At 63.9% G+C, this 56,710-nt stretch carries 49 protein-coding genes and 1 tRNA gene (1 of these 50 cut by a window edge); 15 read left to right on the forward strand and 35 right to left on the reverse strand.

Annotation, left to right across the window (positions count from 1 at the left end; genetic code table 11):
- The 9 genes from fhuB to ACUSIJ_RS14395 form a co-directional block, all read right to left on the reverse strand.
- A partial coding sequence (gene fhuB / locus ACUSIJ_RS14355) for a Fe(3+)-hydroxamate ABC transporter permease FhuB (protein WP_449309090.1) occupies positions 1–1,896 on the reverse strand: 1,896 nt, incomplete at its 3' end.
- A 1-nt stretch (position 1,897) separates the two neighbouring features.
- Entirely contained in the window at positions 1,898–2,794 is an 897-nt protein-coding gene (locus tag ACUSIJ_RS14360; RefSeq protein WP_449309091.1) for an ABC transporter substrate-binding protein, read from the reverse strand.
- Positions 2,795–2,797: 3 nt separating this feature from the next.
- Entirely contained in the window at positions 2,798–5,302 is a 2,505-nt protein-coding gene (locus ACUSIJ_RS14365; RefSeq protein ID WP_449309092.1) for a TonB-dependent siderophore receptor, read from the reverse strand.
- Positions 5,303–5,454: 152 nt separating this feature from the next.
- Entirely contained in the window at positions 5,455–6,384 is a 930-nt protein-coding gene (locus ACUSIJ_RS14370) for a FecR family protein (protein WP_449309093.1), read from the reverse strand.
- 124 nt (positions 6,385–6,508) lie between these two features.
- Positions 6,509–7,000, reverse strand: coding sequence for an RNA polymerase sigma factor (locus ACUSIJ_RS14375; RefSeq protein WP_449309094.1), 492 nt, complete (start codon positions 6,998–7,000; stop codon positions 6,509–6,511).
- Between the two features lie 333 nt (positions 7,001–7,333).
- The gene (locus ACUSIJ_RS14380) at positions 7,334–7,792 is read right to left on the reverse strand and encodes a CopG family transcriptional regulator (RefSeq protein ID WP_449309095.1); all 459 of its coding nucleotides are present in this window, start codon (positions 7,790–7,792) and stop codon (positions 7,334–7,336) included.
- Positions 7,793–7,795: 3 nt separating this feature from the next.
- Positions 7,796–9,835: a conjugal transfer protein TraG gene (locus tag ACUSIJ_RS14385; RefSeq protein WP_449309096.1), complete on the reverse strand. Its 2,040-nt coding sequence runs from the start codon at positions 9,833–9,835 to the stop codon at positions 7,796–7,798.
- 168 nt (positions 9,836–10,003) lie between these two features.
- The gene (locus tag ACUSIJ_RS14390) at positions 10,004–10,441 is read right to left on the reverse strand and encodes a PIN domain-containing protein (protein ID WP_449309261.1); all 438 of its coding nucleotides are present in this window, start codon (positions 10,439–10,441) and stop codon (positions 10,004–10,006) included.
- A 4-nt stretch (positions 10,442–10,445) separates the two neighbouring features.
- Complete coding sequence (locus ACUSIJ_RS14395; RefSeq protein ID WP_449309097.1) at positions 10,446–10,697, reverse strand: type II toxin-antitoxin system Phd/YefM family antitoxin; 252 nt, start codon at positions 10,695–10,697, stop codon at positions 10,446–10,448.
- Positions 10,698–10,839: 142 nt separating this feature from the next.
- On the opposite strand from ACUSIJ_RS14395, the gene ACUSIJ_RS14400 reads away from it, so the two are divergent.
- Both ACUSIJ_RS14400 and ACUSIJ_RS14405 read left to right on the forward strand, forming a co-directional pair.
- Entirely contained in the window at positions 10,840–11,127 is a 288-nt protein-coding gene (locus tag ACUSIJ_RS14400) for a type II toxin-antitoxin system ParD family antitoxin (protein WP_449309098.1), read from the forward strand.
- Positions 11,128–11,132: 5 nt separating this feature from the next.
- Positions 11,133–11,483 (forward strand): type II toxin-antitoxin system RelE/ParE family toxin, encoded by a 351-nt coding sequence (locus ACUSIJ_RS14405; RefSeq protein WP_449309099.1) that lies wholly within the window; start codon positions 11,133–11,135, stop codon positions 11,481–11,483.
- A 5-nt stretch (positions 11,484–11,488) separates the two neighbouring features.
- Here ACUSIJ_RS14405 and ACUSIJ_RS14410 read toward each other — a convergent pair whose 3' ends face one another.
- The 3 genes from ACUSIJ_RS14410 to ACUSIJ_RS14420 are packed head-to-tail and all read right to left on the reverse strand — an operon-like array spanning position 11,489 to position 14,399.
- On the reverse strand, positions 11,489–13,231 hold the full coding sequence (locus tag ACUSIJ_RS14410) for a relaxase/mobilization nuclease domain-containing protein (RefSeq protein WP_449309100.1): 1,743 nt from the start codon (positions 13,229–13,231) through the stop codon (positions 11,489–11,491).
- Complete coding sequence (locus ACUSIJ_RS14415) at positions 13,228–13,476, reverse strand: hypothetical protein (RefSeq protein WP_449309101.1); 249 nt, start codon at positions 13,474–13,476, stop codon at positions 13,228–13,230. The genes ACUSIJ_RS14410 and ACUSIJ_RS14415 overlap by 4 nt, the downstream gene beginning before the upstream one ends.
- The gene (locus ACUSIJ_RS14420; protein ID WP_449309262.1) at positions 13,473–14,399 is read right to left on the reverse strand and encodes a lytic transglycosylase domain-containing protein; all 927 of its coding nucleotides are present in this window, start codon (positions 14,397–14,399) and stop codon (positions 13,473–13,475) included. Before ACUSIJ_RS14420 ends, ACUSIJ_RS14415 begins: the two co-directional genes overlap by 4 nt.
- On the opposite strand from ACUSIJ_RS14420, the gene ACUSIJ_RS14425 reads away from it, so the two are divergent.
- Positions 14,394–15,437, forward strand: coding sequence for an IS110 family transposase (locus ACUSIJ_RS14425; protein WP_449309102.1), 1,044 nt, complete (start codon positions 14,394–14,396; stop codon positions 15,435–15,437). The two genes, ACUSIJ_RS14420 and ACUSIJ_RS14425, sit on opposite strands and share 6 nt — an antisense overlap.
- Before the next feature lie 507 nt (positions 15,438–15,944).
- Here the strand turns inward: ACUSIJ_RS14425 and ACUSIJ_RS14430 are convergent.
- The 8 genes from ACUSIJ_RS14430 to ACUSIJ_RS14465 form a co-directional block, all read right to left on the reverse strand.
- Positions 15,945–16,277, reverse strand: a complete 333-nt coding sequence (locus ACUSIJ_RS14430; protein ID WP_449309103.1) for a DUF736 domain-containing protein — start codon at positions 16,275–16,277, stop codon at positions 15,945–15,947.
- A gap of 30 nt (positions 16,278–16,307) precedes the next feature.
- Positions 16,308–16,856, reverse strand: a complete 549-nt coding sequence (locus ACUSIJ_RS14435) for a S26 family signal peptidase (RefSeq protein WP_449309104.1) — start codon at positions 16,854–16,856, stop codon at positions 16,308–16,310.
- Complete coding sequence (locus tag ACUSIJ_RS14440; protein WP_449309105.1) at positions 16,853–17,347, reverse strand: DUF2840 domain-containing protein; 495 nt, start codon at positions 17,345–17,347, stop codon at positions 16,853–16,855. Before ACUSIJ_RS14440 ends, ACUSIJ_RS14435 begins: the two co-directional genes overlap by 4 nt.
- Positions 17,348–17,698: 351 nt before the next feature.
- A complete protein-coding gene (locus tag ACUSIJ_RS14445; RefSeq protein WP_449309106.1) occupies positions 17,699–18,565 on the reverse strand; it encodes a replication initiator protein A in 867 nt (288 codons plus the stop codon).
- A 20-nt stretch (positions 18,566–18,585) separates the two neighbouring features.
- Positions 18,586–18,828, reverse strand: coding sequence for a helix-turn-helix transcriptional regulator (locus ACUSIJ_RS14450; protein ID WP_449309107.1), 243 nt, complete (start codon positions 18,826–18,828; stop codon positions 18,586–18,588).
- A 128-nt stretch (positions 18,829–18,956) separates the two neighbouring features.
- A complete protein-coding gene (locus ACUSIJ_RS14455) occupies positions 18,957–19,499 on the reverse strand; it encodes a DUF2285 domain-containing protein (protein WP_449309108.1) in 543 nt (180 codons plus the stop codon).
- Complete coding sequence (locus tag ACUSIJ_RS14460) at positions 19,390–19,749, reverse strand: transcriptional regulator domain-containing protein (RefSeq protein WP_449309109.1); 360 nt, start codon at positions 19,747–19,749, stop codon at positions 19,390–19,392. The genes ACUSIJ_RS14455 and ACUSIJ_RS14460 overlap by 110 nt, the downstream gene beginning before the upstream one ends.
- A gap of 138 nt (positions 19,750–19,887) precedes the next feature.
- A complete protein-coding gene (locus ACUSIJ_RS14465; protein WP_449309110.1) occupies positions 19,888–20,151 on the reverse strand; it encodes a DNA -binding domain-containing protein in 264 nt (87 codons plus the stop codon).
- Between the two features lie 338 nt (positions 20,152–20,489).
- Between ACUSIJ_RS14465 and ACUSIJ_RS14470 the strand changes: the two genes are divergently transcribed.
- Positions 20,490–20,726: a helix-turn-helix domain-containing protein gene (locus ACUSIJ_RS14470; protein WP_449309111.1), complete on the forward strand. Its 237-nt coding sequence runs from the start codon at positions 20,490–20,492 to the stop codon at positions 20,724–20,726.
- Between the two features lie 361 nt (positions 20,727–21,087).
- Here the strand turns inward: ACUSIJ_RS14470 and ACUSIJ_RS14475 are convergent, their stop codons facing one another.
- Positions 21,088–23,694 (reverse strand): RNA-binding domain-containing protein, encoded by a 2,607-nt coding sequence (locus ACUSIJ_RS14475; RefSeq protein ID WP_449309112.1) that lies wholly within the window; start codon positions 23,692–23,694, stop codon positions 21,088–21,090.
- A gap of 847 nt (positions 23,695–24,541) precedes the next feature.
- Between ACUSIJ_RS14475 and ACUSIJ_RS14480 the strand changes: the two genes are divergently transcribed.
- Both ACUSIJ_RS14480 and ACUSIJ_RS14485 read left to right on the forward strand, forming a co-directional pair.
- The gene (locus ACUSIJ_RS14480; protein ID WP_449309113.1) at positions 24,542–25,330 is read left to right on the forward strand and encodes a hypothetical protein; all 789 of its coding nucleotides are present in this window, start codon (positions 24,542–24,544) and stop codon (positions 25,328–25,330) included.
- A 61-nt stretch (positions 25,331–25,391) separates the two neighbouring features.
- On the forward strand, positions 25,392–26,111 hold the full coding sequence (locus ACUSIJ_RS14485) for a hypothetical protein (protein WP_449309114.1): 720 nt from the start codon (positions 25,392–25,394) through the stop codon (positions 26,109–26,111).
- Between the two features lie 319 nt (positions 26,112–26,430).
- On the opposite strand, the gene ACUSIJ_RS14490 is transcribed toward ACUSIJ_RS14485, so the two are convergent.
- From ACUSIJ_RS14490 to ACUSIJ_RS14505, 4 genes are all read right to left on the reverse strand, one after another.
- Positions 26,431–26,721, reverse strand: coding sequence for a hypothetical protein (locus ACUSIJ_RS14490; RefSeq protein WP_449309115.1), 291 nt, complete (start codon positions 26,719–26,721; stop codon positions 26,431–26,433).
- A gap of 76 nt (positions 26,722–26,797) precedes the next feature.
- Complete coding sequence (locus ACUSIJ_RS14495) at positions 26,798–27,475, reverse strand: DNA methyltransferase (RefSeq protein ID WP_449309116.1); 678 nt, start codon at positions 27,473–27,475, stop codon at positions 26,798–26,800.
- A gap of 376 nt (positions 27,476–27,851) precedes the next feature.
- Positions 27,852–28,445 (reverse strand): ankyrin repeat domain-containing protein, encoded by a 594-nt coding sequence (locus tag ACUSIJ_RS14500; protein ID WP_449309263.1) that lies wholly within the window; start codon positions 28,443–28,445, stop codon positions 27,852–27,854.
- 231 nt (positions 28,446–28,676) lie between these two features.
- Complete coding sequence (locus ACUSIJ_RS14505) at positions 28,677–29,651, reverse strand: MBL fold metallo-hydrolase (RefSeq protein ID WP_449309117.1); 975 nt, start codon at positions 29,649–29,651, stop codon at positions 28,677–28,679.
- 101 nt (positions 29,652–29,752) lie between these two features.
- On the opposite strand from ACUSIJ_RS14505, the gene ACUSIJ_RS14510 reads away from it, so the two are divergent.
- The 3 genes from ACUSIJ_RS14510 to ACUSIJ_RS14520 all read left to right on the forward strand — a co-directional run bounded on the left by ACUSIJ_RS14510 (position 29,753) and on the right by ACUSIJ_RS14520 (position 35,789).
- A complete protein-coding gene (locus ACUSIJ_RS14510) occupies positions 29,753–30,772 on the forward strand; it encodes a LysR family transcriptional regulator (RefSeq protein WP_449309264.1) in 1,020 nt (339 codons plus the stop codon).
- Positions 30,773–31,092: 320 nt separating this feature from the next.
- Positions 31,093–32,346: a metallophosphoesterase family protein gene (locus ACUSIJ_RS14515; protein ID WP_449309118.1), complete on the forward strand. Its 1,254-nt coding sequence runs from the start codon at positions 31,093–31,095 to the stop codon at positions 32,344–32,346.
- A complete protein-coding gene (locus ACUSIJ_RS14520) occupies positions 32,346–35,789 on the forward strand; it encodes an AAA family ATPase (RefSeq protein WP_449309119.1) in 3,444 nt (1,147 codons plus the stop codon). The genes ACUSIJ_RS14515 and ACUSIJ_RS14520 overlap by 1 nt, the downstream gene beginning before the upstream one ends.
- 15 nt (positions 35,790–35,804) lie before the next feature.
- Here ACUSIJ_RS14520 and ACUSIJ_RS14525 read toward each other — a convergent pair whose 3' ends face one another.
- The 5 genes from ACUSIJ_RS14525 to ACUSIJ_RS14545 all read right to left on the reverse strand — a co-directional run bounded on the left by ACUSIJ_RS14525 (position 35,805) and on the right by ACUSIJ_RS14545 (position 43,051).
- A complete protein-coding gene (locus ACUSIJ_RS14525) occupies positions 35,805–36,008 on the reverse strand; it encodes a hypothetical protein (protein WP_449309120.1) in 204 nt (67 codons plus the stop codon).
- 381 nt (positions 36,009–36,389) lie between these two features.
- Positions 36,390–39,050, reverse strand: a complete 2,661-nt coding sequence (locus ACUSIJ_RS14530; protein ID WP_449309121.1) for an AAA family ATPase — start codon at positions 39,048–39,050, stop codon at positions 36,390–36,392.
- Between the two features lie 585 nt (positions 39,051–39,635).
- Positions 39,636–39,712 (reverse strand) — tRNA-Arg (locus ACUSIJ_RS14535).
- A gap of 147 nt (positions 39,713–39,859) precedes the next feature.
- Entirely contained in the window at positions 39,860–41,434 is a 1,575-nt protein-coding gene (locus ACUSIJ_RS14540; RefSeq protein ID WP_449309122.1) for an ATP-binding protein, read from the reverse strand.
- 9 nt (positions 41,435–41,443) lie between these two features.
- Entirely contained in the window at positions 41,444–43,051 is a 1,608-nt protein-coding gene (locus ACUSIJ_RS14545) for an FAD-dependent oxidoreductase (protein WP_449309123.1), read from the reverse strand.
- A 528-nt stretch (positions 43,052–43,579) separates the two neighbouring features.
- Between ACUSIJ_RS14545 and rpmH the strand changes: the two genes are divergently transcribed.
- From rpmH to yihA, 4 genes are all read left to right on the forward strand, one after another.
- On the forward strand, positions 43,580–43,714 hold the full coding sequence (rpmH, locus tag ACUSIJ_RS14550; protein WP_449309124.1) for a 50S ribosomal protein L34: 135 nt from the start codon (positions 43,580–43,582) through the stop codon (positions 43,712–43,714).
- Between the two features lie 79 nt (positions 43,715–43,793).
- The gene (gene rnpA / locus ACUSIJ_RS14555; protein ID WP_449309125.1) at positions 43,794–44,417 is read left to right on the forward strand and encodes a ribonuclease P protein component; all 624 of its coding nucleotides are present in this window, start codon (positions 43,794–43,796) and stop codon (positions 44,415–44,417) included.
- Positions 44,414–46,273, forward strand: coding sequence for a membrane protein insertase YidC (yidC, locus tag ACUSIJ_RS14560; protein ID WP_449309126.1), 1,860 nt, complete (start codon positions 44,414–44,416; stop codon positions 46,271–46,273). Before rnpA ends, yidC begins: the two co-directional genes overlap by 4 nt.
- A 68-nt stretch (positions 46,274–46,341) precedes the next feature.
- Positions 46,342–46,995, forward strand: a complete 654-nt coding sequence (gene yihA, locus ACUSIJ_RS14565) for a ribosome biogenesis GTP-binding protein YihA/YsxC (protein WP_449309127.1) — start codon at positions 46,342–46,344, stop codon at positions 46,993–46,995.
- Between the two features lie 36 nt (positions 46,996–47,031).
- Here the strand turns inward: yihA and ACUSIJ_RS14570 are convergent, their stop codons facing one another.
- The 4 genes from ACUSIJ_RS14570 to ACUSIJ_RS14585 all read right to left on the reverse strand — a co-directional run bounded on the left by ACUSIJ_RS14570 (position 47,032) and on the right by ACUSIJ_RS14585 (position 52,941).
- Positions 47,032–49,809 carry an inositol phosphate phosphatase SopB gene (locus tag ACUSIJ_RS14570; RefSeq protein WP_449309128.1) on the reverse strand — a complete coding sequence of 926 codons (2,778 nt, stop codon included), beginning with the start codon at positions 49,807–49,809 and terminating at the stop codon, positions 47,032–47,034.
- Between the two features lie 383 nt (positions 49,810–50,192).
- On the reverse strand, positions 50,193–51,047 hold the full coding sequence (locus tag ACUSIJ_RS14575; RefSeq protein WP_449309129.1) for a uracil-DNA glycosylase: 855 nt from the start codon (positions 51,045–51,047) through the stop codon (positions 50,193–50,195).
- A gap of 83 nt (positions 51,048–51,130) precedes the next feature.
- Entirely contained in the window at positions 51,131–52,087 is a 957-nt protein-coding gene (locus ACUSIJ_RS14580; protein WP_449309130.1) for a DMT family transporter, read from the reverse strand.
- Positions 52,088–52,188: 101 nt separating this feature from the next.
- Positions 52,189–52,941: a metallophosphoesterase gene (locus ACUSIJ_RS14585; RefSeq protein ID WP_449309131.1), complete on the reverse strand. Its 753-nt coding sequence runs from the start codon at positions 52,939–52,941 to the stop codon at positions 52,189–52,191.
- 215 nt (positions 52,942–53,156) lie between these two features.
- On the opposite strand from ACUSIJ_RS14585, the gene ettA reads away from it, so the two are divergent.
- Positions 53,157–54,812 carry an energy-dependent translational throttle protein EttA gene (gene ettA / locus ACUSIJ_RS14590; protein ID WP_449309132.1) on the forward strand — a complete coding sequence of 552 codons (1,656 nt, stop codon included), beginning with the start codon at positions 53,157–53,159 and terminating at the stop codon, positions 54,810–54,812.
- Positions 54,813–54,948: 136 nt separating this feature from the next.
- Complete coding sequence (gene tam / locus ACUSIJ_RS14595; protein ID WP_449309133.1) at positions 54,949–55,728, forward strand: trans-aconitate 2-methyltransferase; 780 nt, start codon at positions 54,949–54,951, stop codon at positions 55,726–55,728.
- Positions 55,729–55,851: 123 nt separating this feature from the next.
- Here the strand turns inward: tam and ACUSIJ_RS14600 are convergent, their stop codons facing one another.
- Positions 55,852–56,710, reverse strand: partial view of an OpgC family protein gene (locus ACUSIJ_RS14600; protein ID WP_449309134.1) — the 3' portion only. It continues 308 nt past the right edge of the window; 859 of the gene's 1,167 nt are visible here — the last part of the coding sequence; the start codon falls outside the window, past its right edge — the gene reads right to left on this strand; it ends in the stop codon at positions 55,852–55,854.

Raw genomic sequence — 56,710 nt, forward strand, 5'->3', positions numbered from 1 at the left:
CACCATGATCAGCGCGCCGAGAACGGCCGAGCCGGCAAGCTGCGGCAGCGCCCGATGAAAGCCCGCCATCCGCGCCATGTGCGGGGCCATCAGCCCGACGAAGGAGAGCGGGCCGACGATCAGCGTGGCGGCGCCGGTCAGGATCGCCGTCGCGACCAGGATCGCCAGCCGGCTGCGGGCGAGATCCACGCCCAGCTCCCGCGCCGCCGTCTCCCCGAGCGGCAGAATATCGAGCCAGCGCGCCGCGAGCGGCATGACCGCGATCAGGATCAAGGCCACGACGCATCCGCTGAGGGCATCGCGTAGGGTGACGGCATAGGTCGAGCCGGCCATCCAGGCGAGCAGCGACCCCATCCTGGGATCGCCGCTCACCATGAAGAGGGCCAGCAGCGCGCCGACGCCGGTGCCGAGCGCAACGCCGGTCAGCACCATGCGTTCCGGCGAATAGGCCGACCGCCTGGCGAGCGTGAGCATCAGCGTCAGGGTCGCGAAGGCGCCGCCGCTCGCTGCCAGGATCTTCAAGCCGTGACCGGGTGCGACGCCGGACAGGAACAGCAGGATGACGCCGAGGCAGGCGCCGGAACTGATGCCGAGGATCTCAGGGCTCGCCATCGCATTGCCCGTCATGCGCTGCATCAGGGTGCCGGCCATCGCCAGCATCGCCCCGGCCGCCAGCGCCGCCATGACGCGCGGCCCGCGCCATTCGAGCAGCGGCTGCAGGCCGGAATAGCCGCTCCAATGCCAGCCGGCCGCGTTCTGCCCGAAGGCGAGAGCCATCCATACGGCCAAGGCGAGAATGACCATGCCGATCCCGGCCAGCAGCCACGGGCGAACCTGTCGCTTCGACGTGTCAGCAAGCCGGGCAGCGAGAACAGGTGGTGCTGAGCGCAGCCTCGGCAGCATCCACAGCAGCAGCAAACCGCCGAGAACAGCGGTGACAATGCCGGTGGGCAGTTCCCGCGGCGTGAAGGGATTGATCTGGGTGAGCTGGTCGGCGAGCCAGAGCAGCACCCCGCCCATCAGCGGCGCGGCGACGAGTCGACCCCGAAAGGTGCGCGCACCGGCAAGTCTGACCAGCGCCGGGGCGGCGATACCGATGAAGCCGATGACGCCCACAGCGCTGACGACGAATGCCGCGAGCGCCACCGCCAGCAGGAGGCCCATCGACTGAATGCCGGCAACGGCCAAGCCGAGCGCTCGGGCACCTTCCTCCTCCAGCGACAGCAGGCTCAGGGGACGCACCAGAACCGCGGCAACGACAAGGATCGCGGCGAAGCGCGGCAGCAGGTAGACGACGGACGACCAGTCGTTCTGGACAAGCGAGCCCGAGCCCCAGATGAAGACGCTGCGCAGGGTTTCATGGTGGAACAGGGCCAGCACGGAGGTGACGACGCCGCAGAACAGGCTGACGATGAGGCCGGCGAGGATGAAGCGCAACGGCGATGGGCCGCCGCGCCATGCCAGCACACCGGCGACGAGCAGCGCGGCGGCGGCTCCCGCGAGCGCGACGGCCTCCGGAGCGTCGAGGGCGAGCGCCGGCAACCACAGCGTTGCCAGCGACAGCGCCAGATAGGCGCCGGCGGAGACGCCGAGCGTCGATGCCTCCGCCAGCGGGTTGCGCAGCACCTGCTGGAAGATCGTGCCGGACAAAGCCAGAGCCGCACCGGCCAGGACGCTGATCGTCATGCGCGGCAGGATCGTGTAGTGGACGATCATCGCCTGGAGGTCATCGCTACCCGAGAGCCACAGGGCCTCAAGCCACCGATCGGGCGGCAGCTCGCGCGCCAGCGATCGATAGCTGAGCGCGAGCGCCAGTATCGCCGCTGCGGACATGACGATCGCTGCGGGGTTGCGCTTTCGGCCGGACGACCTTTGCAGCTGGGCGGCGATCGTCATGTCAGCTCGCTTTCAGCGCCGCTGCGAGGGCGCGCGCCAGCCGCTCGACCGAGGGCAGGCCGCCCCACATCCAGATCTGCTCGGGCACGACCACCAGCCGGTTATGGCGCACAGCCGGGAGCGCGTTCCAGAACGGGTTGTCCCTAGTTCTTTGCGGCACCGGACCGAAATGGACGATCGTCACGCTTTCCATCGCGGCGATATCCTTGAGCGCGAACGGAACGAAACCCCAGCCGTCTCCCTGTTCACGGATGGCGTTGCGCAGACCCATCGCACGCAGCGTGGCGTCGAACAGGCTGCCCCGGCCATCCGCCCACATCTGCCGCGGGGTCGGCGACGTTAGCGCCAAAAGCGGACGATCGCGGAACGGCGCGACCTCCTCGCGCAACGCTGCGAGCGTGGATTGCACGCGGTCCGTGTAGGCGGCGGCAGTCCTGCTGATGCCCAGCAGGTCCCCGATCCTGGCTGTCACGACCCGCGCATTGTCGACCGGATCGGTCCCCGGCTGGAAGATCGGCAGCGCGACGACCGGCGCGATCCGCTGGAGGGCCGAGGGCTGCACGCTCCATTCCGGAGAATGCAGGATGAAGCGCGGCCGCGCTTCGGCAAGCAGCTCCAGGTTCGGCTCCGCCGTGGTTCCGATATCGATCACCGTGGGCGGCAGCGCCGGCTCGACGACTTTGGCGGCATAGTCCCTCGCCGCTGTGGCACCGAAGCGCTCCGCACCGAGCGCGATGAGGCTCTGCGTGAGCGCATGGTTGAGGGATGCGACGGGGAACTGCTCGCCATGACCGTCCAGCGGATTGCCGAAGCCAGCCGAGGCGGCGGGAACTACCGCCGCCGACAGCGTGAGCCTGAGCAGATGTCGTCGGTTCAAGGAGCGGACAATGGCCGGCACGGCTCACCACCGATAGGTCAATCTTGCGGTCACTTCGCGACCCGCTCCGTAGACGCAAAACCCATTGTAGGAACAGGAGGAGACGTAGCGTTTATCGAACAGATTCGATGCGTTCACGCTGAGCCTGAGGCCATCCAGTTTCGCGTCCAGAGAACCGAACTCATAGTGAACAGCTGCGTCGACAAGCGTAAAAGACGGCACCTCGAACGTATTGCCGCTGTCGCCGTATGTTTTACCGACGTAGCGCACGCCGCCGCCGATGCCAAAACCGTCGAGTGTTCCGTTCATGAATTTGTAGTCGGCCCACATTGAAGCGGTGTGCTTTGGGGTGCCCCATGGGATATTGCCGATGTCATTGTTCTCGCTCTTCGTAATCTCCGAGTGATTGTAGGTATATCCACCGACCAAGCTCAGATTATCCAGGACCTTCGCCACGGCGGAAACTTCAATGCCGCGAGAACGGATTTCGCCTGTCTGTGTATTGAAACCACCCGGAACGCCGGGTCGAGTGTCGCGGGTTAGTCTGTTCTGTTGCGTGATCTCATAGGCAGCTAGAGTGATGAAGCTGTCGAGACCCGGCGGCTGATACTTGATGCCCACCTCATATTGCTGACCGGTCGTCGGCTTGTAGGGCTGCTGGAAATAATCGACCCCGGCGACCGGCTCGAACGACTCGGAATAGCTTGCATAGGGCGCGATGCCATTGTCGAAATTATAGATCGCGCCGGTGCGCCACGTGAACGCATCGTCATCCTTATCACCCGTAATAGCTCCCGTCAGGGCGTTTCGCGTTTTGGAAGTCGCCCAATCCTGGCGTCCACCAATCAGGAAATTGAGACGGCCGAACTCGATCTGATCCTGGGCATAGATCCCCAGCTGGCTCTGATGCTGCTTTGAAAGCGATACCGAGGTTGGATTGAATGCTACTCCTGCATAGACCGGATTGAAAAGGTCGATGGGCGGGGCACCATAGTCAGATTTGATGGAGCTTTTTAGATCTCGATACTGATAGTCGAATCCCGCAATCAGTTTATGCCGAAGCGGTCCGGTATCGAAGTCGAACTGAAGGCGATTATCGGTCGCGAACACGTTTGAATCGAATTGCTGGTTTGTGGCCCACCGGCAAACGACTCGGTAATCGGGCGGACCGGGTACGCAGAGCGGTTCAATAAGGCGGTTGTTGAACTCGTATTTTCCGTAACTCGATGAGCTCCTCAGCATCACACTCTCAGAAAAGCGATGCTCGAAATTGTAGCCTATCCGAGCTGTTGTACTGTCCGTGCGGTTGAAATCGGGTTCTCCGACAAAGCGACTGCGGGGAATACGGCCATTCGGATTTGGCAACACCGTTCCGGCCGCCGGCAGTGGATAGTAGTTGACGATCTTTGGGTCGTGTTGATAGACGCCGTAGAGTGTAAGGTTTGTATCCTTGTCGGGTTTCCATGTGAACGCGGGAGCGATCGCAATCCGCTGCCCCTTCGCAAAATCGACATGGGTGTTCCGATCGTATGCAACCCCTGTCAGCCGATAAAGGAAACGGCCTTCGTCATCAATCGGCCCGCCGAAATCGAAGCCGAACTGCGCCTGACCGGGATATCCACCGAGCATCTGAATTTCGCGCACTGGGGTCTCCGTCGGCAACTTGCTGACAATATTGACCACGCCACCCGGACTTGCCTGGCCGTAAAGGACGGACGCAGGCCCTTTAATGACCTCGATTCCCTCAAGCAGGTATGGATCCAGCGAAGACGCGTATTGTTGCTTGAGGCCATTTAAGTAGTAAGCGCCCGATTCTAAAATGAAGCCTCGTAACATTACTGATGCTCTTGGCGTTGTTTCCGCTCCATAAAGCTCGCTACGAACGCCGGGGGTAAAACGCAAGGCCGCCCCGATGCTCTGCGCTCCCTGCGCCTCGATCTGCTCACGTTTCACGACATTAACGGTTTGCGGTGTCCTGATCAGGTCGGTGTCGGTCTTGGTTCCCGCCGTGCTTCGCGTCGCTACATAGCCCTCGCCGCCGAAGACACTGCCACTCTGCCCCTCGACCGTGATGGTATCCAGCACCAGCGAGCCGTCATCGACACCCACGCCCACGTTTGCGCCCGCAGAACTGGTGATGGTCACGGTGTTGCCACTGACGCGATAGACGAGCCCCGAACCAGCGAGCAACTGTCCAAGCGCCTCGCTGCGGGTCAGCGATCCACGGACAGCCGGAGCGTTCTTTCCGCGCACGAGGTTTGCGTCGAAGAAGAGTTGGGCGCCCGTCGCATTGGAGAATTGCACGAGAGCCCTGGAGAGCGGCTGGGCGGGTATATCGAGCGACGTGCGGCTTGCCTGGCCGGTGGCTGCGGTCTGGGCATCTGCTGAAACCGGGTATGCGACGCCAATTGTGACGATTGCGGTCGTCATCATAAGGGACAGCACCAACTGCACTTTCCGGGGCGACCTTTTTGCAGCCGGGATTCCTGTGATGCTTCTTGCGGTTCTTGTTGTTTCCTCGGCCTGCATTCGCCCGGTCCCCATGCCTGACAAGCCCGCGAAAGAGCGGGCAAGGTTGCGTTCATGAGAGCGTGCTTCAACAGGCCCTCATAATGTTAGACACCTGAGCGAGCCCAACTAATGATCGGCCGAGCGATTTTTTTCAGAAAGTTGGCCTGAATCTATCGACGGTAGACGACGGCGACGATTCCATCCGGATTCAGCACACGGATCGGCAGGATGTCGGCGATGGTCCTCAGTGCGGCCTCGGCCTGTCGCGTTTCGAAGATCGCCGTCACCGGCATGTTGCCGATGCTGTCATCCATCAGGATGATCCTGCCGTGCCGGTAGCGCTCCAGTTCCCGCAGGACAGTCCGCAGCGGCACATCCTCGAAGACGATCCTGTCCTTCCGCCATGCCTGCGCGGTGCCGACGTCGGCCTGACGCGCCGGCTCGATGCCATCGGGCGTGTAGCTGACCTGCCAGCCCGCGCCGATCTCTACCGGATCGAAGGCAGGAAGCCGGACCGAAACGGCGTGTTCCACGACCGTGACCGTCACGGCGTCGCCATCGAGCTTGACGTCGAACTGCGTGCCAAGCGCCCGTGTGGCTCCCGCGCCCGCCTCGACGACGAAAGGCCGGGAGAAGTCCGGAGCGACAATGAAGAAGCCTTGGCCCCTCTGGAGCGTTACGCGCCTTTCCTGTTCGGAGAAATCGACCGAAAGCGCCGAATAGCTGCCGAGTTCCGCCGTGCTCCCGTCTGGCAGCAAGAAGGTGCGCCGTTCGCCGACGCCGGTGGTGTAGTCCGCAAAGAGACCCGGCCGGGTCAACAGGTACGCGCCCGGCGCAACGATGGCGACCGCCAGCGCGCCGAGAAGGACATCCCGGCGACCAATCCGTCCAGACTTGCGCAGACGTTCAAATTCCGGCTTGACGATGTCGAAGCGATCCCAGAGCGCCTGCGCCCGCTCATAGGCCGCGGCGTGGGCCGGATCGGCCGCGATCCATTCGGCACAGGCACGCCGATCCTCGGGAGTGGCTTTCTCGTCCTTGATCCGGACGAACCATTCCAGCGCCTCCATATAGATCGGGTCGGTCTCGTATTCTTTCATATGGTTCCGGTCGCGCCTCACGGCCCGCTCGCCATCGCTTCTCAGGCGACAACGATTCGGACTCCCCCCCTATCCATTAAGACACTTTGGAAGCAGCAGCTAATGACAGGACCGCGGAATTTTTTCAGATCTTGCGGTCAAGATCGGCCATCGCGGTCACGATCAGAGAAATGACCGTGTTGCGTGATATGCCCATGCGCGCAGCCACCTCATCGTAGGACAGGCCCTCGATCTTGTTGAAGACGAAGGCCTCCCTGCGACGCCGGGGCAGGGCTGCGACAGCTTCCAGGAGTTGTCGCAGTTCACTACGGTAGAGCACCACCGTTTCAGGAGTGGGGCGCAGATCGGCGATGTCACCAAGTTCGGCGTCGGAGATCTCGATATCCGCGCGACGGCGGGCATCACGCAGATGGTTCAGCGCCAGATTGCGTACGGCCTTGACCACGTAGGCCGAATTCGGTGTCCGGTCATCCAGTTTGTCGAGGATGTTTGCAAAGGCCTGCTGCACCACGTCTTCGGCAGTCGCCGGATTGCCGACTATCCTGCGCACGAACGAACGAAGGCGACCGTGTTCGGTTTCATAAAGCTTCGTTATGTTCAGGACGCGGGCAGTCATAGACGCAGTGCACCTTGATCGGTCTGACAGGCGCGGCCAACAATGGCCGAAAACTATCCTATCGCTTACCACCGCAAATTTCTCGTGCAATCACAATGATTTATACTCATTCTAAGATTGTGATAGGCACCTGTTTGTTGTTGCTATGCTTCGTTCACGAAACTCATTGATTTCGCTGCCGAGAATCATCGGCGTGCGCACGACGTTCCATCAGGGACAAAATACGTTTTTCGCGAAGTGTTGCGATGTCGCAACACTTCGTTCTCTGATCTCCATCGAGCAGCAAGCAGAGAAGCAATTTTTGTGGCGCGAGCGGAAGCGGGCTGGGATGGATCATGGGGCATCAAACTTGCCCACTCCCATGTCTTCCGGAACTTCCTGTCTGAGTCTCGGCCCTTTTGCGAGCCGTTTGCCGAGCGCGTCGAGGAATTTGTCATAGCGCTCGCCGCCCCTGGCGCGGGCGGCAACCTGTGCGGATTCCGGCAGGGATGCCGTCGAGGTCAGCCAGGCGCGGATGAAAATGGCGAAGGCTTCGTTGGCGATGCCGATGTCGCGTTCGAGCCTCTGGATGTTCCGGTCGATGCGATCGAGGCGCCTGGCAATGGCCGCTTCCTGGCGCTCGTCGGCATCAGGCGAGAGGAAAGAGGCAATGGCCGCCTCGGCAACGATTGAACGGGAATGCTCTCGCCGGTCGGCGAAATCGGCCAGCAGGCGCATCAGCTCGGGATCGAGATAGACGGAGAGACGCTTCTTCTTGTCGGGCCTTTCCCGGCTGTCGCGTGATCGGACCATCGTTCACAGCTCCATGCCGTCACCAGGATCGAGCGAGATCCGGCGCGCCATTTGCCGCATGTTGCGGACAAGCGCGCGGTTGTTCGAGGATTTCTGTTCCGGCTCGTCGCTGTCCGGGTCGAACTCGTTGACGGGCTGCGTCTCCTTCTCCGGCGCGATATCCTTGTGGGGTTCGAGGCCGGGTTCGCGGCGCAGGCCGGCATTGGCGGGATCGTCATCCTGTTTTGCTGCAGCGCTATTCGGTTGCGCGGCTGCCGCCGAGGCGGATACGGCGGCAGACGGAAGGCCGTTGACGGCCGCAACAGGCGACGTGAGGGGCTTCAGCGCTGACCAGTCGTCCGGCTTCGGCAGGAAGCCGGCGTTAGGGTTTTCCGGCACGGGCAGCAGGCGTTCCCTGAACTGGGCGTCCTCGAAGTACCGCGCCTTCTTCGCCCGGATCGGCGGGATGCCGGCGACCATGACGATCTCGTCGTCGGGCGGGAGTTGCATCACTTCGCCCGGTGTCAGTAGCGGCCGCGCGGTTTCGGAGCGCGAAACCATGAGATGCGACAACCACGGAGCCAGTCTGTGCCCCGCGTAATTCTGCATGGCGCGCATCTCGGTCGCGGTGCCCAGCGAGTCCGAGACGCGCTTGGCGGTTCGCTCGTCATTGGTCGCGAAGCTGACGCGAACATGGCAATTGTCGAGAACGCTGTTGTTGCTCCCATATGCTTTTTCGATCTGGTTCAGCGACTGCGCGATCAAAAACGCCTTGATGCCGTAGCCGGCCATGAAGGCGAGCGCGGACTCGAAGTAATCCAGCCGACCGAGCGCCGGGAACTCGTCGAGCATCATCAGTACGCGATGGCGGCGGTCTTTCGCGTGCAGATCCTCGGTCAGCCTGCGGCCGATCTGGTTGAGCACCAGGCGCACGAGCGGCTTGGTGCGGGAGATGTCCGAGGGCGGCACGACGAGATAGAGCGTGGTGGGCTTTTCCTCCGCCACGATGTCGGCGATGCGCCAGTCGCAGCGGGCGGTGACGGCGGCCACGACGGGATCGCGATAAAGGCCGAGGAAGGACATGGCGGTGCTCAGGACACCCGACCTTTCATTATCGGATTTGTTCAGCAGCTCGCGGGCGGCGCTGGCGATGACCGGATGCGGTCCTTTCTCCCCAAGGTGCGGTGTGGTCATCATGGCGGAGAGCGTCGTTTCGATCGGCCGGCGCGGATCGGACAGGAAGGCGGCGACGCCGGCCAGCGTCTTGTCCGGCTCCGCATAGAGAACATGAAGGATCGCGCCGACCAGCAACGAATGGGACGTCTTTTCCCAATGGTTCCGCTTCTCGAGCGAACCTTCGGGATCGACCAGCACGTCGGCGACGTTCTGAACGTCGCGGACTTCCCATTCGCCGCGCCGCACTTCGAGCAGCGGGTTGTAGGCGGCCGACTTCGCGTTGGTCGGATCGAACAGAAGGACGCGGCCGAAACGCGCGCGCAGGCCGGCGGTCAGCTCCCAGTTCTCGCCCTTGATGTCGTGGACAATGGCGGATCCCGGCCAGGTAAGCAGCGTCGGCACCACCAGTCCGACGCCTTTGCCGGACCGTGTCGGCGCGAAGCACAGGACATGCTCGGCGCCGTCATGACGGAGATAGTCGCGGTCGAGCCTGCCGAGCACCACGCCGTCGTCACCGAGCAGGCCGGCGGTCGCGATTTCGTCGCGCTCCGCCCATCTCGCGGAGCCGAAGGTGCGGACGTCCTTGGCCTCGCGCGCCCGGTAGATCGACATGAGGGTGGCGACCACGATGGCGAGAAGCCCGCCGGATGCGGCGATGGCGCCGCCTTCCATGAAGATCGTCGGCGCATAGGCGTCGTAGAAATACCACCACCAGAAGACAGCGGGCGGATAGTAGACTGGCCATCCGGCAACCTCGAACCAGGGCTGACCGAGCTGCACCTGGAAGCCGAGCCGCCACGCGGTCCACTGCGTCGCCGCCCAGACCGCGACGAACACGATCGAGAAGACGACGACGATCTGGAGCCAGAGGACGCGGGTGGCGGACAAGGCGCGCAAAACCTCCATCGCTGGTTGCCGGAACAGCGAAGAAGGGTATGCGCGAGGCGGCCTTCAATGGCGCGCAGCCCGCGCGGCGTAGAGGGGCGTAGAGATCGCGGAAAATACATGAGCCTTGCGGCATTCATGCGAGGCCGCCGCCCTGGTCGAAGGAAGGGCTCAGCCTTCGGGCAGTTGCTTGAGGGGATTGGCAACGCTCACGCCGAGCGGAGCGAAATGGCGCTCATTGGCCGTCAGAACCGTCAGGCCATGCGTAACTGCCGTCGCGGCGATAGCGATGTCCTCGAAGCCAGGATCGTATGCTCGTGCCCGATCCATGATCGCTCCGGCCTCCCGCGCTTCCTCGACGCCGAACACAAGGATGCGCCCGGCATAGAAGTGCTCGACCGCCGCAAGCCAGCGCCGCAGCCGCTGCGCCTTGGTGGTCGCGCCGATCCTGACGGCGCGGGCAATGCCCGCCTCGATCTCAGCGATGGTGATGGCCGACAGGAAAAGCCGGTTGCCACTCGCCCGCACCCACGCCGCGAACGCCTCGACGCCGACCTGCTGCTTCGTCGGCGCGTCGGCAGAGACGATGTTGGTGTCGAGCAGGTACATGGGCTCAGAAGTCGGCATCACGCAGGGCGCGGACCGGCTTGCGTGACCGCTCGGGAATGTCGCCCGGCTCGCCCGGGAAGGCCAGCAGCAGATCGGCGAAACTCGGCACCTTGGAGACGCGCTCCCACTCATCGAACGAGATGAGCACGGCTTCCTTGCGGCCATGCCGGGTGATCACGGTCGGCTCGCCCGCCACGGCCCGGTCGACCACAGCCGAAAGCGTCGCCTTCGCGTCCTTGAGCTGGATTTCCTTCATCGCGATACTCCTAATATGACCACTGATAGTCATATATAGCGTGAGGGAGGTGAGAGCAAGAAGCGGGTCGCTTCGGCGAGATTGGCATAATATGCCATGCATGCTATGGTCGGCATCGGAATCGAACTGCGAGGTCCCCGCCATGCCGACGCGCAATGTCGTCCTGACCGATCATCATGAAGAGGTCATCGACCGGCTGGTGAAGTCCGGCCGCTACCAGAACGCCAGCGAGGTTCTGCGCGAGGGCCTGCGCATGATCGAGCAGCGGGAAGAGCGGGAGGCCGCGAAGCTGAAGGCGCTGCGCGAAGCGGCCAATGTCGGCTTCACCGATCTGGACGAAGGCCGGTATGTCGACTTCGCCTCGATCGACGAGCTTGAGGACCACCTGACACGCGCCACCGACGAGGCATTGGCGTCGAGGGCGCGCTGATCCGAATGGCCGCAAAGCGATGGAGAGTCCGGCTTAGCGCGGCGGCCGAGGAGGACGTGCTGAACATCGTGCTCTGGACGGCCGAGCATTTCGGCGCCGAACAGGCGCGCCGCTACAGGGCGACGATCTTCGCAGCACTGCGCGATCTCGGTGACGGCCCGGACGCAACGGGGACACGTGACCGCGCCGAACTCGGCCGGAATCTGCGCTCCCTGCACGTCGCACGGCGTGGGCGGCGCGGTCGTCACATCATCCTGTTCGCCGCCGTCGACGATGTTCGTATCGAGATCGTCCGCATTCTTCACGACAGCATGGACCTCGCGCGGCATCTCCCGGCCGACACCGGCGACGAATAGCTTCCTTACAATCCCAGCCCGCGCTTGCGGCCAAAGGACCAGTCGACGCCGCCATCGGCGCGGGCAACGCCGGAGATGTGCTGGCCGATATGCTTATCGACGGATGGCGTCCACGGCACGAGCTTGAAGCCGAGCCCGTCGTCGATCATGGCATAGCGGCCGGAGGCGAGCGTGAAGCGCTGGCGATAGGTTCCGGCGACATATTCACCGGCGGCGGATTGCTGGAACGGCATGTTCATCTCGGCCGCGAGTTTCTGGCCGAGCGCGTCCAACTCGCGCTGCCGAAGCGTGCCGAGCAGGTTGCGGGCGAAGACGATGCGCTGCCCCTCGCGCTGCGCCAGCCCTTCCTCGATCAGATGCTCGGTCCGCGCCTCGAGCGCCTGCTTCACCTCCAGACCAAAACCGCCGCCGAGGTCGACGGGATCGCGTGCGACAAGCCGACGGTCGAGCCAGGTCGAGCCTTCGGCCGTTGTCTGCGCCTCGACGGAGAGATCGGAGCGGACGGCAAGCGCGACGCGGCGCTGGCCTCTGGAATCCTCGAAGGACCGTAGCTCGACGATGGAGCCGGGAGCGCTATCGCCCGCCGCCTCAATGTCGGGGAGCTTGATATGGTGGGTGCGGCCGTCCATGCCGTCGACGACGGCGTAAGCCGTACCGCGCAGTTCGTCGTCGAGACCGCGATCGACCAGCCGACCGATGACCGGCTGGCTGTGTGTCTCGCCGGACAGGGCATAGTCCGCGGCGCCACGGTCGATGCCTTGCTCGGACAAGGCACGGTGCATGCGCTTGATGATGTCGCCGCGCTCGCCCAGCTCGCGCAGGGTCTTTTCGGCTCCCTCCGCCATGACCCACTGGCCGGGGCCGATCTGTTCGGCGAGGCCGAGCCGTTCGAGGTGGCGCAGCCGGCCGACCTTCTGGGTGAGATACTCGTCGGGCTGGCGATCTGGTGAAGGGGCAACGTCGATGACGCCGTGCTCGTTGGCGTCGCGAACAAGCTGCCGGTCGAGCTGCGTCCAGCGTTCGGTTTCGATCTGCCGCTCCAGCGAGCGGCTGATGTCGAGATCATTGCGCGGACCAAGCTCCTGCGTGACGAGATCCTGCGCGCGGTCGCGCATCCCGCTCTTGATGTAGTCGCGGTCGATGACGAGATCGCGGCCGTCGTCGCAGAAGCCGCGCACGATGATGTGGATGTGCGGGTTGTCGGTGTTCCAGTGATCCACCGCGACCCAGTCGAGTTTCGTGCCAAGATCCTTTTCCGCCTGCGCCATCAGCTCTCGGGTGAAACGCTTCAGGTCTTCCATATCGCTCGCGTCCTCCGGCGAGACGATGAAGCGGAAGTGATGGCGGTCGTCCTTGCCGCACTCGGTGAACTCCTTCGCGTCGGCGTCGTCGGTCTCCGGCCCGAACATTTTTGCCCGCTCGCCGTCACGGGTGACGCCCTCGCGGCGCAGATAGTCGAGATGCCGAGCGAGCGGACCGTGCTCGCCCCTGTTGCGCACGACCAGCGCCTTGACGGTGCAGAAGCGCGTGCGGCTGGTGATGATGCGATTGGCGCGGATGCTGGCGACGCGGCCGCGCGCGAAGGCCGGTCCGCGACCATGCCCCGACGTGATCTTGCCGGATCGAGTGACGCGGCCGCCGGCCTTCTGCGCGGCGGCAAGCGCCTGGACGACGAAGGGTCTGGTGCGCTGCGCCTTCGGGGAGCGGATGCGGCCCGGCCGGACGCGGAAGTCGTCGTCCCGGCTCATGGCGAAAAAACCTGCAATGTGCGGCTTCTGCTGAAATCGCTCAACAAAATGAAGGAATGCACGTCGCAAAACAAAGGCGCGATGTGCAGAAAATCTGGAAAATAACAATCAAAACAATCGACCAAAACAGCCGCGAGGTGCGGATTTTTATCTTGCATTGCTTCGGTTGTTGCTTCCGTATAATCGAACAACACCGCACACTTTACTGCAACGCGCGCTTCAATGCGAGAGCCTACGATAATCATCGACCATCTCCTTCCGCATCCGGTCGGCGCACGAACAGCCCATCGGATGGCGGCGCGAGTGCCGAGAAATCGGCGATGGGCGGCGCATTGGAACGTCGTCCGGAAGGAAGATCGTGGTCCGCCGGATCGGCCCCGTTCTGGACAGTCAAGCGTCCGGCGAAGAGCGGCGCGCGTGTCCATGACGGCGGCGGCGAAGAGCGCGCGGTGCGCATGACGGGAGCCGTACCGTCGATCACGGCCAAGATATTCGCGATGTAATCGACGGTCTCCGGTGAAAGCGCCCGGCCGGTTGCAAGATGCGCGTCGTAGCGTGCCGGACCGGCATTGTAGGCGGCGAGCATGCCGCCGATCGTCCCGTAGCGATCGTGCATCTCGTGCAGATAGGCGGCGCCGGCCAGGATATTTTCGTGCGGGTCGATTGGGTTGTCGGCGAGGCTGTAGCGAAGGCGCAGTTCGCGCCATGTCGAGGGCATGATCTGCATCAGACCCATCGCGCCTTTCGGCGAAACCGCGAGAGGGTCGCCGCTACTTTCGACAGCCATCACGGCGCGTATCCATCGCTCGGGAATGCCGAAACGCCGCGACGCTTCGATGATGTGGGCAGCATAGGGATCGGCGGCGGCCAAGCGTGCAACCGGCTCTGATTCCGCGACCGCGATGGTTGATCCGGCGCAGACGGCGAGTGCTGAGGCCAGCAGCAGAACGGCACAACGCGATGCCGCCCTGCCTCCGCGACGACGCCAGCCTGCCAGCGTGCTCGCTTCGGTCAAGGGCAAGGTGCAAGCGCCGGCCGATGGCCGCCCCTGACCTGCGCTGCGCGCGCCGGCCGTCCGGTCGCCGAGCGGGACATGGCGTAATCGCTGGGCGCCCGAACTGATAGGATTTGCGCTCCAGGTTACTTTCAAAGGAGCGATGAAATGCAATATTACGCTGAATATGTCGGCCTTGATGTGTCGCTTGAAGAAACTAAAGCCTGCGTTGTTGACGAAGCCGGAAAGGTTATCTGGCGCGGCAAGTGTGACTCGACGCCCGAGAAAATTGAGCAGCTTGTCCGCAAGCATGCGCCCAACGCCGTAAGGATCGGTTTCGAAACGGGTATCCTTTCGGTATGGCACTTCCACGAATTGAAGAAGCGCGGACTTCCGGTCATCTGCATTGATGCCCGCCATGCGAAGGCGGCGCTTTCGGTTCAGATCAACAAGACCGACGCAAACGATGCGCTCGGAATTGCCCAGATCGTGCGCGTCGGCTGGTATCGTGAGGTGCTGGTCAAGAGCATGGACACCTACGCCGTCCGTTCGATGATTATCGCCAGGTCGCAGCTCGTGAACACCGGCACGAATATCAAGAACACGGTGCGCGGACTGCTCAAGACGTTTGGTATCCTGCTGCCGAAGGGCAGCCCACGGCGCTATGTCATGACCGTCCGGCAGGCCATTGACGGCAATCCGATCCTGCTGACGATCATGGAACCGATGCTCATCGCACTGGCTACGATAAACGAGCAGATCGAGGTCTTCGATGCCGCGCTGCGGAGAAAGGCCAGAGCAGATACAGTTGCGCAGCGGCTCATGACCGCGCCAGGTGTCGGCGTGATTGTTGCCCTCTCGTTCATCCATACGATCGAAGACCCGGCGCGCTTCGGACGTTCCCGAACCGTTGGCGCTTATCTCGGCCTCACGCCGAAGCGAGACCAATCCGGAGAGAGAGATGTGATCGGTAAAATCTCGCGAGCCGGCGACCGAACGATGCGCGGCCTGCTCTATGAGGCGGCGGGCGTGCTGCTGCACAGGTGCAGCCGTCCATGCGCGCTCAAGGAATGGGGCCAAGGCTTGAAAGAGCGGTTGGGCAACAAGTGGGCGACCGTCGCTGTGGCACGGAAACTGGCGGTGATCCTGCATCGGATGTGGCGTGACGGCACCGCATTCCAATGGCAGGAGCCGCGTTTGCTCGCCGCCTGAAACTGAACGAGACAATCGGAATCCGCTGCTCTTGGCAGCGGTAGGATGTCCCTGCCGGGACGAGCGCCGGCGACCGCGAAATCCTTTCTGCTGCTGCACCCTTGCAGACTGCGTGCGGGACATGGCGGCGTCGACGTCCTGACGCAATAGTGCGGCCGTCATGACGTGCGGACTGCGAAGAGAACGATGGACCCGGCAGAGATTGACGACCGTGCCGTTGACCGGATGCCGGTGAAGAACAACTTCCACCGAGATCATCCCTGAAGGATGTGCGAACCTCCCGACGACCTCAAGCCTGGCGCTGCGCGCCACCGCCTCCGGCGGCTTCGGGCTTGACCTCGCCGTGCCGTTCGCACCTTGGGCCGGGAAGACTTCGACGGATTGGACTGCTGACTTCATCAGCGTCCATTTGAGGAAAGAAAGGACTTGCATGATGAACCGCGATTAGAGAACGGAAGGGTGAGACGGCTTTCCCGCGAACAAAAGGGTGATCGGGAAAGACATCGGTCAGTCCCGGTCTTCGCGCGGCCGCAGGCGTTTCCACGCCAGCCGGAAAGTGCGCCCCTCGTCGTCGGCCTGGAACAGCGCCGGACGGAACAGCGCGGGAAACAGCGGGCTGTCAATCTCCAGCGCGATGTAGTCACCGGCGCGATCGCCGACACGTTTCCAGGCTCCGCCGATGTCGGGGCCGTCCTCGTCGTCGAGGTGGATGCGCCACGCCGGAGCATTCTCGGTGTTGCCCGGCTCGATCGCGACGAGTACGATCGCCTCGTCGATGCCGAACAGCCGGACTCGGCCAGAATAGCCGTTGGCGGTGGTTTCAAAAAGCAGATTGGGCATGGTCGGTTTCCTTGCGGTTGAACGTGAAATTCAGCGTGTCGGCGCGCGCCATTCGTAGCGGCCGGCGCCGTCCTCGTCGGTCCAGAGCGGGATCGCCCGGCCGACGACGGTCGAGAGGGGAAGCGGCCCGATATAGCGGCTGTCGAAGCTGTCGGGACTGTCCCAGTTCATGAAGAAGGCATCGCCGGCAGCGAGCGTGCGGCAACCCTGCCAGACCGGCAGCGGGCGCCCGCGCGTGTCCTGCTCACGGGCTTCTCCGTAGGTCATGCTGTAGGCGACGATGGCGCTGCCGGAGCGGCAGACCTCGGTTCCGCCGAGCGCCAGCACGCGCTTGATGAGCGGGACGCCACGCGGCAGGTAGCCGCGTTTGTCGAGGAAGTCTGCCAGCGCGTCGGGAGGCATCACCGCTGCAAGGTCGGTGACGTCCACATGGTTGCCGGGAACGATCCGGTAGAGCCCTATCGGCACGCTGGCCGAGGCATTCCAGATGAACCGGATGTCGGGCCGGGCTAAAACCGGCAGGACGATCAGCGCCGTTCCCGCGAGCATGGAGATGATCGTCAGGCGGCGTGCATTCATCGCTGCACCCTGCGACGGAGTAGCCAGGCGCGATGCTGTTCGGCCGTATAGGCGCGGAACGGCTCGTTGACGCTGAGGCGGTGATGAATGTGCCGCCAGTGGTCGGGGCAGACGTCGGCAGGATCGATGCCGAGAGTCTCGATGGCGTCGATCGCCCGCAACACCGTCTCGACCTTCGGCCAGCCGGTGATGCGAAGGAGGATTTCCCCGCCGGGTCGGACGAAGGGCAGCGTCTGATAGGGCTCGCCGGTCGCGACAGCGCGCACGATGTCGATGCGCGAGATGATCGTGCCGTGCTCGTTGCCGGCCCATCGGACGAAGGCGAAGACCTTGCCCGGCACAAACCCGACGATGCGGCGATGGCGGTCGAGCCGCTGTTCGCCGGCTGTCCGGCCGAAGCGAAGCCAGTGCTCGATCCGCTTCTCGCGCCATGTCAGCTCGACAAGCGTGGTCGCGGATGCGATGGCCTCAAGGTGCTCGCCCGTCCTCATGACCGCGCCCCCCATGCAGGAGGCATGGAGGCATATGGACGGACTGCCGGATCGGCGTCGCAGGCTGCGATGAAGGGAAAAGCAGTCGCAGCTTTAAGGGGAAGATCGGACCCCGGTCGTCCGGCTTCTTCACATTCCGAGGCGCGGGAACGTCCACAAATCCGCGCCTCGTAGGGGTGCGTTAGGAAGCATCCGAAGGATGCTATGTTAGGTATATAGTTAGAAAGGGTCGGATTCCGCAAATGAAACCAGAAGGTTACAAGGGGCGAAGTCCCGGCTGGCACGGGAATCCCGGTCCCGGCTGGCACGGGAATGGCTGTCCCTGATGTCACGGTCGTTTCCACAGCTTGCTCACAGTCCGGCCATGCGCCGGCGCGGCCTGCGGGCCGTGGGCGGTTCGGTCGGGTTCGGTTGAAAGGTCAGGCGGGCGCGGCCATCGGGGTCGGTGGACAGCGCGAGCTGATAGCCGGGCAGCGGCTGGCGTCGGACGATGGCGCGCAGGTCGTAGGCGAAGTGCTTGAGTGGCGAGAGGCTGCCGGACTTCAGATGCAGATGTTCGAGATCGAAGCTCCAGCCCCATTTCTGACGGCCGCCGTGTTTGCGCACGAGACGATAGAGCCAGCGTTCGATGCCGCCCTTCAGACCGAAATACTCCCGGCCGATCGTCAGGATCAGTTGGTCGTTCAGGACACCCGAATAGAACCAGTCCGGCAGGATCAGTTCGATGCCGTGTGGCTGGCCGGCCTCGTCCTGGCGCTCCTTCCATTCGTTGATCCAGGAGAAGCGGTGCCTGCGGCGCTCGGAGGGCTGGCGGATGGAGGTCGCGACGGTCGTGGATTGCAGGCGGTCGAGTGCGGCCTTCAGCCGGGCATAGCTGCGCGAGGAATCGTCACGGCCGATGAAGGTCAGGATTTCGTAAGGGGTGGCGGCCATCAGGCGCGACGTGCGCAACCCCTTGTCGCGCGCATCGACGATCTGCGATGCGGCCCAGATGAGGATGTCGGCGTCCCATATGGTCGCCATGCCATGCTCGGCGGTCGCTTCGACGCGGATCGACACGTCGCCCATGCGGAAGTCGATCGGTGTGACGCGGCGGGATTTGGCGAGGGAGAAGAACGGCCATGACATGAGATCCTGCGCGTCGCGGGGGGCGATCCCGCTGGAGCGCGCCTGGAAAAGCGAGAGCTGCCTGTCGTCTTCGGTGCGGGGCGCTGTCATGGTAGGCCGGTCCGGGACTGTCAGCGTGCCGTGTCGGCGCCCGCGGGCGTCAACGGTTCGGAGGTGGACTGGCGGGCGCAGGCATCGATCCAGGCGTACAGATCGGCGACCGTGTAGACGACCCGGCCGCCGAGCTTGTGGTAGACCGGCCCGGTGCCGTCGCAGCGGTGCTTTTCGAGCGTGCGCGGGGAAAGGTCGAGGAGTCGCGCGGCTTCCAGCGTTCGCACGAAGCGCGGCCAGTCGCGGTCATTTTTACTCTGCATGTTGGGCCTCCGTCGCTACCGCCATCAGGGCGGAGTGTTGGAGGCGACGATGGCGAAAAACATACGGTTCAACGGAGAGACAAAAATTGGGGTCTCTAGGGAAAGTGTCCCCGCTTCGCGGGGCGGTGTCAGCGGTTCGTTTGTGGAGCGAGCCAGCGTAGATAGCCGCCCCCGATTGTCTCGCGAGCGGCCTTGAGGAGTCGGGTGAGGCGCCGCCGTTCCGGGGCGTTGTGCCAGTCAATGGCGCGCATCGCCTCGATGTCCTTGTTGAGAATGACGCCAGCGACATGGCGGCGGGATGCGCCGGATTCGACGCCGTCCCAGGCGCGTAGCATAAGCGCGGCACGATTGAGCTGGAACGGTGTCAGGCGTTGCTCGCGCGGCCATCCGCGTGAAGGCTTTCCCTCAAGCTTGAGGTGCAGGCGCACGGCGCTGCGCACGCGCCACATAAAATACCTGTCGCGCGGGATCAGCAAGGCCGTGCCGAGAAGCAAACCCCGGTAGGGAATCCAGAGGCGGTGTTCGCCGTCATCATCGGTGATCAGGGCATACCGGCCGTCGTCAGTCTGTTCGGTGACGACGGCGAGCCCTTCCGGGTCTATCAGCGCGTCGGCTGCGAATCCTTCGGGCGCCATCGTGATGATGACCGTGGCAGGAAAGAGCCCTGGCAACCATAAGGGTCGCGCTATCAAGGCGGATACAGAGGGGTCGGCCGGGAAAGACCAACCCCCAGCGGCTGGACAGGCGCGCTATCGTCTTGCTCTTATCCGCGCCGCCGAAGGCTACCCTTTCCAGCGCCGCTGCGTATTCCTGCCGGTATCGCCAGTTGCGGCGAAGAAACTCGAAGGTGACGCCGCCCCGGTCGAGGCGGGCCAGTTCCTGCTCGAAATGCGGCGATCTCCAGTCGTCCAGCGGCTCCATGACGCTATCCTCCTGCTCGATTGTAGACTTCGGGCTGGACCGAGTATGGGCTGGGCAGGATTCGGCTGTAGCCACATAATGAGCATGGCGATCTTTCGCTGGCTGCCGAAGGAATCGGGCGGGCGCTCCGGCTGGCTGTCACTGCATGCGCGGTGCGGAAAGGTGCAGATAACCTGTCTCGGTCATCCAGCGGGCGCGGGCAAGATGGCTGTCATGGATGCGCCTGGCGCGCTGCGGGTCGGCCGACACGTCGAGGCCGAACACGATCTCGACCACCTCACGCCAGTCTGCGCCTTCTTCGTCCGCGTCGAGCAGGCGCAGATAGGTGGCAAAATGGGCTTCGTCGTAAGCGTTTACGCGATCGGTCAGCGGCGGGCTATCCTCGAATGCGGGCTTGCTCATCGAAATGTTCCTCAAATCCTGAGCGCGTGTGATTTACAAATACTTACACGGCCGCAGGCGCAAGAGTAGTTCGGCGTGTGGCATCGAAGAATCGCGGAATGTCGTCATCGTCCTGTAGTTGCAACCGGCATGACGGTTGCAGCGACTCTGTCGGCGCCCAGCGGCGCGACGGTGATTGTTCTGTGGAAAACGGACGGGCAGCGCAGCGCCCACGGAGACCTGCGAACGTCCAGTTCGGGATTTAACGCACATCGGCATCATGGGGCGGGTCTTTCCCTATCCGTTATGTAGAGAATACTCCGTAGTAAAATACTCTACAAGAGCATGCATTCCGATGAATGGACATACGGGATGCATTTGCAACGAATCTGAGGAAGCTGAGGCACGCGCGCGGGCTGTCGCAGGAGGAACTTGCGCATCGTGCGGAGATCGACCGCACCTATGTGAGCGCACTGGAGCGCAGCGTCTACGCCGCCGGCATCGATGTCGTCGACAGGATTGCGAAGGTGCTAGGCGTGGAAGCCTCCGACATGCTCAGGCGGCCGGATGCGCCGGGTGCGGAAAAGACAGATTGAGGCGATCCCGTTGCATGTTCTTTCCCTATCGGTTCCCCAGCAAAAAACGCCGATTATCCTCCATGGTGCAATATCGCCGCCGATCGCCTCAGTTTCACTCGGCGCTATAAAGAACCACCGCCGTTCTTTGCCATACATAGCCCAATCCAACTCGGATCGGGCGAGATGGATTAGCACCGTGATGGCGGCCAGTTTCTACCCCATTGCGGTAGTTCAGCATGGTTTGCCAGCAGCCCGATAGCCGCCATTCGGAAGGGCACCCGGATTTCGGGTCGAACGAAGCCGCTAGTAGGCTTGGGGCTTTCGGAATCGAACGCCGGTATAGCTGCCATTGCATGTTACCGCGTACCGGCGCCTTCGCTCACCCGATTGAGGCCTGAAGCGCACCGCCGCGATATTCAAGTTCACGCCGGCGCGCTTCGATGTCGCTCGATACGTTCGTGTTGCCCTTGTATCTCCCGATCTGCTGCTCCATACCTTCGAGCTTCCCGAGCATGCGGCTCAAGATCTTGCATGCCGCAAAATCTGCGACTGGCCGTCTCTCGACGTCCTCCCACCATTGCTCAAGTGCATTGACCCCCTTTTGAAGCAAATCAAGTACGACCACATCCGCCGCGGCGAGACGCGCAACGGCCTCGAACACCCTGAGCCTGTCGCCCGGACGCAGATTATCCTGATCGACCGCCTCTACAAACGCCCGAGCAAAATCGAACCGCTGAGTGATCAAGGCCTGAAAATAGGAGGGTTCAAGCCGCACCCGCCGCAGTTTTGCATTAATGCGCTCGACGGCCTCGATCGACAGTTCCGCGATGCGCTTTCGGTCGCCGCGTATACGCGCTGTTTTGGTTAGCTCGTTATTGGCTTGGAGGTGAGCGGCAAGAGCGATGTCTCGCCCGGTCTCGTTCGAAATGCGCGTCCGCGTAAATTCGCGTAGGCCTGCCCAATCTTCCAGCCCGGTCTTCGCCTTAATGATGTTGGGCAACAGCTCTGACTTAGTGCTTCCGAGTTTGACAGCGCGTTCAAGTTCGCGATCTGCATCACGATATCTTGTGGGCCTCACCCGCAGATAAGCTGACCCAAGAATGCTTGCTGCATCACCATTTTCTTTGAACTTCTTGGTTAGTTCTTGTGCGACAATTAGAGCTTCCTCGGGCTGATCTGCTCCCCACATTCTTGCGATCGTCCTGATCCCGGCGCCAACCTGTCGCTCCTGATTGCCGCTCTTCTCATGAGCCCGGGCAACCGCTGCCTCGACAGTCTGCGCGGTAGTGCCGAGATGATCCTTGACCAAGTTTATAACAGTCTGCAGTTCGCTCGGCACGCTGATAGCTGAATCGCCGTGCGTTCGGGTAATCGTGGAAATGAGGTGGTAGGCTTGTAGCTCCGATACCTGCTCGCGCACCGTCCGAGCGGACATGTCGAGGACCTCTGCAATGTCGTTCAGCGTTGTTTCGCCAAGCAACGTCACCGCATAAAGGACACGGGATGTCATCGCGCTGAGACGCGCTAACTCGCGCTGAAAGGCGAAGCTCCGCACTTCCTCGCCATCTGCGCCTTTCCATTTCTCAACTACTTCGCGACGGTCCTCGCCGAGCTTCACCAAGCGTACGATTGACGCCGCAAACAGCGGCGAGCCTGACGATGCTTCGAATGCGTCTTCAAGGTTCTGCCGTGCATAGGGCGCAATCCCGAACGCATCGCACAGATTGCTCATGTGGGCTTCGAATGCTTGACGCTCTAGCCCAAGGATTTTGACGATCGCGGTTGGCGGTAGTCCTTGATCGATCCGCGAAGTCATGAGAACTCGGGACGGCGGCTGGTCACGCCCGACGGTCCGCAGCGCAAGGCTGTTCAACGCAGCGACCGATTCCTTCTGCTCATCCGGCAGCAGCGTGTCGAGATCATCGACGACGATCAGCGAGGGTATGATTAGCAACCCTTCGACAAGCCGGTCGGTGATCTCGGCAAGGCTCGGGTCTTCATCAGAGACCGGCAACTCGAAGTGCAGGGCCTTTAGAATGGCATTGAACAGCGAGCCGAGGTCGGAGAAGTCCACTCGCGAGGTCGGCACCATTTTTCCCCGAAGCGCCGAGAAGGTCTGTTGCTTCGCGGTTAGCCAAATAACGGCCTCAACCTGGCCTGCGCCAGTATCGATAACCTCCTCCGCAAAGCGGTAGGCGAGCGTGGTCTTTCCCAACCCGCCGATCCCGGTGATCAAACGCACGGGACTTCGCGGATCGCCGATCCATTGGCGGAGACTTGCTAGTTGGTGGTCTCGCCCAACGAATTCGATGAGGTCGTCATCACGTGCGGGCAAGTGCGACTGGACCGGCACCGGCGCTAACCCTGGAACCTGCTCGGGCGGGAGCCGGTCCGAATGCAGAAACTTCCAATCTTCGTGGGTGTTCGACGCGGCTCGACATTCATCGCGTACTCGGACATAGACCTCGTCATAGAAACAAGGCTTTCCACCAGCTTTTTCAGGACCCTTCCGTAGCATCTTCACCGGCGGCGCGCCGGCGGCACGACGTGGTATGAGCAAAAGGCCCAGTGTCAGCGGACCGGCGCGTCCGGGGATGTCAATGTCGACACTGTTGTAGAAGCATTCGATGCTAATGCCAGCATAGCGCTGCACCGACTTGTTGAAATCTGCGCAGTTGAACGACTCGTTTATCCCAACTATCCGGTTCCTGCCTTTGTCGCTCACGCCGAATAGGATGTATCCGCCAAATGCATTATGGAAGGCGACGGCGTCCTTCACCAGTTCGCCAACCGCCAGACGGTGAGCTTGCTTTGCTGCGTCGCCAGGGTCATTTCCCAACACCGGGACCTTGATTTTATAATCCCATAGCTGACCCTCGAAATCATAAGGCTTGCCCGATGGGAGTAAGAGATTGAGCACCTCTCGGGTCAGCGCTCGATTTTCTACCGCGATTTTAAGGCTGTCGATCATATTGTCGGTAATCATACTGCTCCCCTAACCAGGCTAACCAGGCATAGTAAGCATCAGTAGGGAGGTCCTCGTCCACCCAGTTTTCGTTAGAACGATCCGCAGTCTATTAAGGGCAGCATTGGGTCATGCCCAATTGGAGGTGATGATGCAGCGACCTTGGTCGGCGCCTTGCTGGAGAAAGGGTGGAGGATCGGATATGGGATCGCCCCGCAGATATCAGAGGAAGCATGCGCCTCAGCGGCACTGGCGCTTAGCTACGTCCCGGTCGGGGTTGGTCGACCCCCGGCTTCATAGTCTGGCGGACAGGGGACACCTTAGCCATCGAAACTGCGGATAGGATTGCCAGCGCGACGGGAATCCGTCCATGTCACTGCCCGCTGTTTTGAGATTGCAAATCGACCGTGCGTCCGACTGATATGGGCGCATGTTACGGTCGAGGTGGTCAGCTACCTGAATGGCCGCTTTCTCGGTTCGACCGTTCAAAACCGGAAGGGCAGAAAACCACCCCGAAGTCGCCATTGACCGGTAGTCGGCCAACTTCGGCAGAATCCGACCTCATTGCGGTCATTGCGGGGTCGCTGGCGAAATGCCAGAAGCTGTCGGCAGTTTGCTTTACAAAAGCATTACAGAATGGTCTGAAATGTCTAAGCGTTGTGCGTCGCTTTCAAATTCTCCTTAGGAAACTGTCATGCTTTATGATCGGGTTATAAACACTGGGACTATAAATGAGCCAGGCGGCAAGCCGACACCTGAGTACGCGCTGCAGTCGACTGTAAGTTGGATGCGTTCACTGCAGTTTTTGACGCGCTCTATCGATTTCGCAACAGCCACCGGAGCCTATCAGAGCATAGGAAAGCGGAACATGGATGTGTTGGTGGAAAATACAGTATTGGAACAGCTCTTTCTTGCCCTCCATCACCTTTCAGCCCTTCAGGCAATGGAAGGCGCGCCGTTACAAGCGGACGTCGCTAGGCTTGGAATACTAGGCTGGTACTATGGCATCTCCAACGCTGCCAGCGCCATGACAGCAGCTCAGGATGGATCCTTTCAAGAGGATCACTCTGGCACTGCACGCATGTGGGACACTGCCATTGCGGCCCAGGGCCTTGCCATTGGCCCGTTTGGTTGGCGTGTGACGACGTTGATAGAGAAAGATTACGCGATGGAGGTGGAGGTCTATCGGAACGGAAATGCGGGGAGTCTGCAGTGGGCGATTGCCTCTGACACCGAAGCCATTGGCGCTGCAGCGAGCTATCTCAAGGGTTCAGCTAAATGGCATGCCTGGAAGCAGGAGCAAGCGTTGCGCGGTACCCGCGAATTCAAGGCTCTGCAGGTCGACAACTTCCGCACGAAGGCCGCCCGAGAAATGCGCGACGCCAAGCTTGCGGGCCGCCCTATGGGCTTTATACATCAAGCTTCGAGATATCGCGGCAAGGCTAACTACAGGGAAGCTCTGTTCTTGGCCTATGGTAGGGCTACAGAAAATACGCTTCGCGGCTTTGTGTCCGACCAAACCGCTGTCTTGCGGGCATTTCTTGCCATGGCTGGGGCCTTTTGTGCTAGAAAACTGGGCCGACAAACCTGGGACGAGTTCGTTGCCGACGTCGAGGCAAATCGAGCGTTCACCGCCGACGTTAGCGTTTGGAGATGAGCCCGTTAGGGCTGACCGATAGCTAGACTTGGACGTTGCAATACCATCTGCAGCTCGCTACATGCTTCATTCGTTTGTGAGAAGGCAAAACATCATGGATGTCGCGACAGGCGTCGGAGCATTCCAGAAAGTGCTGGATATGATCCGAGCACTTCCGTTCTGGTTGCTGCTTGCGGTATCCATTATCTCGGTGGGACTGTGGTGTAGCCCGACCCTAAGCATGCCGCTACCTCCAGAGTTAAAGCGGTGGGTTCCGCTCGCAGCGTTCAGCTTCTCGATCCTGACGCTTGCCAGTGCGCTAATATGGGTAGCCTCATCTCGGCAGGCGAAAAGAACTCGCGAACACGCCCGAGATGCCGAGCGTTTCACAAAGATATATCGCCCGCTTTATGCTCTTTTTTTGACCCATCACATTGCAATTCACCGTGTTATGGGTTGTCCAAAGCTAAGTCAGCGCATCGCGCGGGCTTGGTCGGAGTTCCGGCACTATCGCTACTGGAAAGCCCGTTTCAGGCATGGCCTTGCCGCCTTGTCTGACAGGAAAATCTCCTATTCGGCCGAGGTCGAATTCGGAGGCAGCTTTCCGCTGGCTGAAATCAATCGCGTTGTTAACGAGAACCTTTCCATCGCCGATTCGGAGCTGCTCGAATTGCTCCGGCGCGCAAATCGCTCCACCTATGAATACGATGGAAACGCTGATGCTTTGACCGGTGAGGAACGTGAGCTCTTCACTCATGTGGTCGGACAACACGAATTTCTAAGGAAACGGACCGGCCTATAGACTCGCCGCAATTCGACGCGCTGTTTTTAGAGCGACAGTCGTTCCTTTGCGCTCCCCACAATGTCTGCTTGCGCAAAACCTGACCAGAAAGCAGACCGTCCCTTTTCCACCCCGTGGCGGACATTGGTGGCAATCTCATTCGAGAGGCTTTGGAAGGCTGTTGCATAGCTATAATTTTTTGTTTGTTGCTCTCTATCAGCAGGGACTGCGAGCCGGACGTGTCCGGCGAGAGCGATTTTTCGCGCGGTCCGTGGGACGCGCGACCGCCGCCGATCCGGGTAGGATCGGCGGCGGTGATGTTTGAAATGCAGCGATTGGTTTACGGTCGCAGCCAGCGCCACGGCTCATCTGTTTCCGCGCGCCGGTAGGACAGGCGGCGGCACCGGAACGGGGTCCATAAGTAATTCAGCGGCTCGAAGCCGTTCCACCAATCGGCGTCAATGTTGCCGCACCGGCCCTCGAAAAGAAGATTCCCGTTCGCCTCGTATAGCCGAAACTCCGTCGGAAGGGCGTCACCCTGTTCAGGGGTTCCACGGGCGGGAACGCCGTCCGCGTCCTCTCCTAGGCCGATGCAGCCGCCATGATGATCTATCGTGACGATCCATCGCATGATGATAGTCCTTTGATGTGAATGGGGAGAAGCGCCCGCCGCTCGGACGGGCGCATGAGCTGGGGAAAGGGGCAGCCTATGCCGCCGCTCTCCCGCGCTGCTGCTGCATCCATGCAAGCCGCCTACTGGCTGTCAGATGGTGCCGGTTGTCCAGTTCAATGCCGATCCAGTCGCGGCCGAGCTGCTGCGCTGCCGCAAGGGTGGAGCCGCTACCGCTGAATGGGTCCAGCACAAGATCGCCAGGCTTCGTGAAAGCCTCGATCAATGGCGCCAGGGCTTCGACGGGTTTCTGCGTCGGATGCAGCTTGTTGCCGGTGTACGGGAAGTCGATCACGTCCGGGATAGGATTGTCGGGTAGAGTGACATTGCCCTTTGCCAACAAATACGCTTGCTCGTGCTCGGAACGCATGAATTTCGCCGATGACGCATAACGCTTGCGGAACACGATATGCCCGACGATGCGGAAACCTGCCGCCTTCCATGCGTCCATGAACAAATCGACCTTGTTCCAGCCGTAGAACGAGACGGCGAAACCTCCATCTTTCAAAACGCGGTGCATCTGGTTGAAAGCGGGGCGGAGCCAACGGGCGTTGTCGTCGTTCGCCACCGTCCTGCCGTCCCGGCCGCGATAGTTCACGAGATAGGGCGGATCGGTCAGGATGAAGTCCACCGATCCCCTCTCGAAAGAGCGCATCGCCTGGATGCAATCGGCGTTGAAGATCACGTTGCGCGGGGCCTGGGTGCTGTCGGTCATGGTCTTTTTCCTTTGGGTTTGGGGTTCAGAGAAGCGAAGCGCCGCTCCTGAACCCTTGCCCGTCGGCGAGACCAGGGTAGCAAGGTGCAAGGAAAGTCTTTGGCACCGTGGAATAAATGGAGGGGACCCGCTTGCGGGGAGCGGGCCGTTTATGCCGCGAAAGGCCGGAGAGTTTTCTTGTGCCGCGCGAGGGCAGCGCCCATAGCCTTTTCTCTATATGCTGATGAAGGATTCTGCCGGCCCTGGGCGGAGCGGACCTTCTGCGCCAGAAATGCGCCCTTGCCTGAACTGCGGAGTAAAATCCGGCCAAATCCGGCCAGGCGGCGATGCAGCCTTTATGGCGATCCTCACGGGATCAGCGAGGTGAGGGGCATCTTCATTGCGCCCCCGCGGCAACAAGCAGTTGCGCTATCTCGCCATAACCGCGGCCGCGCGCGTGCTGCAGCGGCCTCACGCCCTCGCGGTCCGCCAGGTTGACGTCCGCGCCGGCCTCGATAAGCAGCGCGACGATCCGTTGGTGGCGCTCGCCGCCGCCGCTGAGGATGATGGCCTCCAGAAGCGCGGTCCAGCCGAGATTATTGACGTGATCGACATCGACACCGGCCTCGATCAGCGTGTGTACGGTCTCGACATGACCGCGTTCCGACGCCGGGATGAGGGCAGTGCCGCCGAAGCGGTTGGTGCTTTTCAGGTCGGCGCCGTGGGCCAGCGTCAGCTTCAGAATGTCGAGGTGGCCCCGCGCGCCCGCATAGAGATACGGGCTGTCGCTAATCCTGTCCTTCGCGTTGACATCGGCGCCGGCCGCAATCAGCGCCCGGGCGGCGCCGACGCTGTTTGCGTGGGTTGCAACGAGCAGCGCCGTAGCGCCGCTGCCGTCGCGCGCCTCGATATCCACGCCATCAGCCAGAAGCGTCTCGATCCGCGCGATGTCGTCCTGTTTCGCGGCCGTATGCAAAGGCGTATCGCTCATCGTTTCTCCCGAAACTCTGACAGGAGCGGATGCCAGCGCCAGCAACGCGGCAGCAAGGATGACCTGACGGCGAAGCATGGTTCTCGCTCCTCCTCGTATCGTGCAGCGGGCCGGCCACGCGCTGGCGGGCGATCACAGGATCGTTGCCGGGAAGTAGCCAGTGGGTGGCTGTTTGCAAAGCCGATGGTGCCCGGACATCCCCGCAACGGCGATATCCGGGCTGAAAGCCCATCAGTACGCTGCGCTGTAGAGCAGGGGAACCCACGCATAATTGGTTTCGTCCCGGCGCACGCGCCCGATGCCGGGGAATGCGTGATGAGCCCCGGCGACGAGATATTTCTGGTCCGCCGCCTCAGCGAACGCGATGGCGCGGCTCGCGGCAGCCTGCTTCTGGTCGACGTCGAATTCGATGCTGACGTCCGGCCGGTCGAACTGCAGGATATCGCCGTGGACGATGTCGCCCCAGAAAACGATCTTCTCGCCCTTGCTCTCGACCACGATGGAGCTGTGACCCGGCGTGTGACCCGCACGCAGTATCGAACCGATGCCCGGGATCGGGGCTTCGTTGTCCCCGAAAGTCTCAAGCCGCCCGGCCTCGACATAGGGAATGACGCTCTGCTCGGCCTGCGCGATATGCGGGCCGAGCAATGGATCGGCCTTGGCCGAGGCATCCGCCTTCAGCCAGAACTCCGCCTCGCGCCGGTTCACATGAACGATAGCGTTCTCGAACACGCGCTTGCCATCCACGGTCAGGCCGCCGGAGTGGTCCGAATGGATATGCGTCAGGATGACATCGTTGATCTGCGCTGCCGCATAGCCCGCCGCTTCAATGTTCGCCACGAGCTTGCCAAGCAACGGGCCGAGCAGGTTTCCGGTCCCGGCGTCGATGAGCACGAGCTTCTCACCCGTATTGACCAGATAGGCGTTGACGGAAACCTCGGTCGGGCTGGGCTGGAAATAGCCGGCAAGAATCGCCGCCGCTTCAGCCTCCTCTATACCCTCGTAAATCTTGGCCAGCGGCAGTTCGATGGTGCCGTCGGAGAGCGCGGTGATTTCATGGTCGCCGAGCCGCACGCGGTAGTAGCCGGGCGCCTGTGTGCCGACGATCGGCGCCTTGGCGAGCGCGGCCAGCGGCGCGTAGGCCATGGTGCCGGCGGCGAGCGCCAGCCCGGCGGTGGTCTTCAGAAGGGAACGGCGGGTGTGCATGGTGCCTCCGGATGCGTCAGCAAGACATCGTGAACCGGGCCTTGATCTGGCCCCGAGCAGACATATGTGCCGGAGTGTCAGCAATCAAATCGATACGGATCATGGCCACTATCGATCATTTCAATTTGCGCTCGTTCGACCTCAACCTGCTCGTCGCTTTCGATGCCTTGATGGCGGAGAGGAGCGTGACGAAGGCGGCGCAGCGCTTGAAGATCGGGCAGCCGGCGATGAGCCATTCGCTGTCGACATTACGCGTCCTGCTGCAGGATGAGTTGTTCATCCGCGTCGGGCAGGTCATGCAGCCGACCGCGAGGGCGCTCAGCCTCGCCGTTCCGGTGCGGCAGGCGCTGAGGCAGGCCCAACTGGCACTGACCGGTGGCGGTGTCTTCGATCCCGCGACGGAAGAGCGAACCTTCCGGATCGCCCTGACGCCCGAAGTCGAGTTGCTGCTGATCCCCGACCTCACGGCCCGCCTGCGGCGGCTCGCGCCGGGCATCAGGGTGCTGGCGCGGATCTTTTCCTACGATGCGGCCGACCCGCCGCTGGATGACGGCAGCATCGATCTTGCCATCGGCTGCACCTATTCGAGGACGAGCCGGCGCCGCTTCGAAACGCTTTTCAACGTCGATCTCGCCTGCTGCTACAACCCGGCGCTGCTGCCGCTCCACCGCCCCGTGGCGCTGGAAACGTACCTCTCGGCCGACCATGCGGTCATATCCCAGAGCGAGAGCCTGCAGGGCTGTATTAAGGAAGCGCTTGAAATGGCCGGCGTCGAGCTGAACGTGGTGATGGCTGCATCTGGCTTCATGTCGGTGCTTGCGGCCGCGCAGGTCAGCCCGGTGATCGCGACGGTACCGCGGCGCATCGCCGACCGCTACGGCTCCTTGCTCGGGCTCGAAGTCAGCCCTCTGCCGGTTCAACTGACGCTGCCACCCCTGAACATGGTCTGGGCCAGCCACACCGACAACGACCCGGCGAATGCGTGGTTAAGACAGCAGGTGCGTATCAGCATGGCAGGCACGGAAGCCACGGGCGAGCAAAAAAGTGCGAAGTTGCTTGACCATCGGCGCGATGCGAGGGGCGGAGAGCGGCTTTTCGCTGCTGTGCGAGCGAATGACTGAGTTGGGGCCGTAAGCTGCCCGGAAGGTTCTGGGTTGAGATTGCGCCATAGCAGACTTTCGCCGAAGTTCCGTCCGGAGCGGCGGTTAACGGGTAGGTTGCAGAGTCACTGCGTCGGACGAAAGACAGCGAAATCAGCCATCAAGCAGTTGTTCAAGCTCTTGCTGACGAAAAGGTCGTTAGTCGTAGCGTTCCGGCGAAGCGGCTAACCCTATGCCGGCGCTTCGGCACGCTCGCAATGTGGCCAGGATCGTCTAATGTGAGCCAAGCATTGGGGCACCGTGGCGTTCGTTCGTCAGAAAAATGACAAACTGGGGGGTAAATGGGCAGCTTCCGATTTCTGCATGCGGCGGACGTGCACTTGGACAGTCCGCTTCACGGCCTCGCGCGCTACGAGGGCATTCCGCTTGAAGATGTCCGCGGCGCGACCCGTGCGGCCTTCGACAACCTGATCGACCTGGCGCTCCGGGAGCATGTCGACTTCCTGGTGATCGCCGGAGACCTATACGACGGCGACTGGAAGCACATGGGGACGGGTCTCTACTTCGCCCACGCCATGGGCCGACTGGACCGAGAAGGCATCCCGGTCTTTCTGCTCGCGGGCAATCACGACGCGGCCTCGGTGATAACCCGCCAGATACCGTGGCCCGCCAACGTGCGGCTTTTCAACAGCCGCCATCCTCAGACCCACCTGCTGCAAGATATCGGCGTGGCGGTGCATGGCCAGAGCTTCGCCACGCCTGCGGTCACGGACAACCTCGTGGCGAAATACCCCGACGCCATCCCGCACGCCTTCAACGTCGGCGTGCTCCACACCGCTCTTTCCGGCGCTCCTGGGCACGCGCCCTACGCCCCCTGCGACATTCCCGACCTGAGGGCGAAGGGCTACGACTATTGGGCCCTGGGACACGTCCACGCCCAGCAGATCGTCTCCACCGAACCGCACGTCGTCTACCCTGGCAACCTTCAGGGACGGAACATCCGCGAGACTGGTCCGAAGGGCGCGGTGCTCGTGGAGGTGGCCGACAGGCAGGTGACCTCCGTTATGCCCGTTGAGCTGGACGTGCTTCGCTGGAGCAGGATCGAGGTGGACTGCACGGGTGCCCGGATGAACTCCGTTACCGACCTGATCCGTTCCGCTCTGGGGTCCGCCTTGCCAAGCGAAGGCGCAGGCCGACCGCTGATCGTCCGTGTGGCGCTTCACGGATCTTCGGAGATCGCGGGCACGCTGAAGGACCGCGCGACAGAACTCCGCGACGAGGTTTGCGCGATCGCGACATCCATCTCGCCCGATCTCTGGATCGAGAAGGTGGCCAGCGAGGTAACCTCACCGCATGCCGCCCAAGAGCCGGAAGCTGGTCTCGACTTCGCCGAGATCATCGACGAGGCGCATTCGGATTCCGAACTCATGGCGGAGCTGAGGACGGAGCTCGAACCGTTCCTCGTCTCAGCCAGGTCCTCTCTTGGAGCGCCCGAGGAGGACGAACTGCGTGCGCTTGCTGAAGCCGGCAGCTGGGACCGCATCCTCGAAGCGAGTGCGACCGCACTGCGGGCTCGCCTGGTGGGTGACGCCTGATGCGGTTCGCCAAGCTCAGTTTGGAGAAGTATGGCCACTTCGAGGATCGCGTCCTCGAGTTTCGATCGGGCGTCTCCGACCTCCATCTCATCTACGGCGCGAACGAGGCCGGCAAGAGCACGTCGATGGCCGCAGTGACGGATCTTCTGTTCGGCATTCCCATACGGTCGCCCTACAACTTCCGCTTCGACTATCCCCTGCTTCGAATTGGCGCCCTGTTGGAGGAGGATGACCGACAGATCGCCGTCCGCAGACGGAAGGGCGGCAGCGGGACGCTGATCGATGCCGACGACAAGCCGATGGACGAGGCGCCACTCCTCCGCATGCTGCGCGGTCAGACAAGGGAGACGTTCGACCGGTCCTTCAGCCTTGATCAGAGCGCACTACGCGAAGGCGGCGAAGCGATGGTGAAGGCGAAGGACGACGCCGGGCAGGCGCTCTTCGCCGCGGGATCAAACCTGACGGCCGTCGCCTCGGTGCTGGCCAAGCTCGAGGACGATGCTGACGGCATCTGGGGCAAGCGTGCCAAGGCCAGCCGCACCTACACCGCCGCCGAGCGCAACCTAGAAGTCAGCCTCCGCACGGTTCGAGACGCCAGCCTCAAGCCGAAGGCGTGGTCGGATGCGCGCGCAGCCTCAGAAGAAGCTAACGCGGCACTGAAGAAGCTTGAGGGTGAGCGGCTGGCACTGAAGCAGGAGCTGCGCTCCTTCGATCGCCTCCGAGGCGTCGCCAGTCTGGTCGAAGCCCGCGCCCGGACGCTGCAGGAGCTTGGCGAACTCGCGAACGTCATCGTCGTCGGCGAGCAGATCGAGGCCCAAGCACGGGAGTGCCTTGACGCACTCGAACGGGCGGAACGCGATCGCACAACGGCGAAGCGGCTCCTGTCGGAGGCCGAAGGGCGAATAGGAGGCGTCGATCTCGACGACGCGGTGCTCGACGCCTCGGAACAGATCGAACGGCTTCTGGAACGGCGCGGAGCCGAGACCAAGGCCGCCGAAGATCTGCCGAGACTCGCCGCGAAGCGTGAGCAGCTCGAAATTCAGGTGAGCAACCTTCACAAGGAATTCGGATCCGCGATTGCGGTCGTGCCAACACGTACTCAGGTGACCGAACTCCGGCAGGTCTTCAATGGCATCGTGTCCGCGCGCGCAGCTGCCGACCAGGCGGAATCGGAGCTTGGGGACGTCCGCTCCAAGCTCGCGCGCCTGGAGCAAAAGCTCATCGAGCTGCCCGCGGACGCGGCCCTGACCACGCTCGTCTCCGCGGTCGATGCGGCCCGGCAGCTTGGCGCCGACTTTGACGAGCGCTGCGACGCGGCAGCCGAAACCTTGAACCGGACCGCTGCCCGGCGGGATGCGCTGCTCGCCCAACTGAAGCCCTGGAGCGGTTCGGCCGGCGAACTGCTCGGGCTACCTTCGCTGTCGGAAGCAGAACTGCAGCAGGCGCGGGATCGCCTCGCGGAACTGGAGGCCGAGCTTAAGAAGGCGTCCACCACTGCCACACGGCTTCGGGACGAGGCCGATACCCTATCGCATCAGATCGAGCGCGGAAGCGCCTCGGATGGAGCGGTGACGATGGAGGCGCTCGCAGCTGCCAGGCAGGTCCGGGACGCGGATTGGGATTTCATCCGGGAGGGACTGACGGCCGGAGCCGTCATTGAGAACGGTCAAAGGCGAGCAGCCGCATACGGCGATCTCGTCGAGAAAGCGGACGCGCTCGCCGATAGGCGCTACTCGTCGGCCGAGGCATCCGGGCGCCTCGCGGAGATGGTCGACCTGCGCAATCGGCTTCTCTTGGAGTCAGAACAAGCCGGCCGCGCCGTGACCGCGGCTGAGGCAGCTCTGAGCGACTTCAGACGCGGGTGGGACGACCGTCTCGCGCGCGTGGGACTTCCGCTTTTTGCGCCGCTCGCGATGGCAGCGTGGCAAGCGGCTCGCACCGAAGTGATCGAGGCATTCGAAGCCGTAGCCGGGGCCGAAGGCGAACTCGCACGTGCTCAAGCTCGCCGGCGGGACGCGTTGGCGGCGCTATGTCGGGCTCTGGACATCGAAGCTCCGACGAATCCGATGATCTTGCCGATCCTAACAGCAGCGGAAGCCGCGCGGACGACACGCGAGGAGCAGGCGCTCGCGAGGAGGGAACTCGAACAGAAGATCGCGAGGCTCGTCGACGAGGCAGACGCCCTGACCAAGTCGATGACCTCCTGCAAGGGGGAGGAGCAGAGGGGCCTTGGGGCCTGGAAGGCCGTGTCGGAGCGCGCCGGGGTCGATCTGCCGGTTGAAGGTGCCGACCTGCGCTTCGAGATCATCGACGAGCTTCGCAGCGCCTCCGAGGAACTGGCCACCCTTCGAACCCGTATCGCCGGGATCGAGCGCGACGCGAACGGCTTCAAGTCCGCCGTGGCGGAGCTTGCGGCCAAGCTCGACTGCGCCCCAGGCGGCAGCGACCCGCTCGACGTCCTGAAAAGTCGTCTTGCGAAGGCCCGGGCCTCCGAGGCGCAGGCCCGGGAGCTCAAGGGCGAGGTGTCGCGTCGATCGGCCGAAGAGGGCGAGGCCGACGCAAAGTCACAAGCGGCCAGAAGCGGCCTCGGGGAAGTCGTGAAACAACTCGCGATCGAAGACACCGACCTCCTCCCGGATCGCCTCGACGCATCATCGCAGGTGCGCGCTTTGCGTGCCAAGGTTCGTGAACTCGAGACGGAGATCGTCGCCAAGGGTGACGGATACGGACTTGAACAGCTGCTCGAAGCGCTCGCCGAGACCACGCCCGACGAGATCGCGTCGCGCAGGGAGCAGGCCAGCAGCGAGGCCGACGCGCTCGACGACACGATCTCCGATGCAGCCAGAACCTACGGCGACACGCGCCGCAGGTTCGAGGACCTCGACGTCGACGGCCACTCAGCCACAGACGCGCAGGCGGACGCCGAGGCGGCGCGTGCAGAGATGGCGGTGCAGGCGGAGGCCTATCTGATGAAGCGCACCCAGGCCGTCATGCTGCGGTGGGCGATCGAAAAGTATCGCAAGAGGCACCAGGACCCGCTGCTCGCCCGTGCGAGCATGATCTTCGAGACGCTGACGCTGGGCCGCTACAAAGGCTTGGACGCCGACATGCAGGACTCGATACCCAGACTGATCGGCCTCTGCGAAGACGGCAAGACGGTCGTGGAAGTGGGACAGATGAGCGAAGGAACGACTGATCAGCTGTTCCTGGCGCTGCGCATCGCGGCGCTTGAACAGTCTGTGGACGCCGGCGTGCGGCTCCCCTTCCTCGCCGACGACCTCTTCGTGAACTTCGACGACGATCGCTCTCGCGCCGGATTTCGCGTGCTCGCGGACTTGTCGCGATCAACGCAGGTCCTGTTCTTCACGCACCACGAGCACTTGGCGGCAATCGCCAAGGAGGTGCTTGGCACGGAGGGATGTTCGGAAATCAGGCTCGCCTAGGCGTGATGGGCCTACTCAGAGCTTGTCGGATCTGTAGTAGCTGAACGCCAGAAAGGCGAAGGCGACTGCCACCTTCGCGGCCCATTCCCAACTCTGATGAATGCTGGCGCTCATAGCGATCAAAGCGATGAAGGCCGCTAGGCTCAGCCAGCCGGGAAGAGTCACGGGCGAGAGGAACAACGTGCCAATGCTGCGGTCGCTGAACCAAGGGCGCCTCATTCGAAAAGCTCCTTGAGGCGATGCGGCTTTCGAGGCCAGCTCGGAAACAGTCGCGAACCAATTCCAACAGGATCCGGCAACGGCCTAGGCTGAGCGGAGCCCTTCCAAGGTCTGCACAATCTTAGAGTGCAGACGCGGCTCGCACACGGATTCCAGCATTGACGCAAGGCTCGCTCGCGCTCCGGCGAAGTCGTGATTGACCAGTTCCAGACGCGCACGCTACCACCATGCCGGACCGTATAGTCCGGAGCGATGGCGGTTGTGCGACGGTAGCTCCAGCGCCCTCCGCCCCCGTCCGGCGTCGCTCAAGAGCACGGATCGAGCGGTCACGATGATCGGTCGTGGGCCGTGAGCGAACGGCCGGCGGGCGAAATCCTTCACCTAGAGTAGTGTCGCGCCGACCGGATTCTCGAGGGCGGAACGCGTCGCGGACGTCACCTTCCGCCGCTTGCCGAGCTCTATCCTGAAGTCGTCGAGCACCTTCAGGTCGGCTTCCATTTCGTCAGGGGACGGCTGCGGTATGTCCCGGCCGGCCGACATGTCGTGGCCTGAGCGTTCCGAGGCTCGCTTCATTGCAAAGAAGATTGTCCGATAGTCATCGTCGGTGACGGTCACCTCCTTGAGCCTACCAGTCATCACATCCGGCACGAATCTTACGACCGTCTTTGCGAAGACTACCTCCTCGACGGCCCGCTCCCAAGATTCACGCAAGTCCGAGTAGAAGTCCTTCGTCTGCCGCCGATATTGGTCCGTGTCGAAGTCGGTTACGCCCTTGAGCTCCTTCGCGCGCGTCCGCAGCGTCTCGATCCGCGCGTTGAGGTCGGCGACCCAGGGCTCGCAATTCTCGCGGATCACGCCGAAGCCCTCAGACTGCGTCTTGACGACGAGCGACTTGATCAGCGGCGCGGCGTCTCCTGCCCTGGCGGCCTCCGACACAACTTCGTTGAAGAACACAAGGTTGTGCGTGAAGATGATGACCTGCCGCCCCTTCTTCGCCTCGGCGACAAGACGGTGCGCGACCTTGCGGATGCGCAGGTGGTCGAGCGAGGAGACGGGGTCGTCGACAATGATGCCGTAGCGCGCGTCGTCGCCTCCAATCTCGGCGAGGAAGCAGGCGAGCGCGAGCGCCCGCTGCTCGCCCTCTGAGAGCACCTGGTTGTTCTTCACCGTACCGGCGCCATGCAGGCCGACCGAGAACAGGCTCTTGCCGGCCGAGCTGGAGTCGCTGACCTTGAACGGGAGATGGGTGAGGTCGAGCGCGGTGATCTCCTCCGCGATCCTCCGTTCGAGCTCCTCGGTGACGAGCTGCTTGCGCAGGGCGGTGATCTGCGCCGAGATCAACCGTGTCGCCACCTGGGCCTGGCATCCCGTCAGCGACCGCTGCTCCGTGACGTCCCGCAAGCGCTGCAGGACCGTCTCCAGGTCATTGGCGAGCTTCGCCCGGTCCTTGAGTTCGGAAAGCCGCTTTCGCTTGGCGTCCAGCACCTCGGTGTGCGAGGCGCTCCGCTGGAGCGAGGCGGCCTCGTCCTCGAGGCGCGTGAATTCCGCCGCGACCGTCTCCGCGAGCGCGGTTACGTCCGACGCCGGTGCAGGTGTCACCGTCTCGTCCAGCAGTGCGGCGCGCCTCGCCTCGAACCCGGCCAGCGCCTTGAGGATGTCGGCAACGGTCGTGGCGCGGGTCGCATCGAGCTGTCCGTATCCGGCCAGGGTCTCCTCGACGACGGATGCCTCCGGCACCTTGACCTGCTCGACCTGCGCCAGGAGCGTCTTCACGGCGACGCGCGCGCCATCGGCGCGCTTCGCGGCCTCGCCACTGACGAAGTCGTTGAACCGGGCCAGCCGGGCGGCGCCCGTCGGGGTGAGCGGCTCGAGGCACAGGACGCACAGGTCGCCGGTCGCGTCAGGCAGACGCGCGGGCGGGGTTTCCGGTCCGACGGCGACGAACCGCCGCGCCGCCTCGTACAGGATCCGCCAGGCATCGCCGCCAACGTTCGCGACGGGTTCGCCTGCGAAACTGGCGGTCGCCGCGATCCTCTCCGCCTCCACCGCCTGGGCCAGCTCGCGCCGCGCTGACGCGATCGTCTCACCGACCTTGTCCGAGAGTCCGTCCCGGAGGGTGGCCAGCACCTCGCCCACGCGCTTCAGTACGGTGATGGCGCGTCTGCGGGTCGCCGCAAGCGCGACCGGATCGGCGGCGAGCTCGGCTTCAAGTCGGGCGAGTTCGGCGAGTTCCGGCTCCCTCAGCTCGGACAGTCTGCGAATCGCGTCCTCGCTGGGCAGCGAGGGGGCCTTGGGATCCAGCTTGGCGAGGGTCAGCGCGACGGCGCTACCTGGGGTGTATCCGGCCGGCAGCGGGATCCGCAGCCGCGGCGCGAGCGCCTTCTCGTCCGCCGAGAACCCCGTTGCCATCCGTTGGCACAGCTCGCCGTGGTGCTCGAGGATCGCGAGCTCGCGCGGCAGGTATGCGATCCGGTTACCGCTATCGACGTAGAGCCGGGCGTTGTGGCTGTCGAACACTGAGATCTGACGGAGTTGCGAGGGAGGTGGCGTTGCGGGATCCCAATCGATCTCGGTCACCGCGTCGTCGCCGACCTGGTAGCGCACCTGCACCCGCATCGGCCCGCCGCCGACGTCGAACACGTTCCCCCGCAGGTGGTCCGAGGTCAGGCTCCGGCAAAGCCGCTTGGCGATGCGGGTGTATCCGCTCTTCCCGCTTCCGTTTTCCCCGTAAACCAACGTGATGCCCACACCGGCCATGCGCAGCTTCTGGCCACCGGCGAGGCGGTCGATGTTCTGCACGGGACCGAGCTGCGCGAGCACGGTCCGCCGCGCATCGCCTGAGCCGCCACCGAGATGCGAAGCGTCGATCTCGGTTATGGGGTGGGGTGAAGAGCCGGCGCCGGCCGCGGCACGCACGTTGTCGAGGACGCAGTCGGCGTCCTCCGGCTCGAGGGAGTGATCCGGTGCGACGGCGATCCGCCGCAGGCTGTCCTTCACCCAGTTAGGCTGCTCGGCAGCCCAACCCATTAGATCCTTGGCCATTTCCCGTACCCCCCGTCTCCCGTCGATCCAGAATGATTGACTCTGGTAACGGACGCAAGCGGGTTGCGGCGGGAAGCGCTCTCGCGTTCAGCGAAGCGCGGCCCGTCTATTGAACGGCAGCTTGCGGGAGCGCTTCGCGTCCTCCGGAGCGGCCGCTTTGGGGGCGCGTTGCCGTCGACGTGCAGCGGCCACATGAATGGCCGCCTTGGTCACGTCACTAAGGTGCATATCCTTGCCGCTGTGCGGGAAGCTATCAACAATGAAGCCACCGAGCGGATTGCGAGCTTGAGGAAAACGGAGATGGCACAGGACGCCGGAGCGGTTTCTGGTTGAAATCGGCTGGCTCCCGACCGTGCTGCGCACAACGCGACCCGCATAATTCGATGCCGAGCAGGAAGCCAGCACGACTCGCGTCAACGAAATAAGGGCCGGGAGAACTCTCCCGAATGTTGCGCTTATTCGGCCGCAATGGCGAAAGATCAGCCTGAACGCCAACACCGGCTTAAAAACCGGCTTAATTTACAAATTTAAGCCGGTGCGGATTGTGTCTTGGCGGTATTTTGATTGATATTTCAGGAAGTTAAATGGCGCGCCCGAAAGGATTCGAACCTCTGACCCCCAGATTCGTAGTCTGGTGCTCTATCCAGCTGAGCTACGGGCGCGGACTCGACCGGGATGGTGTTTCGCAACCCGACGATGAGGCGTGTTAGTAGCCATGAGTCGGGTCGTTGGCAAGTCCTAACTGGCGAATTTATGTAAATTAGCCGGCGATGCGCCTTCAATGCGTTGATGCAAAGAGGAAAAATGCGTCATCCACCGATGGCCGGGAGGCGGATCACGAAACAGGCGCCGGGCGTGTCCGGCTCGAGGGTGATGCTGCCGCCATGCAGCCGTATCAGCTCCGCTGCGATCGGCAGGCCGAGGCCGGAGCCGCCGGGACGGGTCGTGCCCCTGAACGCCTCGAACAGCCGGTCCCGCGCCGGCGGTGACAGGCCGGGGCCGTCGTCGGCGAAGCGGATCAGAACCTCCTTGCCCCTGCCGCCGCTGGCGTTATTCCCGTCCGCCGGCACCGTGCGGGCACTGACGGAGATGGTGCGGAAAAGGGGGGGAGGTTCGGATCCCGGGACAGGGTAAACGACGGCAGACAGATCCTGCTCCAGCGCTTGCACCGCGTTTCGCCCCAGGTTGAGCAGCACGCGCGAGATCTGGTCCGGATCCGCGTCGAGCGTCAGATCGGCCGGGATATCGGCGACGAGGCGGATGCCGGGGTGGTCGCCGAGGCCGAGATTGTCGCGCAGTTCGTCGATCAGAGGCAGCAGCTTGATCGGCCGGCGCTGCGGCAGCGCCTCGTTGACCCGCCCGTAGGAAAGCGCCGATTCGCAGAAGGCGATGGCGCGGTCGAGGGTGGCGATGAGACGCGGCGCGAAGCGCTCCACCACCGGATCGGACACCTGCGCCAGACGGTCCGACATGAGCTGCGCCGCGGTCAGAAGATTGCGCAGCTCATGGCTGATCTTCGACACCGCGAGGCCGAGCGCCGCCAGGCGCTGCTGCTGGCGCAGCTCGGTGGCGAGCGTCCGCTCCATGCGTTCCAGCGCGCGCTCCGCGGCGCCGATCTCGTCCCCGTTCCCGGAGGGCACGATGATGCGCTCCGGATTGCCCGGTTCGCGCTCGAAGGCGGTGATGTGGACCGCAAGCCGGCGCACGGGGCGCACGATCAGCCGCATCAGCGCCAGATAGAGCGCCACCGCCGTCGCGCCCCACACCAGAAGCGATACGCCCGCCACCCGCACCGCGAAGGCGAGCATGGCCGATCTCAGCGGCGCGGGGTCCATGATCAGCTCGACGAAGGCGATGTCGCCCATGCCGTCGCCGATCACGCGGATGGCATCGTCGTCGCGGACGGTCAGGTCCGCCAGCGTGTCGTGCATCTGCGCCGCCCAGCTGGCGTCACGCATGTCGTAGGTGCGCAGGACCTCGGTCGGCATGGTGTCGTTGGACAGCAGATGGCGCGCGCCGCCGCCGCTCAGGGCGATGCCCATGACGCCGACGCCGTTGAGCAGCTTCTCCTCGATCGCCGGCGACACGGAGGCGTCGGGCGCGGCCTCCAGCACCAACGCCGCGATCTGGGCCGCCGACAGCCGGTCGTTGAGCCAGCTGCGCCGGAAGGCCGTCATGGCCGGAACGAACACCAGCGCCTCCACGGCGAGCGCGAAAACCAGCATCAGCACGAGCAGGCGCGCCGACAGCCCCATGCCACCGCCACCCTCGGCAGCCTTGTCCGCAGAGGCCGCCGAACGGGGCTGTCCGCCAGGGGGAGAACGGGCGCCGCCGCCCCGGTCGATATCGGGCTGCCCCTCTTGCCTGGCTGCGTCCTGATCCATGACCATGCCTCAGCCGCGGATTTTCCGCCACAGGCGCGCGAGGCGCAGCAACAGACTGCCGGCGAGCGGCCAGCCGAAAACGGCAAGCCGCGTGGCGCGGCGGGTGAGACTGTGGCGGGCGATGTCCGGAAAGGCGAGCCCGCCCACATCGTCGAGCTTCAGCCGGCGGCTGATCGCCAGCGACCACAGGCCCGCGATCTCCATCGCGCTGTCGCCCGCGATCGCGCAGCCGACGATGCGCCGGTCCCTCGACGCGATAATTTTCAGCTCCCCGGCCGGTGCCCCCAGGCCACGATGGCGCGCCAGCCGCGAGAGATGGTGCGCGTAGGGCGTGCGCACGATGCTGATGCGCCCATGGACGCGCCGGGCGGCGCTTTCATCGAGCCCTACGATGGCGATCTCCGGCGTCGTCGGGATGGCGCGTATCGGCACGACCTTCACCGGCATGCGGCGGTGCAGCACGCTGTCGACGATGAAATCCGCATCCCTCTCCAGCCGGAACGAGAACATGTCCCGGCCGACGTCGGCGCCGATCGCCTGAACGCGCCGGTTCGAGGTGTAGAACGCGGCGTCGAGCGCCGGGGCTTCGCCGTCGAGCGTTATCTGCGCCGCCGTCCAGTCAGGATCGGTGAAGCGCGTGCGCAGCCGGGGGGCGAGCAGCACCTGCGCCGGATCGAGAAACAGCGGGCCGCTGCCGTCAACGCCGTGAACGACGGCCTCCCTGCCGCGCGCCTCGATTCGCGTCACCGTCGCGTCGAGGCGCACGGCGACGCCGTCGTGGCCAAGGCCCATCAGCGCGAGCCGCAGGATCTCGTCGTCGAGGCGGCGCGGATCGTCGTGCGGGGAGGGCAGCAGCGTCACCGAAGCGCCCAGCCGGCGGTGCGCCTGGGCCAGCGCGAGTCCCGTGTCCGACAGGCCGATGACGACGAGCCGCCCGATAGGGCGCGAGCCGACGAGAGGGCGGTCGGGCGTCAGGTAGTCGATCTCGTTGATGCCGGGGATGAGCGGCAGGTCCCATTCGAGATCCGGCGCCAGCACGAATCTGCGCGCGACGACGCGCCGGTCGCCGACCCGCAGGGCCCGCGCATCCTCGAACGCCGCCGGTTCCGTCAGGATCGATACCTGCAGCGCCAGCAGCCGCGCGTCGGCGGTGCGTCCGGCGAGCGCCTCGCCGACCAGATGGAGGTGGCGCACCAGCCCTTCGCCGGACAGACGCGTCTCCGCGGCCGGCGTCGTGTCGTCGTCGCGCAGCCTGAGCGCATCGACGATGCGCGACGCATGGGCGAGATTGGCTGCCTCGATCAGCGCGAGGGGGGCGGAGAGCAGGCCCGGCAGTCCGGCGGGCGCGTCGGGAGGCGCGACGAGCAACGCGGATGCCCCGGCCTCCGCCGCCTTCACGGCCACGAGCCGCGCCGCGACCCCGGAGCCGAGGATGCAGAAATCGACCTTGCGCGTCTCGGACGCGGGCGTTTTCGCGCTGCGCCCGGCCGTCGACGCCGGCGCGGACGACGACATTGCCGCCGTCGCGCGCTCCTCGGGCGCGGGGGCGGCTGCGGTCCGGCCCGCGGGGGGCAGGGCCGCGTTGCCAAGGGCGTCCATGTTGCGCGACTGCGTCATCGCGCGCTCCGGGAACGGCCGGCGGGAGAAAAAAGCGCCGTCCGGCGGCGCGGATGGATCATGCGCGCGCGCCTCCGGCATGCTTCCGGCGGGTATCCCTTGTGGATGCGAGCGATTGCGTGGCTCATCCACTGCCCTCTTTCGGTCCGCATAAGATGACTGGCCTGCAAATGATGACCCCCGAACGACGATCCAGATGCGTGGCGCACGCACATTCCGTGATACCCGACAATCGGTTTGCTCGCAAAAGGAAACCCGCAAAGGGAAATCCCGCCGCCGCACGGTCCGCGCCCGTCAGAGGCGGCATGCGTGCGCGGCGGGGTGCAAGTCGACGTTGACTTTCGTGATGATTCCCGCCATAAGGCGCATTCGGTATGGCGGTGCCTGTCATGGGCGCCGTTTGTCGTTTTGTGACGACCGATATCACCAATTTTTACTGTTCGCCCCCGACATACGGTGGCGATACAGGGCGCGCGCGAACCGATCGCACGCGTTTTTCCGTTGTTTGTGCGACCGGAGTTCAGGGCCGTGAAAAGGACTTATCAACCGAGCAAGATCGTTCGCAAGCGCCGCCATGGCTTCCGCGCGCGCATGGAGACCAAGGGCGGCCGCGCCGTTATCGCCGCGCGCCGCGCCCGTGGCCGCAAGCGCCTCAGCGCCTGATCCGCGTGCCGGTCCGGGGAGCCGGACGGCCCCTCCGTGCCCTTCGGCACGGGCGGCGTGTCGGGGGGTGGTTCGCGCCATGGGGCATGCCGCCGGCGCTGTCGGGCGGCAGGCCTCGGAAGTCCCCGGGGCAGGGGTATTTGTCGTGAACGATGTCCGTGAGTCCCGGATCGACGATGGGCGGAACGCACGAGCGGGTTCGTCCGGGGCTGTCGCTCCCGCGCTCGCCTGTGGCCGATTGCCGCGCCTTCTCAAGCGGGCGGAGTTTCTGGCGGCCGCTGCTGGCGGGCGCGTCCATTCCAGCCGCATGACGGTGCAGATCCTGCAGCGCCCCGCGCCGAAGGCGGACGACGGAAAGCCGGCCGGCGCCGGGATTCGCGGACCGCGTTTCGGCCTGACGGTGACGAAGAAGACCGCCAACGCCGTCGGCCGCAACCGCATCCGGCGCAGGTTGCGCGGATTGCTGTGCAAGTTGCGGCCGTCCTGGCCGAAGGGCGATATCGATTTCGTCATCATCGGCCGGGCCGAGATGCTGACGGCAAAGGCGGACGTGATCGAAGCGGACCTCAAACGGGCCTTTTCCTCGCCACCGCGACAGGGTAATCCTCGTGGCCGGCAGGGCCGGACGCCGCCGAAGGGGCGCGGCAAGGGTGATGCCCGTTTACGCAACGCTATACAGCAAGATCCTACGGGTGGTTCATGAGCGGCGACCATAAGAATTTGATTCTGGCCATCACGCTGTCGTTCGTGATTCTGCTCGGCTGGCAGTATTTCTTCGCGGAGAAGCTCGCGCCTCCCGTCCAGCAGGCGACCCAGACCCAGACCCAGACCCAGACTCAGACCCAGATCCAGGCGCCCGCGCCGGCCCCCGGTTCGGCGGTGCCGGTTCCGCAGGCGTCGGTGTCCGAACCCGCGTCCGGCGGGGTGCCGGCCGTGACGGTGCCGCGCGATCAGGCGGTGGCCAGCGGCGCCCGCGTGATCATCGACACGCCCAAGATCAAGGGGTCGCTCTCGCTCACCGGCGGGCGCATCGACGACGTGTCGCTGCGCGCCTATCGGGAGACCGTCGATCCGCACAGCCCCAACATCGTGCTGCTGTCGCCGGCCTCGAGCCCGGACCCGTATTACGCCGACTTCGGCTGGGTCACCGGCGACGGCCGCGCCGTGCCCGTGCCCTCGCCCACGACGGAATGGACCGCCGACCGGGAGCGCCTGACGCCCGAGGCGCCGGTGACGCTGACCTGGGATAACGGTGAGGGGCTGATTTTCCGCCGCACCATCGCCGTCGACGACGACGCGATGTTCACCGTTACCGACAGTGTCGAGAACACCGGCGGCGAGGCGCTGACGCTCCATCCGTGGTCGCTGGTGTCGCGCCGCGGCACGCCGAAGACGGAAAACTTCTACCTGCTGCACGAGGGCATGATCGGCGTTCTCGGCGAGGCCGGCCTCAAGGAAATCAAGTACGCCGATCTGGCGAAGGAGGAGCCGCTCGCCACCGGCGGCACCGGCGTGGCGTTCCCCGACACCACCGGCGGCTTCCTCGGCATCACCGACAAATATTGGGCGACGGCGCTCGTCCCCGGGCAGGAGACGCCCTACACGGGCCGGTTCTCCCTGCGCACCGCCGCGAACGGCCAGCCGATCTATCAGGCGGACCTGCTCGGGCCGGGGCAGGCGCTGGCACCCGGCGAGCGCATCGAGAACCGCGTGCACCTCTTCGCCGGCGCGAAAGAAGTGAGCGCGATCTCCCGGTACGAGAGCCAGATCGGCATCAAGAATTTCGACCTGCTGATCGACTGGGGCTGGTTCTACTTCATCACCAAGCCCATGTTCTGGCTGCTCGATTTCTTCTATCGGCTCACCGGCAACTTCGGCGTGGCGATCCTGATCGTGACCGTGCTGGTCAAGCTCGCGTTCCTGCCGCTCGCCAACCGCTCCTACGCTTCCATGGCGAAGATGAAGGCGGTGCAGCCCGAGATGACCGCCATCCGCGATCGCTACAAGGACGACCGCACCAAGCAGCAGCAGGCGCTGATGGAGCTCTACAAGAAGGAGAAGATCAACCCCATCGCCGGCTGCTGGCCGATGCTGGTGCAGATCCCGGTGTTCTTCGCGCTCTACAAGGTGCTGTTCATCACCATCGAGATGCGCCACGCGCACTTCTTCGGCTGGATCAGGGACCTCTCCGCGCCCGATCCGCTGCCGATCCTGACGCTGTTCGGCCTCATCCCGTGGGATCCGGGGCAGGTGCCGATCCTGGGGCCGTTCCTGATCATCGGCCTCTGGCCCGTGATCATGGGCGTCACCATGTTCGTCCAGATGAAGATGAACCCGGCGCCGCCGGATCCGATCCAGCAGACGATGTTCACCTGGATGCCGATTCTGTTCACCTTCATGCTGGCATCGTTCCCGGCCGGCCTCGTCATCTACTGGTCGTGGAACAACCTGCTGTCGGTGATCCAGCAGGGCTACATCATGCGCAAGAACGGCGTGAAGATCGAGTTGTGGGACAACCTGCGCGCCATGTTCCGCAAGAAGGAACCAAAGCAGGGGTAACCGCGCGGGCAGGCTGTCTCCGGCGCTTCGCCTAGCGCCGGAACGGCCGTGCCATGCGACAGACGCACATGACCGATCATTCAGAATACGACGATATCGCGCGCAAGCTGTTTTCCGGCTCGGCGGAATTCTTCTGGGCCACGGGGTCGCTGGGCGGCCTGCCGCCCATGCACGGGGTGGAGATCGCCTTCGCGGGCCGCTCGAACGTCGGCAAGTCGAGCCTCGTCAATGCGCTCACGCGCCGCAAGGCGCTGGCGCGCACGTCGAACACGCCTGGGCGCACGCAGGAGCTCAACTTCTTCCGCATCGGCGAGGGGCAGCAGGACGCCTTCACGCTCGTCGACATGCCGGGCTATGGCTATGCGGCGGTCGGCAAGGAGAAGGTCGCGGCCTGGACCGACCTCATCTACGCCTATCTGCGCGGGCGCGCCAATCTCGCCCGCGTCTATGTGCTGATCGACGCCCGCCACGGCCTGAAGGACAACGACCTCAAGGTGCTCGACAGCCTCGACAAGGCGGCCGTGTCGTATCAGATCGTCCTCACCAAGGCGGATGCGCTCAAGCCCGGCCAGCTTGCGGAACGCGTCCGGACCACCGAGGAAGCCATTATCCGCCGTCCGGCTGCCTATCCGGGCGTCATCGCCACGTCGAGCCGCACGGGCGAGGGCGCGGCGACGCTGCAGGCGGCCATCGCCCGGCTGCTGCGCGAACGGGCGGGGTGAGAACGGGCAGGGTGAGGCCGGAGAGGCGTTGCGGCGTCAGCTTCCCTCGAAGCTGGCGAGCCCCTGGAACGCGCGGATGCTTTCCCCGCCGAAATCCCGTTTGCCATCGCTCGTCCGGTCGAGGGTGATGGCGCTCATCAGCTCCCGGCCGCCCTTGAAATAGCCGAGGAACTTGGCAAGCCGTTTCGTCGCCTTCAGCTTGTATCCCGGCAGGCCCGTGTTCAGCTTCTGCAGCTCGATGTTGCCGCTTTCCATGGCGAGGCGATAGAAGTTGCCGCGCTGCTCGTCGTCGCGGTCGGTGTCGGGCTGCGGCACCTCGCCCGTGGCCTCGATCAGCCAGGCGAGATGCTTCGCCTCGATATCGAGCTCGCCGGTGCGGTCCTTGCCGCTCTTGCAGTTGAAGTCGGCATGGGCACCGATCATGTGCGTGAGCACGGCAAGCCGCGTCACCAGCTTGTAAGGCTCGGCGCCGGCCCTGCGCCAGGCGCCGGTGTGCCACAGGTCGGCGACCTGATACGCCAGCGTCTCGACCGTGCGCGCGTAAGGATGGGCCTTCAGCCACTCCCCGACCTGCCCGCCAATGCGGCCTCGGGGATCGGTCGCCAGCTCGCCGATCACCGCCTGCATGGCGCGGGTGTTGCGCGCGCGAACCTCGTCCCGATCGGAGGAACCGAACAGAAACTCGAGATCGTTGACGCCGAAGTTGAAATCGTTCACCTCGACGTCGACATGCACTTTCCGACCGTTCGGCCCGCCGACGTCGATTCCGTTCCGCCGTATGTGGTTCCAGGCTTCGTATTGATCGCGCACCATGGCGAGTTCGTCGCCGCCGCCTGTTGAATCGCCCTTGCAGCTTCGGAACCAGCCGAGAATGCCGCGGGCCGTGTCCGGAGTCAGCAGGCTGATCGTGTTGATGCTGATCGATATCGGCCTGCCGGCTTCCGCCGCCCGCAGCTTCTCCGGATGCGAGGCGAGGGCGGCCAGCGCGACTTCGCGTGCGCGCGAAATCGCGGCCGCTTTCTTCAGCTTGTCGGTGCAAACGCTGCGGAAGCCGCTGTCTGTCCGGATGCGGCCCACCACGGACTGCAATTCCTCATCCGTCGGCGGCAGCGGCGATGGCGCCGGCAGCAATGAGAGCGGGATCGCCTTAGGCCCTAGGGCGGAGATGGCGGATTCGGCCGCCGGTCCGTCGGGATAAGGCGCATCCATTGCGTTTCGATCGGGGAACAGGTATCCGATCGTGGCCTTGAGGTCGGCGTCGTCCATCTCCCGCAGTGCGTTGGGCGAGATATCGTAGGCCGACAGCGTGCCGTGGCGGGTGGCGTTGAAGAGCTCCTTTCCACTCTCGTCCAGCAGCCGGGTCTGCGCCAGATTGGTGGGATGGCGGTAATCGGCCGACTGGTGGCAGTTCACGCCATCCTGCGCGCCCGTCTCCCCATCGACCAGCTCCGGAAAGACGGGAGTGCCGGAGGTCCGGCGCAAGCCTGCCTGCGGGGTGAGCTCGCTCTTCAGGTTGCATACGCGGTCGCCATGGACGAGTTGGACCGGCCGGCTGATATTGGCCCAGTCGCGGCTGTCGCGCACCTCGATCTTGGTTTTTCGATAAAGCTTTTCCAGCTTCCGGCCCGGATCGATGCCGAGTTTCGTGAACAGCTTGTCCAGAAACGTCGTCATGATGTGTTCCTCGCGCGCCTCGGGCGAGGACAGGGGCAGTCCCGAAGGGTCGAGCACCTCGTCGGGCTGTGAATCCGGCCCCTCTGCCGCGAGAAGCGGCGTGTGCTCCTCGCCGCTCGGCTCCTCGGACGGGAAGGGATCATCTCCGTCGTTGCCGTCCAGAGCCGGGGGGACGATGGAGCGCACGATGGCGTCGAGGCGCGCGGCGATCGCCGGCGCTTTCTTCTCCATCTTGGCGGTGGAGCGGTAGGCGTACTTGCCCTTGCTGCCCATGATCGCCTGAATGTCATGCTTCGTCAGCGTCGTGCCGTCCGTCTGCCGCGCCATGGCCGCTTCGCGATCGCTCAATACGGCTCTGGCCTCCATAAGGGCTGTTTTCTGCTCATCGGAAAGAACGTCGTCCTGCTCGATCAGTATCCGGTCGATCACGCCGATCGCGGCCGCGGTGGAATAGGCCTTCGCCTCGAAAGCCGTCTTCCGGCTCAGGGGATTGAGCTCGATGTCCAGCTTCAGGATGGCCATGCGCGTTTCGATGTTCTTTCTGAGGGAGCCGAGCCCGGCGATGAGTTCGTTCCGCTCGGCCAACGCCTTGTCGAAACCATCATCGTCATTCAGCGCCTCGATCCTCAGGGGAATATCGTCCGGGTTGGCGGCAATGTTCTCAAGGTTCTCGTAAACGGACTCAAGCTTCTGTTTTAGGCACTCTGCATCATCCGCGCTCGACGGCGTCAGCTTCAGCAGGCGCAAGCCCTCCTTGATCAGGTCACCAATCGTGCCCGTCGTGTCTCCATCGGCTACGATCCGGCACGGGGGCGGGAGCTGGTTGGCGCGGTAGCGATGCGCGTTCGCGACCTCGGCTTTCAGCTCCCGCAGCAGCCCGGCGACTTTCTGGCGAAAGGCGGTCTCCTGCGGGCCCAGGCCACCGTCGGCGATGGAAGCCGCGCCGCGGTCGAGCATGTCTTCGATCGCCTTCAGGTCGTCCATATACCGTTGCAGGACATTCGCGTCGTTGAACCTGGGCGCGGCATCCAGAATAATTGCGGCGTTCGCGATGATCCTGAGCGCGTGGTGGATGTCCTCGGGCATTTCGTTCCCGATGTCCAGCGCCTCGTCGACGAGAGCGATCGCGTTCTCCGCCATCCTGTCATGACGCCTGATATCAGACGACGCAGCAGCGTTTTCCGCAAAGTAGCTATCGCAGAACTGCGCCACCGCTTTAATGTCATTTTCGGTCAGAGGAGACAGTGCCGGAGCAGCATCAACCATATCCACGACAACTGCCGGGGGCACGCTGGCCAGAGTAGCTGGCCTTGAAATAGAACTCATCGCAATGCCTCACAATAAATATCGCAGCAACGCAATCGTATGAAAAAAACGCTTATCAAACCGCCGTGCAACCCGAAAAAACCAACAATATAAAATCAATCAGAATCTATTAGCAGCCTCAGTATAGCACGGTCACATGAAAGATCAATGGCGCGTTGCCGGCCACGTGCACTGGGCGCGGGCGGTGCCCGTGTCGTCTATTCCGCCAGCGCCTTCCGCAGCGCCTTGAAATCCCGCCACGCCAGACGCTTCTGCAATGGCTGGCGGAGCAGATAGGCGGGGTGCAGCGTGGCGAGCGCGCGGATGTCGCGCTTGCCGGTGTTGTAGGTGAACCAGCGCCCGCGGGTGCGCAGGATGCCCTCCTTGACGCCGAGCAGCGCCTGCACCGAGGGGCCGCCGAGGCAGACGAGGATATCCGGGTCGGCGAGCTCGATCTGCCGCTGGATGAAGGGATGGCAGGCAGCGGCCTCCTGGGGCGTCGGCGTGCGGTTGCCGGGGGGGCGCCACGGCACGATGTTGGCGATATAGGCGTTCTTCGCCCTGTCGAGGCCGATGGCCGCCAGCATGCGGTCGAGCAGGCGCCCGGAGCGGCCGACGAAGGGCTTGCCCTGCAGGTCCTCGTCCCGGCCCGGCGCTTCGCCGACGAGCATCACCCGTGCGTGCGGAGTGCCGTCGGAGAACACCAGGTTCTTTGCCGTCCTCTTCAAGGCGCAGCCTTCGAAACCGGCCAGCGCCGCCCGCAGGGCGTCAAGCGTGTCGGCGTTGCGGGCGAGTTCGCGCGCCGCCCGCACCGTGTCGTCGGCTCCCTCATGGCCTGCGGAACGGTTCGGCGCCGTGACAGCGGCGGCCGGTTGCGGCGCAGGAGGGGCGGCCGATTGCCGGGCAAGGGGAGACGCTGCCCGCGCCTGGGCGCTTTCGCGGAAGCGGTCGACGGGCGCGTCGTCCAGCGCGAAATCGACCCCGGCCTCGACATAGAAATCGAGCAGCGCCGCAATCGCGGCGCTCTGCAGGGAGCTTTTGGACGCTGGGCTGTTGTCGGCGGTATCGGACATTGGGCCACTATAGAACGACGGCGGGCGGCAGGTAAACGCCCTGCCGCCCGCCGTCACTAACAGCCTCTGGGACGTCCCGCACCTCAGGGGCGCGGCTCCAGCGGAATCTCGGCGGTGACGGGAGGCTCGGCCTCGGTCTGGCATTGCGACAGGCGCTTCTGCGCCTGTTCGCGCAGGAACAGGAAGATGCCCGCGCCGACGATGATCGCCGCACCCAGAAGGGTCGTGACTTCCGGCACTTCATCGAAGAAGACGTAGCCGAATACCACCGCCCAGACGATGATCGTGTACTGATAGGGCACGACGACCGAAGCGGGGGCGAGCTTCAGCGACCGGTTCACGCACAGGAAGGCGACCATCGACACGATGCCGAGCAGGCCGAGCATGGCGAGGCCGGCGACATCCGGCACCACCCAGCCGAACGGCGCGGCGATGATGCCGAAAGCCAGGCCGCCGACGATCTGGAACGCGACGAGCTGCAGGTCGCCCGCGCCGCGCGACAGGCGCGTCATCACCATCAGGCCGGAGAAGGAAAGGCTGCCGGCGAGTGCGATCAGCGACGGCCAGGAGAGATGCGCGATCGAGGGGCCGAGCGCGATGAGCACGCCGCCAAAGCCCACGATCACGGCAAGCCAGCGCGCCGGCCCGACCCGCTCGCCGAGAAACAGCGCCGACATGGCGGTGACGTAGATGGGGCTGGCGAGATAGAACGTCATCACGTCGGCGAGCGGCAGATAGGCGACGGCCCAATAGAACAGCGCCACCTCAGCCGTGCCGCAGAGGGCGCGGGCGATCTGCACGCGCGGACGGACGATGTTGAAGAACGACGCCCCCTCCCGCAGGATGAATGGCGCCAGGACCGCAAGCGCCGCGATGGAGCGGATCAGCAGTATCTGCCCCACGGAATAGGTGGCGACGAGCCACTTCCCCATCACGTCGTTGACGGAGAAGACGAACAGGCCAAACACCATCAGCCCTATGCCGGCAAGGGTGGTGTTGCGCCCGACGGAAAAAGGACGGACGATAGATGTGTCAGACATGATGGAGAGGCCACAAGCACTTGAAAAAAGGGAACTAATCGCTCCCTTATCCGCGCGGACTATGTCAGATTTGCGGCTATGCCGATAGAATGGGCAAACGCCTAGCTGACCTGCAGCAAACGCATTCGTTCGCCGCAGATGACGAGCCCGGACAGGATGCCCCAGTTGGCGACGCCGCTGTCGAGATCGATGCGGTGCGGGCTGCGGAAATCGATGGTGCGGCGCGGGATATGGCCGTGGATGACCGCGACTCCCTCGGGGTAGGGGCCGGGCTGGTCGATCCATTCGCGCCGCGTCCACATCAGCGTGTGCGGGTCCTGCCGGTCGAGCGGCAGGGACGGATCGATGCCGGCGTGCACGAACACGAGCTGGTGGATGCGGTGCATGAAGGGCGTCGCCTCGAGCCATTGGGCGAGCTCTTCGCCGAATCTGGCGCGGAATTCCTGCGGCGTCACCCGCCACGGCTCGAGTCCCATTTCCTTGAACATGCTGCCGCCGCCGGAATCGATCCACGGCCCGACGGCCTGGGCGCTGCCGCCGAGATAGGCGAGAAAGCGGTCCTCGTGATTGCCGCGCAGCGTGATGTTGACGGTGCCGTCGATGCCGCGGCGCGCGAGCCGCAACGCCTCGCGGTTCTGGGGGCCGCGGTCGATCAGGTCGCCGAGATGGATGACGGTGGTGTCGTTGGGGCCGAGCTCGTCGAGTTCGCGCCTGATGGCGTCGTGCATCGCCGCCAGCAGGTCGGCATGGCCGTGAACGTCGCCGATCGCCGCCACGAAGCAACCTTCAGGCAGGATGCGGATAGCCGGTCGCCAATCGAAACGAAGCACCTGGTTGCGGGTAAGCGTATGCATTCACTCGTCCGGATCAATTATCTGAAATTATTGTGGCGATTCTGCCGCCGCATCAACCCGGCGCGGGCATTATCAACCTGGTCCGATGATGTCCCGGGCGTTGCCGCGCTTGAAGCCCGCGCCGTGGCCTGCTAACTGCTTCCTTGAGAACAATGTGGAATTGCGCGCCGCCAGCCGGCACCGTCCGCCGGGCGCGCCCGTTACATGAGAGAGCAATGGCCTCCTTCCAGTACGTTTATCATATGCATGGCTTGTCGAAGACCTATCCCGGCGGGAAGAAGGTGCTCGACAATGTGCATCTGTCCTTCTACCCCGGCGCCAAGATCGGCGTTCTGGGTGTCAACGGCGCGGGTAAGTCCACGCTGCTGCGCATCATGGCGGGGACCGACAAGGAGTTCACCGGCGAGGCCTGGGCGGCCGAGGGCGCGCGCGTCGGCTACCTGCCGCAGGAGCCGCAGCTCGACCCGGCCAAGAGCGTGCGCGAGAACGTCATGGAGGGCGTGGCCGAGAAGAAGGCCATCCTCGACAAGTACAACGAACTGGCGCTGAATTACTCGGAAGAAACCGCCGACGAGATGACGCGGCTTCAGGACGAGATCGAGGCGCAGGACCTGTGGGACCTCGACAGCCGCGTCGATCAGGCCATGGACGCGCTGCGCTGCCCGCCGGACGACGCCGACGTCAGCCAGCTCTCGGGCGGCGAGAAGCGCCGCGTGGCGCTGTGCAAGCTCCTGCTGTGGCAGCCCGACCTGCTGCTGCTCGACGAGCCCACCAACCATCTCGACGCGGAGACGGTGGCGTGGCTCGAAGGGCATCTGCGCCAGTATCCGGGCGCGATCCTGATCGTCACCCACGACCGCTACTTCCTCGACAACGTCACCGGCTGGATCCTCGAGCTCGACCGCGGCCGCGGCATTCCCTACGAGGGCAACTATTCGGCCTGGCTCGAGCAGAAGCAGAAGCGCCTCCAGCAGGAGGGCCGCGAGGAGGAGGCGCGCCAGCGCACGCTGGAGCGCGAGCGCGAGTGGATCTCGGCCTCGCCGCGCGCCCGTCAGGCCAAGAGCAAGGCCCGTATCCAGCGCTACGAGGATCTGGTGCAGAAGGCCAGCGACAAGGCGCCGACCACGGCGCAGATCATCATCCCGATCGCCGAGCGGCTGGGCAACAACGTCATCGATTTCGACGGGCTGACGAAGGGCTTCGGCGACCGCCTGCTGATCGACGATCTCAGCTTCAAGCTGCCGCCGGGCGGCATCGTCGGCGTCATCGGCCCCAACGGCGCGGGCAAGACGACGCTGTTCCGCATGATCACCGGGCAGGAGACGCCCGACAGCGGCACGATCACCGTCGGCGAGTCGGTGCAGCTCGGCTACGTGGACCAGTCGCGCGATGCGCTCGACGACAAGAAGACCGTGTGGGAGGAAATCTCCGGCGGCAACGACGTGATCTATCTCGGCAAGCGGGAGATCAATTCGCGCGCCTACTGCTCCGCCTTCAACTTCAAGGGCGGCGACCAGCAGAAGAAGGTCGGCATGCTCTCGGGCGGCGAGCGCAACCGCGTGCACCTTGCCAAGATGCTGAAATCCGGCGCCAACGTGCTGCTGCTCGACGAACCGACCAACGATCTCGACGTCGATACCCTGCGCGCACTGGAAGAAGCGCTGGAGGATTTCGCCGGCTGCGCCGTCATCATCAGCCACGATCGTATGTTCCTCGACCGCATCGCCACCCACATCCTGTCCTTCGAGGGCGACAGCCACGTGGAATGGTTCGAAGGCAATTTCCAGGATTACGAGGAAGACAAGAAGCGGCGTCTGGGCATCGACTCCACGATCCCGAAGCGTATTCAGTACAAGAAGTTCGGCCGCTAGAGCGGGTTGCGTAATTGTTGAAGCAGGGTCTGTGACGCAATCCGCTCTAATTTCCATAGTTTTTCGCAACTTGCGTTTAATTTGATGCTCAAGTTAAACGCAAACGGCCTTAGTGCACCGCACTGGAGGACAGATCATGCCGCAATGGGACGCAGGCCAGTATCTCAAGTTCGAGGACGAGCGCACCCGCCCGGCGCGGGATCTGCTGACGCGCATTTTTCCGGCTGCGCCGCCGGGCCGTGTGCTGGATCTGGGCTGCGGCCCGGGCAACTCGACGGAACTGCTGGTGTCGCGCTTCCCCGAGGCCGAGGTCGTCGGCGTCGACAACGCGCCGGACATGCTCGAGAAAGCGCGCCAGCGGCTGCCGGGGGCGCGCTTTGTGGAGGGAGACGTCGCCGCTGCCCATGGCGGCTGGCGGGATGAAGGTCCGTTCGATCTGATCTTCGCCAATGCCGTTCTGCAATGGGTGCCTGACCATGCCGACCTGTTGCCGTCGCTGGTGGAGTTGCTGTCGCCGGGCGGCACGCTCGCCGTCCAGATGCCGGACAACCTCGATCAGCCCTCTCACAGCGTCATGCGCGAGGTGGCCGGCGCGGGGCCGTGGTCGGCGCGTCTTGCCGGGGTGCAACGCCTGCCGCTGGGTTCGGTCGGCGAGTATTACGACATGCTCATTCCGCACGTGAGCCGGGTCGATATCTGGCACACCATCTACCAGCACCCGCTCGAAGACGTCGACGCCATCGTCGAGTGGGTGAAGGGCACCGGCCTGATGCCCTATCTGGAGCCGCTGGACGCGTCCGAGCGGGAACTCTTTCTCGCCGAATATGCGGAAAAGCTCGCCGATCACTATCCCGGCAGGGCCGACGGCAAGGTGCTGCTCGCCTTCCCGCGGCTCTTCATCGTGGCGCAGCGATAGCGCTTTCCGATCAGATGGTGCCATCTGATTGATCGGAATTCACTCAAAACGAGCAAATGAGCGGGTTTCTCCGTTTCCGTGAAACGGTGAAACCCGCTGGGGCCGCCGTGTTGGTGGCGGCGCTCAGGCAGCCGCCGTGCGTCCGCCCGTCGTGGCCGGCGCGGAGGCGGGCGCGGACTGGCCCTCGAGGAAGCGCGCGAACCAATAGAGGCACATCACGCCCGCCGGCACGACCACGAAGCCGGTCAGCGTGTCGTTCTCCAGCCGCGTCCCCTCGGTCAGCATTCTATAGATCAGGCCGGTGCTGCTGAGCACGGACCCGAGGGAGAAGATAGCGAGGCCATGCCGCCCCATGAGCGCCAGCGCCTGGCCCCAGTCGAAACGCAGCAGGCGGTCCCCGACCCGCCACTGCGTGAGCAGATAGGCGAGCGCGAGGAAATGCGCGAAGCGCATCACGCTCATGTCCGTCTTGTCGAACCCGCCGAGTTCGTAAACGGAGGCGAAGAGACCGGGCACGAGGCCGAAGGCGTTGGACGCCACGACCGCGGCGAGCGCCACGAACACGGTCGAGATTGTCATCAGCGGACGCGAGGCGGGCACATGCAGGCCGTCCCGCCGGGCGAGCACGCCCACCGTCATGCCGCTCACGAACGCGAACTGCCATGCGAAGGGGTTGAAGAACCACAGGCCCGGCAACGGCCAGCTCGGCAGGTTGACCTGCGGCATTTGGGCGATGACGTAGATCACGAACGACACCGTCAGCGTCAGGAACGGGTTCCGCCATGTCGCCAGCAGGAAGAACGGCGCCACGAACACCAGCAGGATATAGAGCGGCAGGATGTTGTAGTAGCCCATCTGGTGGCCGAGGAAGAGGATCCCGAGCAGGGCGGTTCCGGGTTCCTCGAATATCACGTCGCGGCCGTGGTCGAGCAGGAACGCCTCCTTGCCCGTCAGCACGAAGGCGTTGGCGTAGAGCGCGATC

It is taken from the genome of Pseudochelatococcus sp. B33 (assembly GCF_053570585.1).

Bases quoted from the DNA above. Each gene is read 5' to 3' on its own strand.
- ACUSIJ_RS14365 (WP_449309092.1), bottom strand. From the start codon at position 5,302: ATGCAGGCCGAGGAAACAACAAGAACCGCAAGAAGCATCACAGGAATC.
- ACUSIJ_RS14370 (WP_449309093.1), bottom strand. From the start codon at position 6,384: ATGAAAGAATACGAGACCGACCCGATCTATATGGAGGCGCTGGAATGG.
- ACUSIJ_RS14375 (WP_449309094.1), bottom strand. From the start codon at position 7,000: ATGACTGCCCGCGTCCTGAACATAACGAAGCTTTATGAAACCGAACAC.
- ACUSIJ_RS14380 (WP_449309095.1), bottom strand. From the start codon at position 7,792: ATGGTCCGATCACGCGACAGCCGGGAAAGGCCCGACAAGAAGAAGCGT.
- ACUSIJ_RS14390 (WP_449309261.1), bottom strand. From the start codon at position 10,441: ATGTACCTGCTCGACACCAACATCGTCTCTGCCGACGCGCCGACGAAG.
- ACUSIJ_RS14395 (WP_449309097.1), bottom strand. From the start codon at position 10,697: ATGAAGGAAATCCAGCTCAAGGACGCGAAGGCGACGCTTTCGGCTGTG.
- ACUSIJ_RS14400 (WP_449309098.1), top strand. From the start codon at position 10,840: ATGCCGACGCGCAATGTCGTCCTGACCGATCATCATGAAGAGGTCATC.
- ACUSIJ_RS14405 (WP_449309099.1), top strand. From the start codon at position 11,133: ATGGCCGCAAAGCGATGGAGAGTCCGGCTTAGCGCGGCGGCCGAGGAG.
- ACUSIJ_RS14410 (WP_449309100.1), bottom strand. From the start codon at position 13,231: ATGAGCCGGGACGACGACTTCCGCGTCCGGCCGGGCCGCATCCGCTCC.
- ACUSIJ_RS14415 (WP_449309101.1), bottom strand. From the start codon at position 13,476: ATGATTATCGTAGGCTCTCGCATTGAAGCGCGCGTTGCAGTAAAGTGT.
- ACUSIJ_RS14425 (WP_449309102.1), top strand. From the start codon at position 14,394: ATGCAATATTACGCTGAATATGTCGGCCTTGATGTGTCGCTTGAAGAA.
- ACUSIJ_RS14430 (WP_449309103.1), bottom strand. From the start codon at position 16,277: ATGCCCAATCTGCTTTTTGAAACCACCGCCAACGGCTATTCTGGCCGA.
- ACUSIJ_RS14435 (WP_449309104.1), bottom strand. From the start codon at position 16,856: ATGAATGCACGCCGCCTGACGATCATCTCCATGCTCGCGGGAACGGCG.
- ACUSIJ_RS14440 (WP_449309105.1), bottom strand. From the start codon at position 17,347: ATGAGGACGGGCGAGCACCTTGAGGCCATCGCATCCGCGACCACGCTT.
- ACUSIJ_RS14445 (WP_449309106.1), bottom strand. From the start codon at position 18,565: ATGACAGCGCCCCGCACCGAAGACGACAGGCAGCTCTCGCTTTTCCAG.
- ACUSIJ_RS14450 (WP_449309107.1), bottom strand. From the start codon at position 18,828: ATGCAGAGTAAAAATGACCGCGACTGGCCGCGCTTCGTGCGAACGCTG.
- ACUSIJ_RS14460 (WP_449309109.1), bottom strand. From the start codon at position 19,749: ATGGAGCCGCTGGACGACTGGAGATCGCCGCATTTCGAGCAGGAACTG.
- ACUSIJ_RS14465 (WP_449309110.1), bottom strand. From the start codon at position 20,151: ATGAGCAAGCCCGCATTCGAGGATAGCCCGCCGCTGACCGATCGCGTA.
- ACUSIJ_RS14470 (WP_449309111.1), top strand. From the start codon at position 20,490: ATGGACATACGGGATGCATTTGCAACGAATCTGAGGAAGCTGAGGCAC.
- ACUSIJ_RS14475 (WP_449309112.1), bottom strand. From the start codon at position 23,694: ATGATTACCGACAATATGATCGACAGCCTTAAAATCGCGGTAGAAAAT.
- ACUSIJ_RS14480 (WP_449309113.1), top strand. From the start codon at position 24,542: ATGGATGTGTTGGTGGAAAATACAGTATTGGAACAGCTCTTTCTTGCC.
- ACUSIJ_RS14485 (WP_449309114.1), top strand. From the start codon at position 25,392: ATGCTTCATTCGTTTGTGAGAAGGCAAAACATCATGGATGTCGCGACA.
- ACUSIJ_RS14490 (WP_449309115.1), bottom strand. From the start codon at position 26,721: ATGCGATGGATCGTCACGATAGATCATCATGGCGGCTGCATCGGCCTA.
- ACUSIJ_RS14495 (WP_449309116.1), bottom strand. From the start codon at position 27,475: ATGACCGACAGCACCCAGGCCCCGCGCAACGTGATCTTCAACGCCGAT.
- ACUSIJ_RS14500 (WP_449309263.1), bottom strand. From the start codon at position 28,445: ATGAGCGATACGCCTTTGCATACGGCCGCGAAACAGGACGACATCGCG.
- ACUSIJ_RS14505 (WP_449309117.1), bottom strand. From the start codon at position 29,651: ATGCACACCCGCCGTTCCCTTCTGAAGACCACCGCCGGGCTGGCGCTC.
- ACUSIJ_RS14510 (WP_449309264.1), top strand. From the start codon at position 29,753: ATGGCCACTATCGATCATTTCAATTTGCGCTCGTTCGACCTCAACCTG.
- ACUSIJ_RS14515 (WP_449309118.1), top strand. From the start codon at position 31,093: ATGGGCAGCTTCCGATTTCTGCATGCGGCGGACGTGCACTTGGACAGT.
- ACUSIJ_RS14520 (WP_449309119.1), top strand. From the start codon at position 32,346: ATGCGGTTCGCCAAGCTCAGTTTGGAGAAGTATGGCCACTTCGAGGAT.
- ACUSIJ_RS14525 (WP_449309120.1), bottom strand. From the start codon at position 36,008: ATGAGGCGCCCTTGGTTCAGCGACCGCAGCATTGGCACGTTGTTCCTC.
- ACUSIJ_RS14530 (WP_449309121.1), bottom strand. From the start codon at position 39,050: ATGGCCAAGGATCTAATGGGTTGGGCTGCCGAGCAGCCTAACTGGGTG.
- ACUSIJ_RS14540 (WP_449309122.1), bottom strand. From the start codon at position 41,434: ATGGATCAGGACGCAGCCAGGCAAGAGGGGCAGCCCGATATCGACCGG.
- ACUSIJ_RS14545 (WP_449309123.1), bottom strand. From the start codon at position 43,051: ATGACGCAGTCGCGCAACATGGACGCCCTTGGCAACGCGGCCCTGCCC.
- rnpA (WP_449309125.1), top strand. From the start codon at position 43,794: ATGGGGCATGCCGCCGGCGCTGTCGGGCGGCAGGCCTCGGAAGTCCCC.
- yidC (WP_449309126.1), top strand. From the start codon at position 44,414: ATGAGCGGCGACCATAAGAATTTGATTCTGGCCATCACGCTGTCGTTC.
- yihA (WP_449309127.1), top strand. From the start codon at position 46,342: ATGACCGATCATTCAGAATACGACGATATCGCGCGCAAGCTGTTTTCC.
- ACUSIJ_RS14570 (WP_449309128.1), bottom strand. From the start codon at position 49,809: ATGGCGGAGAACGCGATCGCTCTCGTCGACGAGGCGCTGGACATCGGG.
- ACUSIJ_RS14575 (WP_449309129.1), bottom strand. From the start codon at position 51,047: ATGTCCGATACCGCCGACAACAGCCCAGCGTCCAAAAGCTCCCTGCAG.
- ACUSIJ_RS14580 (WP_449309130.1), bottom strand. From the start codon at position 52,087: ATGTCTGACACATCTATCGTCCGTCCTTTTTCCGTCGGGCGCAACACC.
- ACUSIJ_RS14585 (WP_449309131.1), bottom strand. From the start codon at position 52,941: ATGCATACGCTTACCCGCAACCAGGTGCTTCGTTTCGATTGGCGACCG.
- ettA (WP_449309132.1), top strand. From the start codon at position 53,157: ATGGCCTCCTTCCAGTACGTTTATCATATGCATGGCTTGTCGAAGACC.
- tam (WP_449309133.1), top strand. From the start codon at position 54,949: ATGCCGCAATGGGACGCAGGCCAGTATCTCAAGTTCGAGGACGAGCGC.